Raw genomic sequence first — 57,671 nt, 5'->3', positions numbered from 1 at the left:
GACCAGTGCCTGCACTGCGCCCTGCCGTTGCCTATGGCCGGCCTGACCTGCGCCCCGTGCTGCCGGCGCCCACCGGCCTTCGAGCAGGTGGTTGCGCTGTGGCATTTCGGCTTTCCGGTGGACACGCTGATCAGCCGCTTCAAGCACAACCGCCAATGGCCCTTGGGGCGGTTGATGGCTGAACTGCTGGGGCATGGGCTGTTGCATCGCTTTGCCGAGGGGCTGCCCCGCCCCGACCTGTTGTTGCCTGTACCCTTGGCCAAACGTCGACTGCGCGAGCGAGGGTTCAACCAGGCGGAGCTGCTCGGGCGCTGGCTGTCGTCCCGGCTGGGGGTAGGTTGCGACGAGCGGTTGCTGCTGCGCACTCGGGAGACACCTGCGCAGCAACGCCTGGATGCCAAGGCCAGGCGGCGAAATTTGCGCCAGGCTTTTGCGGTCATGGGCGAGCTGAAGGGTAAGCATGTCGCCATAGTGGATGATGTGCTGACCACCGGCGCTACCGCGCAGGCTATCGCCGAGGTGCTTCGCAAGGCCGGGGCACGGCGGGTGGATGTGTATTGCCTGGCGCGTACGCCAAAGCCGGGGTATGTATGACTCGAAGTGGGTGCGATCCATGTGGGAGCGGGCGCGCCCGCGAAACAGGCGACGCAGTGTATGGCACCGGCTTTGCCGGTGTTCGCGGCGGTTCGACGCCTCGACGCGCCCGCTCCCACAGGGACCTGGTCAAGCTTCTGGATTTTGCGCAAGACAGGTGTTCCTCCACAATCCACACTTGGCTACCACTTACATCGACTGACTGCCCATGCCCCTACCCACCCTCCTCACCCAGCACATCACCCGCCGCCCGCAGCGCATCGCGCTGCTGCAGCACATTGCCGAGCAAGGCTCGATCACCCGCGCCGCCAGGGCTGCGGGCATCAGCTACAAGGCCGCCTGGGATGCCATCGACGAACTGAACAATCTGGCCAGCCAGCCCCTGGTCGAGCGCAGCACTGGTGGGCGTGGCGGCGGTGGTGCGCGGCTTTCGCCGGAAGGCGAGCGTGTACTGCGCCTGTATCAGAGGCTGCAGGCCCTGCAGGCGCAAATCCTCGAAGCAGCCGAGGAGTCCAGCGACTTAGACCTGCTTGGCCGGCTGATGCTGCGTACCAGCGCACGCAACCAGTTGCAGGGCCAGGTCAGCGGCCTGCGCCGAGAGGGCCGGTATGATCGCGTCAGCCTGGCGCTGGGCGGTGGGCTGGAGATCGAGGCGTTGATCACCGCCGACAGCACTGCGCGGTTGGAGCTGACGCTGGGGACAATGGTGGTGGCGTTGCTCAAGGCGGGGTGGGTGACGCTGTTGGCCGATGAGGAAGAGGCGGAAGCGGGTAGCAATTGCCTGCGGGCGACGGTGGAAGAGGTGCTGGCGGAAGCTGATGGGCCTAATGAGGTCAGGCTGGCATTGGGCAATGGGCAGACGTTGTGTGCGTTTGCCGAGGCGGATTGGTTGGCTGGGCAGCGGGTGGAAACTGGCAATGCGGTGCGGGTGCAGTTTCATCCATCTTATGTGTTGATCGGGGTCCCCGCGTAGCCTGGCCGCGCTGCACGCGGTTCGCGGGTAAACCCGCTCCCACAGGGATAACGCACGACTTGAAGCCTGCACTGTACCAGTGGGAGCGGGTTCACCCGCGAAGAGGCCGGTACAGGCATAACGCGCTACCATGGGCCCCATGCAGCTTACCCTCGGAGCCTCCATGTCCCACCCCTTCGACACCCTCACCCCCGATCTGGTCCTGGACGCCGTGGAAAGCATCGGCTTCCTCAGCGATGCCCGGGTGCTGGCGCTGAACAGTTACGAGAACCGCGTCTACCAGGTGGGCATCGAAGATTCGCAACCGCTGATCGCAAAGTTCTACCGCCCAGGCCGCTGGAGCGACGCGGCCATCCTCGAAGAACACAGCTTCACTGCCGAACTGGCCGACTGCGAAGTACCGGTGGTTGCGCCCATGCAACACGACGGCCGAACCTTGTTCGAACATCAGGGCTTCCGCTTCACCCTGTTCCCCCGCCGTGGCGGCCACGCCCCGGAGCCGGGCAACCTCGACCAGCTCTACCGCCTGGGCCAGCTGCTCGGCCGCCTGCATGCCGTGGGCGCCAGCAAACCGTTCGAACACCGCGAAGCATTGGCTGTGGACAACTTCGGCCATGCCTCGCTGGACACCTTGCTGGAAGGCGGTTTTGTTCCTGGCGAGCTACTACCGGCCTTCGAGTCCGTAGCCCGTGACCTGCTCAAGCGGGTGGAGGACATTTACGCCCGCACACCGCACCAACTCATCCGCCTGCACGGCGACCTGCACCCCGGCAACCTGATGCACCGCGACGAGGTGTACCACATGGTCGACCTCGACGACTGCCGCATGGGCCCGGCAGTGCAGGACCTGTGGATGATGCTGGCCGGTAACCGCGAAGAGCGCCTGGGCCAGCTTGCCGAGTTGATCGACGGCTACAACGAGTTCCACGACTTCGACCCGCGCGAACTGGCTCTGATCGAGCCGCTGCGCGCCCTGCGTCAGTTGCACTACAGCGCCTGGCTGGCACGGCGCTGGGATGACCCGGCATTCCCGCCCAGCTTCCCCTGGTTTGGCCAACCACGCTACTGGGGCGATCAGATTCTCGCCCTGCGCGAGCAGATGGCCGCGCTGGACGAACCACCACTGAAGTTGTTCTAGACCTTGCAGCAGAAAAGACTGACCTGACATACAGCGCAACGCGCCAGCCGGCAGGCGACATGCCGGCCCCCTGCCCTGCAACTTCCTTACAGCCTCCACCTAGTATTTTTGCCAGTAGGCAAGGCCGAAGGCTGGGTGTAAAAAACTCTCAAGTCAGCTAGGAAGTATCAGTCATGCATCAAACAAACTGCGACAGCGCAGAACTGACTCTGACTTGTCAGCAACCCTTTTCGTAACCGACAGGCTGACTTCGCGTATCAACATCAACATGCAAATGGCGACTGCGCGAGCGCGACAGATAACACAGCACAAACCAGTACGGCACTTAGGGCGAATGCGTCGTCGCCATCACTAAATCGGCTTAAGGCAATCTACCCATGAGCAACTCAATAAAACAGTCTCTCGAAAAAACTTTGGAAGCACTTGGCAAAGATCAATACAATTTCGGCTATCCGTTGATCGTGGGATTCGATCAAGACACCACCAACCATGTCTTGAAACAAGAGTTTATCGAGCGCTATTCGGGTGGACTGTTCCTTGACCCGATGAACAGTAAAATTGACGTGGAACCAGGTGTGTCCCAGCACGAACTCGTCGACTTTTGCCTGGATGAACCCAGGCTCTCATTCGAAAATGCAGACCTCAGCGATTCCAAAGCCATGTTGCTGATGCGAACCGTGCGCGGCAAACAACTTCAGTTAGGCCGGCCGTTGGGTGCTCAGCGCATGCGTATGACGCGGATGGCAGAGGCGACCCCCATCAATGGTCCAGCCCTCGTATTTGACATTAAGTTGAACGCCCTGGAAACGGGCATCAGCGATGACGGCAGAATCTATTTCAGCTTTTTTGCCAAAGAGGGCAACTATAACTTCTACGGCGGGGTAACCGAGTTTGAGAGGGACAAGCTAGGGCTGCATTTCAAAAAGCATTTCGAGGCTTACACAGCACCGCCTGATAGAAATCGACGCATCGAATATACGCTAGGCCAGATGACCCAGCTACCTGACCCATCCCTGAACCCACACAGGTTTAAAATCCGCACCCACAAAACGGATGAAACATCTGGCGACGGGGCCGTCGTTCTATTTATAGAGCTAGAAGAGTTCGACAGTAGCAAAGCCGTGCCGCCAGATGAGAACAGCAAACTCCCCTATCTTTTGCCGGACGGTTACAGCGCAAGCATGCTTGTCAATACCGACTTTTTAGGGCAAGCCATTATCGCATCGCACCTAAACAAATATGATACCGAACGACTGAGGTTAGCGTTCAAGGTGACGCCAGGCTACACGTTCAGGTATCACGGAGAGGGCCAAGTCCTATTTGACGCAATTTTTCATTCTAGCGCCGCGGGCACAATCATAGGTATCGACCCTCGGTGGACTTCACCCGCTTCATTCGATGAAAAAAATAGCCTATTCCTGGAGATCAAGGGGACCAGCGTCACCCTGAACTTTACTGGAAAAACCACGATTGACTTCGAGATGAATAGCAATGGCGTAACACGACATGCTACAGCTGACTACTCCTGGAGCCTCCGTCAGAAATACAAATTTGAGTTTGACAATAGTAACGGCGCAAGCAAAATTGTCCTTGTCAAGGATGGCAAATATGAATGGTCATACACCCCAACGCTTAGCGAGGAGCTCAAGGGTTTAATATTTGTCTATAATTTCAGTGAAGACGCCTTTCTAGCGGATTTCCACCGCCCCATTGGAATCATGATCACGACAATGGCCGAATTCATGAATTCGATGAATATGGAAATAGATACCTTCATCATGTCTTCGCTGTTGTTCCGCAATTCACACATCACCCTTGAAAGTTTGCACCAGCCCAATGACTTTTTCGCCCCCGGTCAATTGGCAGCAGACCGAAACAAGTTCAAAATTATCAGGACTGACGGCCAGCCCATAGATAAAGGTGAAACGTATACGCTACCCGGGCGCAGCATACCCTTCAAGACCGAGCCCGCCACTGGAGGCGTAACATGGAGCGTCCGCCACATCCCTGACTACGAAGGTGACAACTATCCAGGAAAGATTGATCCGGCTACCGGGGCCTACACAACGCCCGCCGCTGACGAATTCAAAGGTACTCACGTAAAGGTCATCGTTACCGCCACAAAAGGCGCTGAGGTTTCTCACGCCCTGGTGAGCGTGCTGCGAACCAGCGTCAATGTCTATCCATCCGTCGCCAGTGTGAACGTCGGGGCGTACACCGACATCATTGCAGGCGAGATGAACGGGAACTCTATCAGTTGGAAGGTCGAAGGCCTTGGCGACTTGGGGGACGTCCCCGAGGCCGACCCGCTGGCCCAAGCGAGCCAACGTTACCTTGCCCCAACCGAGGTGGAGGAATGGGACGAAAGCATGCCTGTGGTCGACATGGTGATGCGTCACAGCAAGGTGGTGATCAGCAGCGGCGACATCGAAAAAGTCGTTGACATACTCATACCCGTGGAAATGGAAGGCTCATATTGGCTGGAGCCGAAAGAACATGACGGGGGTGTTAAACATGAGTTCTGGGTGAAACCTAAAAACAGCAGTCCAATACAAGTTCCGCAGCATGAAACGTCCTGGCATGTACGCGTAGGCAACGGCACGATCAAGGACGGCGTTTACACGCCAGATCCGGACAAGCCAGAAGAATACGCAGTCATCGTGGCCATTCACGACACAGCGTACCTGCCTGAGTACGCGAGCATGATCGTGCCGCTGCCTTTCCTCGACGTTAAGCAGTACCTGGCGCTTTATGCGCCCGATAACGCCTAGGCAATGGCAGGCCAGTAGTCCAGCAGCCGGCAATGATCGACGCAGCGATCATTGCCGGCCGGGTGCCCAGCGCCATTGATACGCATAACCAGGGCCTCATCCTGGTTATCGCGTTTCATAAGTCTCAGCACAAATCGGCGGCCTGTGCTGAAATAGCTCGACGCTTTATTTAGCTACCTAAGCAAGGATTCTGCATGCACGCCGCCAACCCGCGTCGCGGGTACATCCTGGGCCTGAGCGCCTACATCATCTGGGGCCTGTTCCCCCTCTACTTCAAGGCCATCCAGAGCGTCCCTGCGGTGGAGATCATCGTACACCGGGTGCTCTGGTCGGCACTGTTCGGCTCGCTGCTGCTGTTGGTGTGGAAGCACCCCGGCTGGTGGCGCGAACTGCGCGACAACCCGCGCCGGCTGGGCATCCTGGCCCTGAGCGGGGCGCTGATCGCCGGTAACTGGCTGACCTACGTATGGTCGGTAAACAACGGCCGCATGCTTGAGGCCAGCCTGGGGTACTACATCAACCCGCTGATCAACGTGCTGCTGGGCATGCTGATCCTTGGCGAGCGTCTGCGCCGCTTGCAGTGGCTGGCAGTGGGCATGGCCGCCGTGGGTGTGGCCCAGCAGGTGTGGCAAGTGGGCAGCCTGCCCTGGGTGTCGCTGGTGCTGGCGCTGAGCTTCGGTTTCTATGGGCTGATTCGCAAGCAGGCACCGGTGGCGGCACTGCCGGGCCTGGTGGTGGAAACCTGGATGCTGGTACCGCTGGCCCTTGGCTGGCTGTTGCTGCACCCGGCAGCGACAAGTGCCCAGGGTGCGTTCTACACCAGCAGCGAAGCGCTGTGGCTGATGGCAGCGGGGCCGGTAACATTGGTGCCGCTGGTGTGCTTCAACGCTGCGGCGCGGCACTTGCCGTATACCACGCTGGGCTTCCTGCAATACCTGGCGCCGACCCTGGTGCTGCTGCAGGCAGTGCTGCTGTTCGATGAGCATTTGTCGTCGAGCACCTTAGTGGCGTTCATGTTCATCTGGGCGGGTTTGGCGATTTACAGCGTCGATGCGTGGTTGAGTTTGCGCAAGCGCAGCTGATCAAAAAACGAACAAAACTCTGCAGCCCATGTGATTCGTGGGCTGCAGAGACATCTCCAAAGGTTATCCACACCCTCGTCCCCGTGCTTTGTGCACAAGCTGCTGATTTTTGGGTGTTTTTTGAGCAAAGCTGTGGAGGGCGCGCAGTTGTTGGCCTGGAGAGGTACACCCCCAGGTTATCCACAGGGCCTTCCCCGTGATATCGGGATAACCGCAGGGGGCCGCTTCGTGCCCATCGCCGGCAAGCCAGCTCCCACACCGACCGCGCTACCCTCAAGGCCTCATGCATACCTGTGGGAGCTGGCTTGCCGGCGATGGGCCGCGAAGCGACCCCGGCAATCTCGGATCACTCCTCCGACCGCAGCTTCAACTCCACCATCAGGTCGTCCGCCAGGCTCTCCAGTCGCTGCTGCAGCTCCTCAAGCGGCAAGGTCAACGGCAAAGCCAACAACGCATCGGCATGAAACAACGGCTCGCTGCTCATCGGCGCCGGGCGCACTTCGGTGGAAAGCCGCTCAACGTTGACCTGAAGTTCAGCCAGCATCCGCGTGATATCCCGCACGATCCCCGGCCGGTCATTCCCCACCAGCTCCATGGCAATCGGCTTCCAGGTACACGACGGCTCGATACCGCTCTCGGCGATCAGCACACGAATGTCATATCGGGCCAACCCTTGTAGCGAAGCCACCAGCTCGTCGTAGTTTTCAGCTGGCACCGCCACCCGCAGGATGCCGGCGAACTGCCCGGCCATACGGGACATGCGGCTTTCCAGCCAGTTGCCGTTGTGGTCAGCGATGCACTGGGCAATGCGCTCGACCTGGCCGGCCTTGTCAGGGGCAATCACAGTCAGTACAAGATGATCCACTAGCCCTTCCTCGTGTCGGACCGCGCCGGGCGGCAGAAAATCGGGGGATCGACTCAGTATAGGCAAGGCGCGGCAACCTGCCGCAGGGCAATCTGCATAACGAATCGTGTACTGTTTCAAGATTTATCTGGAACAATCCACCTGTTTTTTGCGAACATACCCACTCCCAGCGTGACCATACGCGACCAACGGGTCGCATAACGGCGCTTTTAGTCTGATTTTGCCCCGCCTACTGCTTCATGTAGTATCCCGTGGCGCGGACTACAAAACGTCGTTTGGATGTCTGCCAAGGCGCCTGTGAAAATACGCACACTGTCTGCCAGCCGGTCTGGCAGGCCGCACCCAGCCGCGCTCGGGGCTCCACTCGGGGGCATGCACTGGTGCCGTGTTTAGAGAAGCGCTACAGGCTTAATACAGAAGAGCGAAATAGCTGAGCAGAGTGAGGCAAGCAATGACTGGATACGTTCAAGTCGGTGGCCTTCAGGTCGCCAAGGTCCTGTACGACTTCGTGAACAACGAAGCCATCCCAGGGACCGGCATCGTCGCCGAGCAGTTCTGGGCCGGTGCAGAGAAGATCATCAATGACCTCGCTCCAAAGAACAAAGCCCTGCTCGCCAAGCGCGACGAGCTGCAAGCCAAGATCGACGCCTGGCACCAGGCACGCAAAGGCCAGGCCCACGACGCCGTAGCCTACAAAGCATTCCTCCAGGAGATCGGCTACCTGCTGCCACAAGCCGACGATTTCCAGGCAACCACCCAGAACGTGGACGAAGAAATTGCCCACATGGCCGGCCCTCAGCTGGTCGTACCGGTGATGAACGCCCGCTTCGCCCTGAACGCTGCCAACGCCCGTTGGGGTTCGCTGTACGACGCGCTGTATGGCACCGATGCCATCAGCGATGAAGGCGGCGCCGAGAAAGGCCAGGGCTACAACAAGGTGCGTGGCGACAAGGTCATCGCCTTCGCCCGCGCCTTCCTCGACGAAGCCGCGCCACTGGCGGCCGGCTCGCACGTCGACTCCACCGGCTACCGCATCGAAGGCGGCAAGCTGATCGTTGCCCTGAAAGGCGGCAGCAACAGCGGCCTGCGTGACGACGCCCAGCTGATCGGCTTCCATGGCGATGCCGCTGCGCCGACTGCCGTGCTGCTCAAGCACAACGGCCTGCACTTCGAAATCCAGGTCGATGCCAGCACCCCGGTCGGCAGCACTGATGCCGCCGGCGTGAAAGACATCCTGATGGAATCGGCGCTGACCACCATCATGGACTGTGAAGACTCGGTTGCCGCCGTCGACGCCGACGACAAGGTGGTCGTCTACCGCAACTGGCTGGGCCTGATGAAAGGTGACCTGGCCGAAAGCGTCAGCAAGGGCGGCAAGACCTTCACCCGCACCATGAACCCGGACCGCGAGTACGCCGCGCCCAACGGCGGCAGCGTGACCCTGCATGGCCGTTCGCTGCTGTTCGTGCGCAACGTTGGCCACCTGATGACCAACCCGGCGATCCTCGACGCCCAGGGCAATGAAATCCCCGAAGGCATCCAGGACGGGCTGTTCACCAACCTGATCGCCCTGCACAACCTCAACGGCAACACCAGCCGCAAGAACACCCGCACCGGCAGCGTGTACATCGTCAAGCCGAAGATGCACGGCCCGGAAGAAGTCGCCTTCGCCGCCGAGATTTTCAGCCAGGTCGAAGACCTGCTGGGCATGAAGCGCAACACCGTCAAGGTCGGCATCATGGACGAGGAACGCCGTACCACGGTCAACCTCAAGTCGTGCATCAAGGCCGCAGCCGAGCGCGTGGTGTTCATCAACACCGGCTTCCTCGACCGCACCGGCGATGAAATCCACACCTCGATGGAAGCCGGCGCCGTGGTGCGCAAGGGCGCCATGAAGAATGAGAAGTGGATCGGCGCCTACGAGAACAACAACGTCGACGTCGGCCTGGCCACCGGCCTGCAAGGCCGTGCGCAAATCGGTAAAGGCATGTGGGCCATGCCCGACCTGATGGCGGCCATGCTCGAGCAGAAGATCGCCCACCCGCTGGCTGGTGCCAACACCGCCTGGGTGCCGTCGCCGACCGCCGCTACCCTGCATGCCCTGCACTACCACAAGGTGGATGTACAGGCACGTCAGCGTGAACTGGCTTCGCGCACCCCGGCGTCGGTAGACGACATCCTGACCATCCCGCTGGCCGCCGACACCAACTGGTCGGCCGAAGAGATCCGCAACGAACTGGACAACAACGCCCAGGGCATCCTCGGCTACGTGGTGCGCTGGATCGACCAGGGCGTGGGTTGCTCGAAAGTGCCGGACATCAACAACGTCGGCCTGATGGAAGACCGCGCCACCCTGCGCATCTCGGCCCAGTTGCTGGCCAACTGGCTGCGCCACGGCGTGGTCAGCCAGGAGCAGGTGCTGGAAAGCCTCAAGCGCATGGCCGTGGTGGTCGACCAGCAGAACGCCGGTGACGCCCTGTATCGCCCGATGGCTCCCAACTTCGACGACAACGTCGCGTTCCAGGCGGCGGTAGAGTTGGTAGTGGAAGGTGGCAAGCAGCCGAACGGCTATACCGAACCGGTACTGCACCGCCGTCGCCGCGAGTTCAAGGCGCGTAACGGGCTGTAAGCGACATCTGCGACAAGGGGCCGCCTTGCGGCCCGATCGCCGGCAAGCTGAACTGGCCTAATGACCCCGGACACCTCTTAAGGGCGATATGATTCGCCCAATCCGGAGGTTTCCATGCAAGAACGAAAGACCTACACCCGCGAGTTCAAGCAACGTGCTGCAAGCATGGTTCTTGATGACAACTGCTCAATTCCCGACGTCTGCGCCTCAATGGACGTCGGCCCTACGGCTCTGCGCCGGTGGGTTGATCAGGTGCGCAAAGAGCGTCAAAAAGGCCAGCCAGTAGCCGGTACCAAGGCGATCAGCGACGAACAGCGAGAACTCCAACAACTGCGGGCCAAGATCAAGCGCCTGGAGGCCGAGGCTGAAATCTTAAAAAAGGCTACAGCTCTCTTGATGTCGGATCCCGATCGTTTTTCCCTGATCGAGGAGCTGAGAGAGTCTGGTGCGTATCCGACCAGCCTGCTTTGCCGTGTGCTGAATGTATCCCGTAGCGCATTTTATGACTGGCTTCACCGCCGTTCAGCGCCTAATACCAAGCGTGACGCGCTCAGGGAAAAGGTCGTGCAATTGCACGCTGAAAGCCGTGGAAGCGCAGGCGCAAGGATGCTCTCTGAGCACTTGAAAGCCCAGCAACTGAAGGTAGGTCGGTATCTGGCCGGAAGACTCATGCAGGAAGCAAATCTGGCCAGCAGACAGCGCCGTCGGCATCAGTATCGCTCCAGAGGAGTCGAGGCATTCGTGGCTAAGAACCTGCTCGAACGTAACTTCGAGCCTACTGCGATCAACCAAGTCTGGTGCGGTGATGTGACCAGTTTGATGGTCGGGAAACGTTGGTATCACTTGGCAGTAGTCATTGATTTGTTCGCCCGTCGGATCGTTGGTTGGGCGTTTTCCCTGATCAACGATGCCAACCTGGTTAGTAAGGCATTGAGGATGGCGGTAGGGGTTCGGGGCAAGCAGCCAGGCTTGATGTTTCATTCGGATCAAGGCTGCCAATACACCAGCCAGCTTTTCCAATCCGAGCTGCTTGAGCATGGGATAACGCAGAGCATGAGCCGCAGGGGGCAATGCTGGGACAACGCGCCAACAGAGCGTTTCTTTGGGACGCTTAAATCAGAGTGGGTTCCGCCCAAGGGCTACCAGGAAATTGAAGAAGCCAGGCAGGATATGACCAGCTTCTTCATGCGATACAACCGAATCCGGCTCCACAGCTACAACAACTATCTGTCGCCAATAGCCATGGAGCAGCAGGCGGCTTGATCACCGTAATCGGTGTCCGGAGAAACTTGACCAGAACAAGCCAGCTCCTACAGGGACTGTACAGGCCTCGACATTTGTGCGGTTCCTGTGGGAGCTGGCTTGCCGGCGATGAGGCCGGAACAGGCTCTTCACTTAATCGATCTTCAATTCTCTCTTCACCAGCTCCAGCAGCCTGTCCAGGTCCACCGGCTTCAACAGAAAATCCACCACCCCCAGGTGCATCACATCCACCGCCTCCTCCACGTCGGTGTCGCCTGACACCACGATGATCGATAACGCCGCCCGCTCCGACTCGCGAATCTGCCGGATCAGGTCCAGGCCATCCTCGGGCTGCATGCGCAAATCGGTGATCATCAAGCCGATTCGTGGCTGGTAGTGCAGGTACAGCCTGGCTTCCTCAGCACCATCCGCCCCGACACAGTCGATCCCCCGGCTTTTCAGGTACAGGATCAATGCGTCACGGTTCACCGCATTGTCGTCCACCACCAGCACCAACGGCTTGGCTGCCACAGGCGCACTCACCACGGCCAATGCCTCGCGCTCGGCGTCGCTCAGGATGTCGTGTTGCTCAGGCATGCTCATCTCGTCAAAAAAATTCCGCTTCAGCATTAGGACCGCAGAACTTGCATAACCCGGCTGGCCTTTCGTCGGGTCTTTGACAGGGGCGCTCATAGACTTACGTCCAATGGGCACCATCCCGCCGCAAGCCGACCATGGAGGCAGAGAACAACATGGTCGGCACCTATATATATAGATATATAGTTCGGCATAGCGATACGGTCAGTTTCATGAGCAAAAAGGACGCCTACAACCAGGCGGGCAGGACAGCAGTGCTGCAGAACATCCAGGGCACCCTGCAGTTCCTGCAGCGCTTTTCCGCCGTTCAACCAGATGGAACACAGCCACCTGGCCTACCTGGTCGAACAGTGCCAGCTGCGCTTCTATGCCAGCGGCGAAAGCATCGTCAAACCTGCCGACGGGCCGGTCGAGCACTTCTACATCGTCAAGCAGGGCCGCGTGGTCGGCGAGCGCCAGCACCTGGTCAAGCCGGGTGTGGAAACCACCTTTGAAATCACCAGCGGCGAATGCTTCCCGCTGGCTGCCCTGCTTGGCGAGCGGGCGACCCGCACCGAGCACCTGGCCGGTGAGGACACCTTCTGCCTGCAACTGAACAAGGCCGCATTCATCCGCGTGTTCTCGATGTCGGAAGTGTTCCGCGATTTTGCCCTGCGCGGGGTCAGCAGCCTGCTCGACCAGGTCAACCAGCAGGTACGCCAGCGCGCGGTGGAAACCCTCGGCACCCAGTATTCGTTGAACACACCCCTGGGCGAACTGGCCATGCGCCACCCGGTGGTATGCAGCCCCGACACGCCCCTGCGCGATGCCGTGCGGCTGATGCATGAGCAGCAGGTCGGCAGCATCGTAGTGGTCGACCCGCAGCGCTACCCCACCGGTATCTTCACCCTGCGCGACCTGCGCCAGGTGGTGGCAGCGGCCGATACCGACCTGAGCGCCCCCATCGCGCGGCACATGACCGCCCAGCCGTTTTACCTTACCCCCCAGGCAAGCGCCTTCGACGCGGCCATGGCCATGACCGAACGGCATATCGCCCATGTATGCCTGGTGGAAAACCGGCGTCTGTGCGGGGTGGTTTCGGAGCGCGACCTGTTCTCGCTGCAACGGGTCGACCTGGTGCACCTGGCGCGCACCATCCGCCATGCGCCACGCCTGGACACCCTGGTCTCGCTGCGTGGCGAAATCAGCCAGCTGGTCGAGCGCATGCTGGCCCATGGCGCGTCATCCACGCAGATCACCCAGATCATCACCCTGCTCAACGACCATACCGTGTGCCGGGTGATCGAACTGGCACTGGCCGAGCGCGGTGATCCGGGTGTGCCGTTCAGTTGGCTGTGCTTTGGCAGCGAAGGGCGACGTGAACAAACCCTGCACACCGACCAGGACAACGGCATCCTCTTCGAAGCCGCCGACAGCGCCGAAGCCGAGGCCATCCGCGCCCGCCTGCTGCCGCTGGCGCAATACATCAACCAGTGCCTGGCCCAGTGCGGCTTCACCCTGTGCAAGGGCAACGTCATGGCCGGCAACCCGGAACTGTGCCTGTCGCGCAGTGAGTGGGCGCGGCGCTTTGCCGGTTTTGTCCGCGAAGCCAGCCCGGAGAACCTGCTGGGCTCAAGCATCTACTTCGACCTGCGTGTGGTGTGGGGCGACGAGCAAGGCTGCGAGCAACTGCGCCAAGGCCTGCTCGACCAGGTGGCCGACAACCGCATCTTCCAGCGCATGATGGCTGACAACGCCCTGCGCCAGCGCCCACCGGTGGGCCGCCTGCGCGAGTTCGTGCTGACCCGCCAAGGCAACGACCAAGGCCGCTACCCTCGACCTCAAGGTCCAGGGCCTGACGCCCTTCGTCGATGGTGCCCGGCTGCTGGCTCTGGCCAACGGCATCGGTGCCTGCAATACCCTGGAACGCCTGCGCCAGCTGGTGGCCAAGGGCGTGATCGAGCCGCTGGACGGTGCAGCCTACGAGGAGGCCTACCACTTCATCCAGCAAACCCGCATGCAACAGCACCAGCGCCAGACCCGCGACAACCTGCCCTATTCCAACCGCCTGGACCCGGACAACCTCAACCACCTGGACCGGCGCATCCTGCGCGAGTCCCTGCGCCAGGCTCAGCGCCTGCAAAGCAGCCTGGCCTTGCGGTACCAGCTATGAGCCTGTTCGCCTGGCTGCGCCCCAGCGCGCCCGAACTGGACCATGCCACGCGCCAGCGCCTGGCCCGCCTGCCCAAGGCCATGCCTCTCGGGGTGTGTACCCTGCGCGAGCAGCGCTGGGTGGTGCTGGACCTGGAGACCAGCGGCCTGAACCCCAGCCGTGACCAGGTGTTGTCGATCGGGGCAGTGGCCATCGAAGATGGCGCCATCGACTTTGCCCAGCAGTTCGAACGCACCCTGCACCGACCAACGCAGAAGACCAACGCCAGCGTGCTGATCCACGGCCTGGGGCCGAGTGCCCTGGCTGCCGGCTGCGACCCGGCCGAGGCCTTGCTCGATCTGCTCGACTTCATTGGCAATAGCCCGGTGCTGGCATTCCATGCGCCGTTCGACCAGCGCATGCTGGCCCGGGCGCTGAAGGAAAGCCTGGGCTATCGCTTGCAGTCGCACTTCCTGGATGTTGCCGAGCTGGCGCCGATGCTCAACCCCGACACCGTGCTGCGCGAGGCCGGGCTGGATGACTGGGTGGCACGGTTTGGCCTGCAGGTGGAGGAGCGCCATCATGCCAGCGCCGATGCGCTGGTCACCGCCGAACTGGCGCTGATCCTGCTCAGCCAGGCCCGGCGCCAGCAGCTGGACAGCCCGTTGCAGCTAGAGCAGCGGTTGCGCGGGTGGCGGCGACGCAAGGTGCAGAGCCACGGCCTGTAGCCTTGCATTGACCTTGCAGGCCTCTTCGCGGGTAAACCCGCGAAGAGGCCTGCACAGGTGACACACCTTCCATGATGGGCCATCCGATAAGCGTCCATTGCACCCACCCCCTCCCCTCTGCAACAATCGCGAATAATTATCGTTAGTTAATGCATACGTTCCAGGGGGACGCTGCTTGTCTTCTGCACAGAGCCCACACGCCGATCTGGTCGGTGCGCTGTACCGCGACCATCGCGGCTGGCTGCTTGCCTGGCTGCAGCGCAGCATGGCCTGCCGCCAGCGTGCCGAAGACCTGAGCCAGGACACCTTCGTGCGCCTGCTCGGCCGCGCGCATCTGGATACGCCCCGCGAACCCCGCGCATTCCTGGCCGCCGTGGCCAAGGGCCTGATGTTCGACCACTTCCGCCGCGCCGCGCTGGAACAGGCCTACCTGGCCGAACTGGCCCTGATGCCTGAGGCCGAGCAACCGTCCCCGGAAGTGCAGCACTTGGTCCTCGAGGACCTCAAGGCCATCGACCGCCTGCTCGGCAAGCTGTCGAGCAAGGCCCGCGCAGCTTTCCTGCACAATCGCCTGGACGGCATGAGCCATGCCGAAATTGCCGAACGCCTGGGGGTTTCGGTGTCGCGGGTGCGCCAGTACATCGCCCAGGGCATGCGCCAGTGTTACGTGGCCCTGTACGGGGAGCCGACGTGAGCAGTGCACCGGTATCGTCCCAGGTGCTGGAAGCCGCCATTGCCTGGAAACTCAGCCTCGACAACGGCAGCGGCACACCGGACGAGCGCAGCGAATTCATGCGCTGGCATGCCGCCAGCGAGGAGCACGCCCGCGCCTGGCACCAACTTGGCGCCATGGACCAGCGGGTGAACACCGCTGCTGGCCCGGCACGCCAGGCCCTGCTGCAATCGCGCGCCGGCCTGCGCCGACGTATCGGCAAGGGCAGCGCCGGGCTGGCCGGCATGTTCCTGCTGGGCTCACTGCTGGCCTGGGTCGGCGCGCCGTCGCTGGCACCGAGCTACTGGCTGGCCGACCAGCGCACCGCCACCGGCGAACTGCGTACCCTGCGCCTGGAAGACGGCACCTTGCTGAGCCTGAACAGCCACACTGCCGTGGACATCGACTACGCCGGCGAGCAACGGGTGATCGTGCTGCACCAGGGCGAGATCTCGGTCGAAACCGGTCACCAGGACCCGCGCCCGCTGCTGGTACGCACCGACGATGGCCGCCTGCGCCCGTTGGGCACGCGCTTCCTGGTGCGCCGCGAGGGCGACGGCACACGCCTGGAAGTGCTGCAAGCCTCGGTCGCCGCCATGCCGCTGAACAGCGGCGACGAACAGGTGCTGCGCGAAGGCCAGCAGGTGCTGATGAATGCCAACGGCCTTGGCCGGGTCGGCACGGTGCCCGCCGGTGCCGACGCCTGGACCCGCGGCATGCTGGTGGTGGACAACGTACGCCTGGCTGACCTGCTGGCCGCGCTTGGCAAGTACCGCAGCGGTTACCTGGGGGTAGACGACAAGGTCGCCGACCTGCGTGTGACCGGCAGCTTCCCGCTGACCGACACCGACCTGGCGCTGTCGTCGCTGGTGCCGGCACTGCCGGTGAAGATCGAGCGGCATACCCAGTGGTGGGTGACCGTCGGTCCCAAATAAACCTGTACCGGCCTCTTCGCGGGCTCGCCCGCTCCCACAAGTACCCCACCGTGCTTGAAACCTGTGTGGTACCTGTGGGAGCGGGCAAGCCCGCGAAAGGGCCGGCACAGGCAGAAATCAACTCCAAATAATTCTCGATATTTTTCAGATTCGCCCTGTCACTTTCCAAATCTCGCTCGGCAAGGAAGCAGTAAGCACTTTTCCGTCGAGGAGCCGCTGCATGTCCCGTGCTGTTGATCGTATCCTGTGCCCCGGCCTGATAGCCCTGGCCATCACCGTGGCCGCGCCATTGGCCAGCCCTGCCCTGTTCGCCGCCGAGCAATCCGCTCAGCGCGCCTACGACCTGCCCAGCGCCCCGCTGGCCACCACCCTCAACCAGATCGCCAGCCAGGCCGGCATCGCCCTGGCCATCGACCCGGCACTGGTCAGCGGTCGCACCTCGGCCCCGGTGAGCGGACAGTACGATGGCCTCGGTGCCCTGCAGGCAGCCCTGCGCGGCACCGGCCTGCAGCTGCAACAGAGCAGCGTGGGCAGCTACAGCCTGGTGGCGGTCCCGGACGGTACCCTGGCACTTCCGGAAACCACCGTCGAAGCTGCCAGCATCAGCGAAAGCGCCTGGGGCCCGGTCGAAGGGTACGTTGCCCAGCGCACTGCCGCTGGCACCAAGACCGATACCGCACTGGTCGAAGTGCCGCGCTCGATCTCCGTTGCCACCCGCGAACAGATGAAAGACCGTGGCGTGCACAGCCTCGACGATGCCGTGCGCTACATGCCCGGCATCGTGTCCGCCAGCTTTGGCAGCGACACGCGCTATGACTGGATGCGCGTGCGTGGCTTCGAGCCGACCCAGTTCCTCGATGGCTTGCCGCTGCCACGTGGCGTATATGCCAACCCGAAAGCCGAAACCTGGAATCTCGACCGCCTCGCCCTGTTGCGCGGCCCGGCTTCCTCGATCTATGGCCAGACCCCACCCGGCGGCCTGCTCGACATGGTGAGCCGCCGCCCGCAGGCCGAAAGTGCCCACGAAATCGAGCTTCAATATGGCAGCGACAACCATCGCCAGATCAACTTCGCCAGCACCGGCAAGGTCGACGCCGAAGGCCGCCTGCTGTATGGCGTCAGCGGTGTCATCCGCGACAGCGGCACACAGATCGACCATATCGACAACAAGCGCTACAACATCGCCCCGAGCCTGACCTGGAACATCGACGAAGACACCTCGCTGACCTTCCTCAGCCAGTTCACCCGTGACGATACCGGGGTCACCAGCCAGTTCCGGCCGATTCAGGGCACCAAGATCGACATGCCGTTCGGCAAGATTTCACACCACAAGAACCTCGGCGACCCGGACTACGAGTTCTATGACCGCACCTACTACGCGCTGGGCTACGCATTCGAGCACCGTCTCAATGATGTCTGGCAGTTCCGTCAGAATCTGCGCTATACCAAATCGGAGCTTTCGTTCCAGACGGTTACGGTGAACAGCTACAACCCGGGTTTCGCAGATTTTGGCTTTGTCGTGGACGACGAAGGCAATACCGGCCGCAGCACGACGAACGTGGATGAAGACATCAGCCAGTTCGCCGTCGACAACAACTTCCAGGCCGACTTCAGCACCGGTGCCATCAGCCACACCGTGCTGGTTGGCCTGGATCACCAGCGCACCAACAACAACTTCCTGACGATCTACGGCACTGCGCCAGACATCAACGTGAACAACCCGGCCCACGGTTTACCGATCACCCGCCCGGACCGCTCGAATGCTTATTACGACTATGACCAGAAAACCAGCCAGACCGGCCTGTACGTTCAGGACCAGATGGCACTCGGTAATTGGCGCCTGACTTTGGGCGGCCGGGAGGACTGGGTGCACACCGGCACCAAGTTCTTCAACAAGGGCGATGCCACCAATACCCAGCGTGACAGTAACTTCAGCGGCAACGCTGCAATCAGTTACGTCTTCGACTCCGGCCTTGTGCCTTACCTGTCCTATGCCGAGTCGTTCCAGCCCGCCAGCAAGGCCGACGCAGATCCGACGAACTCGTTCAAGCCAACCGAGGGCAAGCAGTGGGAACTGGGTATCAAGTACCAGCCACCAGGCTCCAGCACGCTGCTTTCGGCTGCGGTGTATGACCTGACACAGAAGAACGTACTGGTCACCAGCAACGATGGAAACACCAGCGTCACCAGCCAGACCGGCGAAGTGAAAGTCCGTGGTCTTGAGCTTGAAGCAGTTTCCGATGTAACCGAAAACCTGAAGGTAATCGCCGCCTACACCCTGGCCAAGTCAGAAGTGCAGGATGGCCAGTTCAAAGGCAACCGCCTGCAGCTGATGCCGAACCAGCAGGCATCGGTGTGGGGCGACTACACCTGGCACTCTGGCGTGCTCGACGGCTTCGGCATTGGCCTGGGTGCGCGATATACCGGCAATACCTATGGCGACCAGGCCAATACCTACCTGGGCAAGGCCAATGCCTATACGGTCTTCGATGCAGCAGTGCACTACGATCTGGGTCGCCTGAGTAGCAGCCTCGAGGGGGCGTCGGTCGCGGTCAACGCAACCAACTTGCTGAACAAGGATTACCTCTCAACCTGTGACTCGTACTACTGCTATTACGGCGACGAGCGCAGCGTTGTGGCCAGCGCCACCTACAAGTTCTGAGCGAGCAAAGGCTGCTTCGCAGTCCAATCGCCGGCAAGCCGGCTCCCATAGATTCAGCGCATTGCCCGAGACCTGCGCTGGCCTTGTGGGAGCTGGCTTGCCGGCGATTGGGCCGCATTGCGGCCCCAGGTTCCCAACAGGCAAACACCGGTACCGTGATGAAAAGCCCAACCATTCGCCGCTGGTCCACAATCCACACCTGGAGCAGCCTGGTCTGCACCCTGTTCCTGCTGTTGCTGGCAGTCACCGGCCTGCCGCTGATCTTCCACCACGAACTCGAACACCTGCTCGGCGACGCGCCCGAACTGCGCGAAATGCCGGCAGGCACCCCACACCTCGACCTGCAGCAGCTGGTGATCAAGGCTGAACAGCACCGCCCCGGCGAAGTCCTGCAGTACTTCGGCTATGACGAAGACGAACCAGACGGCGTGGTCGCCATCACCGCCGCCACCGCCGGCACCGACCCCAACTTGTCGCACACCTTCATGCTCGACGCACGCACCGGCGAAGCCGTGGCCATGCCGGCCGCCAACGGCGGCTTCATGATGCTGATGCTGCGCCTGCACGTGGACATGTTCGCCGGCCTGCCAGGCAAGCTGCTGCTGGCCTTCATGGGCGTGCTGTTCGTCGTGGCGATCATCTCCGGCACCGTGCTCTATGCGCCGTTCATGCGTCGCCTGGACTTCGCCACGGTACGCCACGGCAAATCCCGCCGCCTGCGCTGGCTCGACCTGCACAATCTGATCGGCGTGGTCACCCTGGCCTGGGCCTTGACGGTGGGCATAACCGGTGTGATCAGCGCGCTGTCCGACCTGGTCATCGCCGCCTGGCGCAACGACAGCCTGGCCGCCATGGTCGCGCCTTACCGCGACGCGCCACCGCTCACCCAGCGTGCAACAGCCACTCGCCTGCTGGAGATTGCCGAACAGGCCGCCCCGGGCATGCGCCCGGACTTCATCGCTTTCCCAGGTACGCGCTTTTCCAGCGAACACCACTATGCAGTGTTCATGAACGGCGCCACGCACTTGAGTTCGCACCTGTTCACACCCGTGCTGATCGACGCCCGTACCCTGCAAGTGACTGCAGTCGGTGAACGCCCCTGGTACATGGACGCCATGGGCCTGTCGCAACCGCTGCACTTCGGCGATTACGGAGGCCGACCGATGCAGATCCTCTGGGCAATTCTCGACGTGCTGACCATCATCGTGCTCGCCATTGGCCTGTATCTGTGGTGGGGCAAACAGCGCAAAGCCAAGGAGGCGCGCGCATGAGCCACAAGTCACGACCCGCTTGGCGCATTTTCGCCTGGCCGGCGCTTATTGCATTGCTGGGAGCCCTGGGGCTGTTCGCCGCCTTGCTCGGAAATGGCTGGTGGGATGGGCTGGCCTGGCTAGGCCTGGGCCTGCCCGCGTGGTTTTCGCTACGGGGCCTGTGGCGCCGCTGAGGTAGCCCGCTAACACAGTAGCCCTGGCGCCTTGGCGCAGCATGGTCCGCCCCTGCTACAGGAGACTGACCATGCCGATCCCCCCCCTTTTCCAGACCCTGGATAACCAGCTTGATGCACTGCTCCCACCTATCGAGGGGGTCGAGCACAACCTGGACCTGACGCTTGCGCGACTATTCCCAGGCCTTTCACCTCAATGCCCGCACGCTGTACTTCGGGTCCCAGCCACTGTTGCAGCTAGTGGGTTTCCATCTGTTCGATGGCGGAACCTTCCGCCTGCCCGCAGGCAGTCCGATCAGGCATGCCGACTACCCGGCGCTCAGCCTGCCAGTCGATTTCAACGGCCATATCGACAGCTTTTGCAAAACCATTCGTCAGACGCTTCATGCCCGCCTGGCCGCGTACTGGCTGGAGCCGGACAACAAAGGCCTGACCCGTACCGTGCGCCTTGCCGTGCTGTACCGTGAGCAACTGGATGCGGAGATCCGCCTGCGCACCACCGATCAGACCCTGTCAGCGGCGCATGTGCAAATTTTGAGAACCTACCTGGAACTGCCGCAGCCCTGGCAACGTCGCCACTTGCCGACCACCGCGCGTCCCCAGGCCTATCGCCTGTTGCTCGACAGTACGGCGCCTAACTGGCGCGGCCACGTGCCAGGTTTCCTGGTGCTCACCGAATACGGCGCCGAAGGGCGAATGCTCGATCACCTTGAGCAGGTTGGCCGGGTACTGCTGTGCAGTGCCGCACACGGCATCGAGGCATTCGACAACCTGGCCGACCTGCACACGGAGGTATGCGAGCGCCTGGAAGACCCGCAGCAGAGCGAACACTTGCTGCAACTGATGATTGACCCCGACAACCAGCAAAACGCCCGTCGTTCAGAGCGCCTGCGCTACGACTGGTATACAGAAGACCTGGCCGAATACCTCGCCTCGACCCTGCGCGATGCCCAGGCCAGGCAACTGAGCTACAGCTGGCAACAGGCCTGGAAGCTCGGCAAACAGCGCGATATCGAGCAGCTGGATCTGGCCCTGGCTGCGGCACTTGACATACGGCGCTCCGTCGGAAGCCGCGGTCCGCTAGCCAACCGCTACGGCCTGCTACTCGAAAAGCATCTACCCAACTGGTTACGCGCCACTTCGCAGCAGGGCGTCGCCCACATCATGCAGACCCTGCAGGAGCTGATCGTGGCCATCGAAGCGGCCAGCGCTCCCGGCATCCTCAGCCTGGAACAGTTCAACCACAGGCATTCCCTGCTGAACTGGGTCAACCTTCGCCTGCGCGAATACCTGCAACGCGAACCGGGCCTGGACTGCGACCCGCGTGACATTACCATCAGTGTGACCCTGGCTCGACAGGTCGGGCCGATCATCAACCCGCTACCCCTAGGAAGTACCACGGGCTACGTTCCGGTAGCCAGCCGGCGCCAGGCAGGCGATACCATCGAGTTGGTCAGGCATACCTACCGGCTGGATGAGCTGGCATTGCTGAACATCGCCTGGTTCGACGTGGACTACTGGCTGACCGCGCATGTCCACCTGCACGGTGAAGCGCTGCCAGCGCTCACACCCCTGCGGGTTAAACAGATCGTGCGACGCCTGAATGCGGGCAGTGGCTATCAGGCTTACCTGCGCACCCAACTGCTCGATTCGCCCGAAGGCCGTTGGCGCCAGACGGCCCATGCACAGATCACCCGCGCACGGATGAATGCCGAAGCAGTGAAAGCACGCTATGTCGGCCACTTTCTCACCGACACACTCGAACAGGGCTATGGCTGGGCCAGCACGGTCATCAGCGCCCCGGACAGCCGCGCCCGCCCCTATTTCAACGAGCAGCGCGTGACAGTCCAGCAGCTACTGGTGCAGGGCGACACGCTGATGGGCGTATTGCTGCTGGTTTCGCCAGACCACTCGAAACGTATCGTCGTCTACTGCCCCGACGTTCCGGACCGGCGCTACTGGCGCGAATACAGTGATACCAAGGCGCTGATCCGAGCCATTCGCAGTGACCCGGCATTGCAAGACTACCTGGTCCAGCGCCTGCCACGGGCCAGCGGGAAAAAACTCAAGGAGCGGTTGCACAAAGGCCGGCTGGGCGCGTTGATCACTCGCGATGCCATTACCGGCAACCTGTATCAGGCGCTTTACCGCGCCGAGGTGCAAAGCCTGATGGCCCACACCGATACCGTCACCCGCAGCAATGAAGAACTGCTGGGCGAATTCTCGGTCAACGTGCTCAGGCTCGTGCTGGACATAGTCACGTTCATACTGCCGCAACGGGCATTGATCACCCTGGCATTCGGCCGCATGGCGATCTCCATATGGGACGGCTTCGAGGCCTACGAGCAGGACGACCACGCAAGCGCCTTGCACCATGCTGTCGCTGCCCTTGGCCATGCCACCGCCGGGCTGAACGAAATGGCAGGCTCCAGCCTGATGCGCCGTGCCTTGCGAGGGCTGCCCAAACCACCACCGGTGCCGCTGCCAGGCCATTACGAAACAGCGCCAGTCGCTGCCAGGCTGCGCTACCGGATCGATTCGGCGCATGGCGAGGCCGTCTATGAACAACCGTCAACTTCCCCGGGGCTGAGCCAATACTTCGTACGGGATAGCCTGGGCCGTTACTTCAATGTCAGTTTTGACGGCGCGCGCTGGCGCGCCACCGACCCCGACCAGCCTTACGCCTACCTGAAGCTGCCGATCAGGCGTAACCAGGATGGCAACCTGGTCGTTGATTCTCCGCTGCTCTGGCACGACGGCTTGCCAGACATCGCGCACCTGCTCGAGCAGTGCCGGCTGAAAACCCTGCTTGAGGGCGCTGCGGATGGCGCGGACAACAACCTGTTCAGCTACAACGGCACGTACTACCTGCAGCTGCACAACCAGCAACTGCCGGTGCGGCGCCATCTTCTGGTCGGGCATTATCACCTGATTCTCCCCGACGCCTTGTCTGGCGCAGTACCCGCCTGGGCGGTGCTGCGTCATCAGGACGGCGAATGGCGCATCCGGGTTCGCCAGACCGGCCGCGGCAGCGACTGGCTGGCATTACCCGCGGATTATTCGGCCAGCCTGGGCAGCAGCCGGTCCAGCCGCTGATGCAAAGCACTGCCACTTGGCCAGTTGCGCAGCAACCGCGCCCGGTCACGGGCGTAGGCCGGGGCGAAGCTGAGCTGGGTGGCGTGCTGGCACATGGCATCGAGGTCGATCAGCGACCACTGGCCGTTGTGCCAGAACAGGTTGTGGCCCTTGAAGTCGCCGTGGCTGATGCGTTCGCGGATCAGTTGCTGCATCAAATGGACCAGCGCGTCCACCTGCTCTTCCGGTGCTTCACCATTTTCCACATAGGGCGCGAAGCACTCGGCCAGGTCCGGGCCATCGACATACTCGGTGACCAGGTAGGCACGGCTGCGCAGGCCCATCACCCGCTGCTCAAGCACCGCCAACGGGCGCGGCGTGGCGATGTCGAGGAATTCCAGGCGGTGGCCCTCGATCCATGAATGCCAGGCCCGGCTCGGCCGCCAGAAGCGCTTGAACCAGTGCGCGGTGTTCTTGATGTTGTAGCGTTTGAGCACCAGCGAGCGGCCACCCACTTCAATACGCGCCACACTGGCCGCGCCACCGGTCTTGTACAGGTGGCCCTGGTCGATCAACGCGTCGGCTTGCTCCAGCACCGGCAGCATGGCTTCGACCTCGTTGCGGCGGACCGCCCGCAAGCCGGAAAGGCTGCGCTCGACACTGAACAGGCTGCATTCACGGCCAGCCTTTTCCAGGTAGTCCCTCTGGCGCCAGCTGCGCACCTTGTCCACTTGCTTCTGCAAGGCCTCCAGCGGCAGCGCATGTTCGGCGTTGGCCAGCAGGTAATGCACCAGCAGCTCTTCGATGAACGGTTCCAGGCGCTTGGGCAGCTGGGCGAAGAACACTCCGAGGTTTTCCAGCACACGCGGGCGCGACAGCTGCTGGCCGGGCGTTTCGGCCTTGATGCCGGCGCCGTCGATCAGGTACAGCTTGCCGCCGTGGCGCAGCAGGTTGTCCAGGTGCAGGTCCTCCTGCCAGATGCCCTGGGCATGCATGTGCGCCACCGCAGTGAGCGCCTCGCCCAGCACCATGTGCTGCTCGTCGGCCAGCACCGGCTGGTTTTCCACTGCCGCCCAGGCATCAGCCAGGCTTTCGGCTCCGTCGAGGAACTCGAACAGCAGCCAGCCACCCTCACCGTCCTTGAGGCCGTCTGCCAGCAGCTTCGGCGTGGTCAGGCCTTGCTCGGCCAGCAGCTTCACGCCTTGCAGTTCGCGCTGAAAATGCCGGGCCGCGTTACCACCGACCAACAGCTTGGCCAGCACCGGTGTACCGCGCCACACGCCGGCCCCCACATAGCGCTGGCCCGGCAGCACGCGCAGCAAGCTGAGCAATTGCAGGTCGGCCGTGCCGGCGGCATCGGCCAGGGTGATGCTCAGGGGCAACGAGGGGTTGCGCCCGGCCTCTTTCAATTCAGACAAACGCATCAGCGGGCCTCTTTTTCACGACGGCGTTGCGTCAGGCGTTGCAACCAGGTGTCGACCAGCGTGCCATCGGCCGGCTGCGCCAGGTAGCTGGCCAGCAAGGTACGCACATCGCGTTCGCCCCAGACCGGGGCGCGGCGCAGCAGCGGCTCCAGGTCCTTGAGGCGGTCACGCATGCCGAACAGCAGGGGGCGGGTCTTCTCCAGATCGATCAGCTGCGCGTCCCAGCCTTCGCGGCGCTGGCGCAGGAAGATGTGCTTGGGGTAGAAGCAGCCATGTACCTGGCCGGCACCGTGCAGGGTACGCGCCAGCTGGCCGCAGGCCTGCAGGACGCCGTTGCGTTCAGCATCGCTCAGTTGTGGCCACCGGGCCAGCAGGCTGTCGAGGTCAGCCCATTCGTCCAGGGCGCGAGTCATCAGGATCGCCCGGTGCGTGCCGCCTTGCTTGCGCTCGCCATAGAACACCGCCTGCAAGGCCGGAATCTGCAGCTTCTGGTAACGGCTGATATTGCGGAATTCGCGGGCGAAGGTCGGTTCGCCGAATGGCCGGTGCAGGGTTCGGGTCAGGTAGTCGCTCTGGCGCTTGAGGTAGTAGCCCTTGCCTTCGAGCTCCAGGCGGAACACGCTGCTCCAGCCACCGCGGCCGGTGTTCGGTTCGTCCACGGCGTCCAGTTGCAGCGCCCACAGCGCCTCGAAGTCATCCAGGCCATGGCGTTTGAGCAGCGCGAGGTCCGCGCTGGCCAGGTAATCGGTCATTCCCTTCCCTCGAAAAAGCTCACCACCTGGCGAATGCGCTTCTTGTCACGCACATTCAGCCGGTCGCGGCCACGGTATTGCAGGTAGAAACGCAGGCGCTGGGTTGCCGACAGGTGGTATTTGGCCACTTTGTCCAGGCAGGCCAGGTCCTTGATCATTCGGTGCCGCCACATGAAGCCGCGCCAGAAATCGCCGGTGGGGCAGTCGATGAAGAATAGTGTGCCCTGATCGTCGACCAGCAGGTTGCGCCACTTCAGGTCGTTATGGGCGAAATGGTGCTGGTGCATGACCCGGGTGTGGCGCGCCAGCTGGCTGCTGACATGCCCGACCCAGGCGCGATCGGCCAGGCGCGCATCGTTGCGCTCGGCCAGCGCCGACAGGTCTTCGGTGCGCGGCAGTTCGCGGGTGATCATCGCGCCCCGGCCAAAGGCCAAGCCATTGCGCTCCAGGCCCCAGGCCACCACCTCGGCCGTGGGGATGCCCCACTTGTGGAACTGCTTGAGGTTCTGCCATTCGGCCTTGATTCGCGGCCGACCTAGGTAGCGGCGCATGTGCTTGCCGGCCCCGGTGTAACGCTTGACGTAGTAATTGACCCCGTCACGCGTGATACGCACCACTTCGCTGAGCGGGTCGCGGGTCAGGCGTTCGCCTTGCAGGGCAAATACCGCATCGAGGCTGCCGAAGTCCGCCGCCAGGTGTTCGTAGCCCGGCGCCAGTGTCCACCCCGCCATCAGAGTGCATCCCCATAACGTTGCTTGCGGTCGTAGAGCTTCTGCGCCTTGCGCTCCAGCCAGGCGAGCAGCGCGGCTTCATCCTTCAGGATCTGCCGCAGCGGGCGCTGGAAGTAACCGCGCAGGAAACGCAGCTTGTCGCGCTGGGTCAGGCCGATATCCAGCGCCGAGAAGTACAGCGCGGCCAGGTCCTTGTCACGCCAGCGACGGCTGATTTTCGCCCGGGTTTGCGCGCGGTGCAGGTCGATCACCGACAGTTTGAAGTCTTCCGCCGTCACCGGGCGGTCGGTGTGCAGCAGGAAGTGGCAGATGTAGCAGTCGCGGTGGTTGACCCCGGCGCGGTGCATGCCGCCGGTCATCTTCGCCACCTCGGCGATCAGCGCTCGCTTCAGGCGCGGCTCGGGCGGTTGCCTGACCCAGTCGATGCTGAAGTCTTCCAGGCTGATGGTTGGCGCCAGTTCTTCGGTGATGATGAACGAGTGCTGCGCGGCCGGGTTGCTGCCGCGTTCGCCATAGGCGACGGCAGTCATGGTCGGCACGCCAACCTGGTGCAGGCGCTGGATGGCCTGCCATTCCTGGCCGGCGCCGAGCACCGGCAGCTTGGCGGTAAGCAGGTTCTTGAAGATCTCGCCCCAGCCGATGCCGCGGTGGATCTTGACGAAGAAGCCCTCGCCAGCGACCTCGGTGCGCAGCGTGCGGCGCCCTTCCAGCTCGCGATAGACCTCGCCTTGCAGCGCCTCCACGGCGTCGAAGGCATCACGCCCGGCCCACAGGCGCTTGAACGGGTCGGCCAGTATCAGCTTCATGCAGACTCCTGCCCCAGGATCACGTCGGCGGCATGCTGCGGCATGCTGTACAGATCGGCGGTTTCAGCAAACGCCAGGCCGTTGCGCGACCAGGTGGCGCGGGCCTGCTGGTCTTCGAGCATGCGCTGCAGGTAGCCGTTGAGCTGTTCCTGCTCGAACGGCTCGTCCAGCACCAGGCCGCTGTCGGCCTCGGCAATGTAGTGGGCGTAGCCGCACACCTTGGAGACCAGCACCGGCAGGCCAGCCACCAGCGCTTCGAGCAGCACCGTGCCGGTGTTCTCGTTGTACGCCGGGTGGATCAGCAGGTCGGCGCCCAGCAGGAAGCGCGGGATGTCGCTGCGGCCCTTGAGGAACTGCACCTGCTCGCCCAGGCCCAAGGTAGCGCTTTGCAACTGGAACACCTTGGGGTCGTCCTGGCCGATCACCATCAGCTTCGTTCGCTTGCGCAAGGCAGACGGCAGTGCGGCCAGGGCCTTGAGGCTACGGTCGACGCCCTTGGTCTTGAAGCCCGAGCCAATCTGCACCAGCAGCAGGTCGTCATCGCCCAGGTTGAATTCCTTGCGGAACTCGGCGCGGATTTCGCCGGCATTGGCCGGCGCGCGGCGGTCCTGGGAAATGCCCGGCGGCAAAAGGTGAAAACGCTCCGCCGGGGTGCCGTAGTGCTTGATGAACAGCGGCTGCTGCACTTCGGAAATCATCAGTACTTCGGTGTGGGCGTCCTTGGCGAACACCGCACGCTCGTACTCGGCAAAGTGCCGGTAGCGGCCCCAGCGGCGGTACAGGCCGCCACGCAGGGTCTGCGCCTTGTCCTCGAAGCAGCCATCGGCGGCGTAGTACACGTCCAGCCCAGGCATCTTGTTGAAGCCGATCAGGCGGTCGACCGGGCGCTTGGCCAGGTCGGCGGCCATCCAGGCGCTGAGCTTCTCGTTGCGGCGGTGGTTGAAAATCGCCTTCACCGGCGCCACCAGCACTTCGAAGCCCGGCGGAATGTCACCCTCCCAGATCAGCGTGTACACGCGAATCTGGTGGCCCCGCTTCTGGCATTCCAGGGCAATGCGCATGAAGTCGCGCTGCAGCCCGCCGAAGGGGAAATATTTATAAAGCACGAAAGCCAGTTGCATCAACGGACATCCTCAGCCAGCAGCAACGCGCTCAAGCGGCTCGCCACATGCTCGGGATTCAGGCGAGTGAAGCACAGCGGCCACTCGCGTTTCAGATCGAACCGGCGCAGGTCGTCGGCGCTCGGTTTGTAGGTGCACTTCTTCTGCAGGCAGGGCGCGCAGGGCCAGTCACTGGCCTGGTGAATCTGGGTCCGTCCGTAGGCGCCGGTCAGGCCCGGGTTGGTCGGGCCGAACAGCGAAATGGTGGGCACATCGAGTGCCGCCGCCAGGTGGCCGAGGCCGGTATCGACCGCCACGCAGGCTTTTGCCGCCGCCAACACGCGGGCAACGCCGGCAAGGTTCAATTTGGGGAGTACCTGGCAGTTGTTCAACCCCTGGGCGATGCGCTCGGCCCGTGCCTTCTCGGCCGGATTGCCCCACGGCAGGCGCACCTCAAGCTTGCGCCGGCCCATGCGCTCGGCCAGTTCGCGCCAGTAGGCTTCGGGCCAGTGCTTGGTCGCCCAGGTGGTGCCATGCAGGAACACCACATAAGGGGCGGCCGGCGGCAGTTGCAGGCGCTCGAGGTCGAGGCCGTAGTTGCCGATGCCTTCCGGCAGGTCATAGGCCAGGGCCATGGCGAACAGCTGGCGCACCCGCTCCACCGCGTGCTGGCCGGTTGCAACCGACAGGCGCCGGTCATAGAAGCGGCTGGCCCAGCCTTCGCGGGCCGAGTAACGGTCCAGGCCAGCCACCGGCGCCTTCACATAGCGGGTCAGCCAGGCCGACTTGACCAGGCCCTGGGCGTCGATCACCAGATCGTACTTGCGCTCGCGTACCCGTTGCTTGAACGCCTTCCACTCGCCGCTCTTGATGGTTTGCCAGAGGTTCTTGCGCCAGCGGCGGATGGCCACCGGGATCACCTGGTCGACTGCCGGATGCCAGCCGGGGATTTCAGCGAAGCCTTCTTCCACCACCCAGTCGAAGCGGATGCCCGGGATGGCGTGGGCCGCATCGGTAAGCGCCGGCAAGGTGTGGATCACATCCCCCAGCGACGAAGTCTTGATGATCAGTACCCGCACTTAGTCGACCTCGGCCACGGTATCGATCAGGTCTGGCCCGCTCAGGCCGTGCAGGGCGGCAATGACCTTGCCCGGTTCCAGCAGGCGCAGGCAGTTGTAGTGGCCGAAGCGGCAGGTGCGGTCAAAGCACGGGCTGCACTCGATGCCGGTGCGCACCACTTCGACGTGCTCGGCCAGCGGCGGAGTGAAGCCCGGCGAAGTCGAGCCGTAAACGGCCACCAGTGGGCGGTTCAGGGCTGCAGCCACGTGCATCAGGCCGGAGTCATTGGACACCACTGCATCGGCACAGGACATCAGATCGATGGCTTCGGCCAGCGAGGTTTCCCCGGCCAGGTTGGACGATTCTTCACGCAGCCCCGGGATCAGCCGGTCGCGGATCTGCTCGCCGACCGGGTGATCGTTCTTCGAGCCGAACAGCCAAACCTGCCAGCCCTGGCGGATCATCGCATCGGCCACGCTGGCGTAATGCTCGGCCGGCCAGCGCTTGGCCTCGCCAAATTCGGCACCGGGGCACAGCGCCAGCACCGGGCGGTCCAGCTCCAGGCCGAACTTGGCCAGGGCGGCGTCGCGGCTTTGCGCTTCGATCTGCAGGCTGGGGCGCGGGTACGGCTGCGGCAGCTCGCGGCCCGGCTCATAGGCCAGGGCCATGAAGCGCTCGATCATCAGCGGGTAGCGGGCCTTGTCCAGCTTGCGCACATCGTTGAGCAGGCCGAAGCGCATTTCGCCGCGCCAGCCGGTGCGCTTGGGGATACCGGCGAAGAACGGCACCAGCGCCGACTTCAGCGAGTTGGGCAGCAGGATGGCCTGGTCGTACTGGCCGGCCAGGGACTTGCCGATGCGTCGCCGCGTGGCCAGTTCCAGCGCGCCGTGGCCGAGCGGGAAGCTCAGGGCCTGACGGACCTCGGGCATGCGTTCGAGGATCGGCCGGCTCCACTCGGGGGCCAGCACATCGATCACGCAGTCGGGGTGCTGCTGTTTCAGGCACTGGAACAAGGTCTGCGCCATCACCATGTCGCCGACCCAGCTGGGGCCAATGATCAGTATTCTCATGCTTAGTCCAGAAACGCTCGGGGAGGCTACAGGCTGCGGTACAGCCTGGCCTCCCCTCTTTATATTCAGGCTATTTGGCGGACAGTGTACCACTCACATGGCCCATTCGCGGGCACGCCCGCTCCTACAGGTATTGCACAGCCATCCAGCCCTGCGCTTTCCCTGTGGGAGCGGGCATGCCCGCGAATGAAGCCAACTCGATATCAAGTCAGGCCCAACTCACCCCAGATCCGCCGCACCTCACGGCGTTCATCGGCAAACTGCGCCGCATCGATCACCCCGGCCTGCTTTTGCAGGGCCTGGCGGTGCGAAGCCGAGCGGAACGCCTTGTACACTTCACGCAACAGCACCGCGTCACTGGCCGGCATCAAACCTGCCTGCTCCAGCTCTTCCAGAATGCGGATGTTATCGGTCCATCGGAGTATGGCCGGGTGGTCGTGGGACCAGGCCAAAGCAGCGTATTGCACCATAAATTCGATATCGACGATACCGCCGGCATCCTGCTTGATATCGAACGGCACACCGGCATCGAAGGCGTTGGCCGCCGTACCGGCAGCGGTGGCCTTGGTGCCAAGGTTGTCGCGCATCTTGGCGCGCATTTCGCTCACTTCGCTACGCAGTTTTTCCAGGTCGCGGGCCTGGCCCAGCACCTTGGCACGCACGCCTTCGAATGCCGCCCCCACCTGCTGGCAGCCCACCAGTACGCGGGCCCGCACCAGGGCCTGGTGCTCCCAGGTCCAGGCTTCGTTCTGCTGGTAGCGCTCGAACGCGCCCAGCGAACTCACCAGCAGGCCCGAGGCCCCCGACGGGCGCAGGCGCATGTCCACGTCATACAGCTGGCCAGAGTTGGTCTGGGTGGCCAGCAGGTGAATGATGCGCTGGCCCAGGCGGGTGAAGAACTGCGCACTGTCGATGGGCTTGGCGCCGTCGGTTTCCGCCTGCGGGTCGCCGTCGTGGATGAATACCAGGTCCAGGTCCGAGCCGTGGCCCAGTTCCAGGCCACCCACCTTGCCGTAGCCGATGATGATGAAGCCCGGGTCGCACAGGCTGCCGTCGCTGCGCTTGGGCTGGCCATGGCGGGCCACGGTCTGGCGCCAGGCCAGGGCCAGTACCTGGTCGAGAATGGCTTCGGCCAGCCAGGTCAAATAGTCGCTGACTTTCATCAGTGGCAGGTTGCCGCTGATTTCCGAAGCGGCCACGCGCAGGCTGTGGGCCAGCTTGAAGTGGCGCAGCGCCTCCATCTGTTGTTCCAGGTCGTCCTCGGGAATGCGCGTCAGCCGTTCGCGCAGCTCGCTGGCCAGCTCTGGCGCCAGTGGCGGGCTGAACAGACGGCCTTCATTGAGCAGTTCGTCGAGCAGCAGCGGGTAGCGGGCAATCTGCTCGGCAATCCACGGGCTGGCGGCGCACAGGGTCAGCAGGCGGCGCAAGGCGCCGGGGTTTTCGGTGAGCAACACCAGGTAGGCAGAACGCCGTGCCACGGCCTCGACCAGCGGCAGCACGCGCTCAAGCACCAGATCGGGATTGTCATGCTCCACAGCCTGGGCCAGCAACCGCGGGATGAAAGCGTCCAGGCGCTCACGGCCAATCCGCTGCATCGAACGCAGCTGCGGGCTCGAGCGCAGCGCGGCCAGGCGCCGCAGAGCTTCGGCGGGCTGCTGGAAACCGGCCTCTTGCAGCTGACGGCCAGCGGCCTCTTCATCCTGCGCCTGCTCCCACAACGGCGACCATTCGCCACCCACCACCAGTTCGCCCTCGCCGTCTTCATCATCCGGATCGGCGATCACCTGGCGGAAGTGCCAGTCAATGCGGCCACGCCAGTGCGTCAGCTGGTCATGGAAGCTTTGCCAGTCAGCATAACCGAGCATGTAAGCCACCCGCGCCTGATCGGTCTCGCTGTCCGGCAGCATCTGCGTCTGACGGTCGGCAATGGCCTGGATGGCGTGCTCGGTATAGCGCAGGAATTCATAACCCTCGCGCAGCTCGGCGACCACCGCCGGCGGCAGATAACCCTGGCCCTCGAGGGTGGCCAGTACTTTCAGCAGCGGCCGCTGTTGCAGGCTGAGGTCGCGCCCGCCGTGGATCAACTGGAAGGCCTGGGCGATGAATTCCACCTCGCGAATGCCCCCGGCACCCAGCTTGATGTTGTCGGCCATGCCCTTGCGCCGCACTTCCTGCTGGATCAGCTGCTTCATGGTGCGCAGCGCTTCGATTGCGGAAAAGTCCAGGTAGCGGCGGTACACGAACGGCCGCAGCATCTCCTGCAACTGCGCGCCGGCTGCCTGGTCGCCGGCCACCACCCGCGCCTTGATCATCGCGTAGCGTTCCCAGTCGCGGCCCTGGTCCTGGTAGTACTGCTCCAGCGCATTGAAGCTGAGCACCAGCGCGCCGGCCGAACCGTAGGGGCGCAGGCGCATGTCGACGCGGAACACGAAGCCGTCGACGGTAACCGGGTCCAACGCCTTGATCAGGCGCTGGCCCAGGCGGGTGAAGAACTCCTGGTTGTCCAGCGAGCGCTTCACCCCTTCGGTTTCGCCGCCTTCAGGGAAGGCGAAGATCAGGTCGATGTCCGACGACAGGTTCAGTTCCACCGCGCCCAGCTTGCCCATGCCCAACACCACCATGTGCTGCGGCTGGCCACTGCGGTTGCCGACAGGCGTGCCGAACTGCTGGCAATGGCGCGGGTACAGCCATTGGTAGGCTTCGTCGATGGCGGCATCGGCCAGGTCGGACAGGTCGCGGCAGGTTTCGCCCAGCGCGGCCTGGCGAGTGACGTCGCGCCAGATGATGCGCAGCTGTTGGCGGTTGCGCTCGCGGCGCAGGTTGCGTGCCAGCTCGTCCTCGCTCTGCGCCGCCTTGGCGGCGGCTGCGACGTGGCCGCGCAGTTCACCCGCGGCATAACGCCGGTCCAGCTCGCCACTGGCCAGCAGGCCGAACAACATGGCCGGCTCGCGCCGGGCCAGGCCGAGCACGAAGTCGCTGGCGGCGGCCACCTGGTCGAACTGCTGCCGGTGCAGCGGGCTCCAGGCCTGCAGGTCGAGCTCCGGGTGGGCAGCCACGGCATCGCTGATGAATTGCTGGTTGCGCGCGACCAGTGGTTGCAGGGTAGCGGGCAGATCGGACGGCAAAGGTAGGCGCATGGTCTATCCTTGATCGGCGTGAAATAGAGGGGAAGAAGCGGCCAAGGGGAAGCCGGACCACGGTTGGACTGTCGTACAAAAGTTGGAAATAGCTGAAATGAACGAAAAAATGGCAACAACCATCAAGAATTACCCGCTCGCGACACAACGCCAACCAACATGAACGTTTTTCCTCACAAGCCAGCATGCGACGAAACGTCGCACAAATGTAGTTTTACTACTACCCGTGTCGTGTAAAAGCATGAAATGCGAAAGCAAATGTAGTAAAACTACACGGCGCCGGAGGACACCCCGGTAATCCAAGAATTCACGACGTCTGCCCATAAGGCCAGTCGCAACTTCAGGCAATCGATTCTGGTTGCCTTTCCGCCCTGGAGCAAGCCATGCAAGACCTCGATCCAATCGAAACCCAGGAATGGCTGGATGCCCTGGAGTCGGTCCTCGACAAAGAAGGCGAAGACCGCGCTCATTACCTGATGACCCGTATGGGCGAGCTGGCCACCCGTAGTGGCTCCCAGCTGCCGTATGCGATCACCACGCCATACCGCAACACCATCCCTGTCACCCACGAAGCACGCATGCCTGGCGACCTGTTCATGGAACGCCGCATTCGCTCGATGGTGCGTTGGAACGCCCTGGCCATGGTCATGCGTACCAACCTGAAAGACTCGGACCTGGGCGGACACATCTCCAGCTTCGCCTCCAGCGCCACCCTGTACGACATCGGCTTCAACTACTTCTTCCAGGCCCCGACCGAAGAACACGGCGGCGACCTGATCTTCTTCCAGGGCCACGCCTCGCCAGGCGTCTACGCCCGTGCCTTCATGGAAGGCCGCATCAGCGAAGACCAGATGAACAACTTCCGTCAGGAAGTGGATGGTAACGGCCTGTCTTCGTACCCGCACCCGTGGCTGATGCCTGACTTCTGGCAGTTCCCGACCGTATCGATGGGTCTGGGCCCGATCCAGGCCATCTACCAGGCACGCTTCATGAAGTACCTGGAAGCGCGCGGCTTCATCCCGGCCGGCAAGCAGAAGGTCTGGTGCTTCATGGGCGACGGCGAGTGCGACGAGCCGGAATCCCTGGGCGCGATCGCCCTGGCCGGCCGCGAGAAGCTGGACAACCTGATCTTCGTCATCAACTGCAACCTGCAGCGCCTCGACGGCCCGGTTCGCGGTAACGGCAAGATCATCCAGGAACTCGAAGGCGTGTTCCGTGGCGGTGGCTGGAACGTCAACAAGGTCGTCTGGGGCCGTTTCTGGGACCCACTGTTCGCCAAGGACACCAACGGTGCCCTGCAGCGCCGCATGGACGAAGTCATCGACGGCGAGTACCAGAACTACAAAGCCAAAGACGGCGCCTACGTTCGCGAGAACTTCTTCAACACCCCAGAGCTCAAGGCCATGGTCGAAGACCTGTCCGACGAAGAGATCTGGAAGCTCAACCGTGGCGGCCACGACCCGTACAAGGTCTACGCGGCGTACCACCAGGCGGTCAACCACAAGGACCAGCCTACCGTCATCCTGGCCAAGACCATCAAGGGTTACGGTACCGGTGCCGGCGAAGCCAAGAACACCGCGCACAACACCAAGAAGGTCGACGTCGACAGCCTGCGTCACTTCCGTGACCGCTTCGACATCCCGGTCAAGGATGCCGACCTGGAGAACCTGCCGTTCTTCAAGCCGGAAGAAGGTTCTGCCGAAGCCAAGTACCTGGCCGAGCGCCGTGCTGCCCTGGGCGGTTTCGTGCCACAGCGCCGCGCCAAGAGCTTCAGCGTACCGACCCCGCCACTGGAAACGCTGAAAGCGATCCTGGACGGCTCGGGCGACCGCGAAATCTCCACCACCATGGCCTTCGTGCGTATTCTGGCGCAGCTGGTCAAGGACAAGGAAATCGGCCAGCGCATCGTCCCGATCATCCCGGACGAAGCCCGTACCTTCGGTATGGAAGGCATGTTCCGCCAGCTGGGCATCTACTCGTCGGTCGGCCAGCTCTACGAGCCAGTCGATAAAGACCAGGTGATGTTCTACCGCGAAGACAAGAAGGGCCAGATCCTCGAGGAAGGCATCAACGAAGCCGGCGCCATGTCGTCGTTCATCGCTGCCGGTACCTCGTACAGCTGCCACAACCAGCCGATGCTGCCGTTCTACATCTTCTACTCGATGTTCGGCTTCCAGCGCATTGGCGACCTGGCCTGGGCCGCTGGCGACAGCCGCACCCGTGGTTTCCTGATCGGCGGTACCGCCGGCCGTACCACCCTCAACGGTGAAGGCCTGCAGCACGAAGACGGTCACAGCCACATGATGGCGGGTACCATCCCGAACTGCCGCACCTACGATCCGACCTACGGCTACGAGCTGGCGGTGATCATCCAGGACGGCATGAAGAAGATGACCGAAGAGCAACAGGACATCTTCTACTACATCACCGTGATGAACGAATCCTACCAGCAGCCAGCCATGCCGGCCGGTGTCGAGGAAGGCATCATCAAGGGCATGTACCTGCTGGAAGAAGACACCCGCGAAGCCGCGCAACCACGTACAGCTGATGGGCTCCGGCACCATCCTGCGCGAAGTCCGCGAAGCGGCGAAGATCCTGCGTGAAGAGTTCAACGTCGGTGCCGACGTGTGGAGCGTCACCAGCTTCAACGAACTGCGTCGCGACGGCCTGGCCGTGGAACGCGCCAACCGCCTTAAGCCTGGCCAGAAGCCACAGCAGACCTATGTCGAGCAGTGCCTGAACGGTCGCAAGGGCCCGGTCATCGCCTCCACCGACTACATGAAGCTGTTCGCCGAGCAGATTCGCCAGTGGGTACCGAGCAAAGAGTTCAAGGTCCTGGGTACCGACGGTTACGGTCGCAGCGACAGCCGCAAGAAGCTGCGTCACTTCTTCGAAGTTGACCGCCACTTCGTGGTGCTGGCTGCCCTGGAAGCCCTGGCTGACCGCGGCGAGATCGAACCAAAGGTTGTTGCAGACGCTATCGTCAAGTTCGGTATCGACCCGGACAAGCGCAACCCACTGGACTGCTGAGGAGTATTTTTAAGTGAGCGAACTCATTCGCGTACCTGACATCGGCAGCGGTGAAGGTGAAATCATCGAGCTGTTCGTCAAGGTCGGTGATCGTATCGAGGCTGACCAGAGCCTGCTGACCCTGGAGTCCGACAAGGCCTCCATGGAGATCCCGGCACCGAAGGCCGGCGTGATCAAGGAACTGAAGGTCAAGCTGGGCGATCGCCTGAAAGAAGGCGACGAGCTGCTGGTCCTGGAAGCCGAGGGCGCCGCTGCTGCGGCCCCTGAGGCTCCTGCTGCCGCTCCGGCCCAGGCTGCTGCGCCGGCTCCTGCCGCTGAAGCCGCCCCTGCCCCAGCTCCGGCCGCAGCCCCGGCTGCCGCCAGCGTGCAGGACATCCACGTGCCGGACATCGGCTCGTCGGGCAAGGCCAAGATCATCGAAGTGCTGGTCAAGGTCGGCGACACCGTCGAAGCTGACCAGTCGCTGATCACCCTGGAGTCCGACAAGGCCTCCATGGAAATCCCGTCGCCGGCTGCCGGCGTGGTCGAAGAAGTGCTGTGCAAACTGGAAGACGAAGTCGGCACTGGCGACCTGATCTTCAAGCTCAAGGTTGCTGGCGCCGCGCCTGCTGCCGCTCCGGCTCCGGCCGCCGCTGCTGCCCCGGCCAAGGCTGAGGCGGCTCCGGCCGCCGCACCTGCCGCAGCCGCTCCGGCTGCTGCTCCTGCACCGGTCGCTACCGCACCGGCTGCCGGCAGCAACGCCAAGGTTCACGCCGGCCCGGCAGTACGCCAGCTGGCCCGTGAATTCGGCGTCGACCTGGGCGCGGTTGCCGCGACCGGTCCGCACGGCCGCATCCTGAAAGAAGACGTGCAGGTCTACGTCAAGGCAATGATGCAGAAGGCCAAGGAAGCTCCGGCAGCCGCCGGTGCGACCGGCGGCGCCGGCATCCCGCCGATCCCTGCCGTGGACTTCAGCAAGTTCGGTGAAGTGGAAGAAGTGGCCCTGACCCGCCTGATGCAGGTCGGTGCTGCAAACCTGCACCGCAGCTGGCTCAACGTGCCGCACGTTACCCAGTTCGACTCCGCCGACATCACCGAGCTGGAAGCCTTCCGCGTTGCGCAGAAGGCCGTGGCCGAGAAGGCTGGCGTGAAGCTGACCGTGCTGCCACTGCTGCTCAAGGCCTGTGCGTTCCTGCTCAAGGAACTGCCGGACTTCAACAGCTCGCTGGCGCCAAGCGGCAAGGCCATCATCCGCAAGAAGTACGTGCACATCGGCTTTGCCGTGGACACCCCGGACGGCCTGCTGGTGCCTGTGATCAAGAACGTCGACCAGAAGAGCCTGCTGCAACTGGCTGCCGAAGCGGCTGCGCTGGCCGAAAAAGCCCGCACCAAGAAGCTGTCGGCCGACGAGATGCAAGGCGCTTGCTTCACCATCTCCAGCCTCGGCCACATTGGCGGCACCGGCTTCACGCCGATCGTCAACGCGCCGGAAGTGGCTATCCTGGGCGTCTCCAAGGCGACCATGCAGCCGGTCTGGGATGGCAAGGCCTTCCAGCCGAAGCTGATGCTGCCGCTGTCGCTGTCCTACGATCACCGTGTGATCAACGGCGCTGCCGCCGCGCGCTTCACCAAGCGCCTGGGCGACGTGCTGGGCGATATCCGCACCATGCTGCTGTAAGGCAGCACACTGCCCCTCCTTGCGAGGGGCAGTACCCTTTCGAGCTGCCACGCTCGTACCTCAACCCCGTCGCTTGGCGGGGCTTTTTTTTGCCTGGCAAAAGGCACATTGGGGCTGCTTTGCAGCCCTTCGCGGGCTTGCCCGCTCCCACAGGGATTACACAGCCCTTGAACCCTGTGCTGTACCTGTGGGAGCTGGCTTGCCGGCGATGGGCCGCAAAGCGGCCCCAGGATCTCCAGTCAACCTACAGATTCCGACCAAACAGCCGATAACCCGTCCACAGCATCACGCATGGCTGCTTGCCAGCCCCCGGGACATGATGCAACCTTGCCGAATCCGCCGCTGCCCCAAAGCCGCGTTACCTCTTCAAGCGAGTCTTCGATGAAAAGCCAACCCGATGCCGCCAGCCGTGTGGTGGCCGAGGTCGTCACGCAGTTACCCGTGCCCTCGCGGCTCGGCATGCTGCGTTTCGAAAGGCTCAACGAAGCCACGTGGGCCATGCTCTACCTCGACCCGGCCTGCGAGCGCCAGTTCGGCCTGCATGCCGGCGACCTGTGCGCCCTGGTAGACGCGCCCTATGCCAGCCTGATGGAGCCCGAGGCCCGCTACCGACTGCACGACGAGATCCAGTTGCAACTGGCCCAGCGCGGCTACTACCGCGTGCGCTACACCTTGCACACGCCAACTGCATCGCTACGCCTGCTGGAGGCCGGGGAAGCCTACAAGCAGCACAACCGCCACCTGTTGCGCGGCTACCTGAGCGTGCTCGACGACCACGCCGAGGATACCGGCGAAGCCCCTGCCAGCGACCTGGAATCGCGCAACAACCGGCTGCAACTGGCGCTGCAACTGAACCAGCGCGCGCAGCAGGAACAACTCGAGCACCTGGAGCGGGTACGCGGCCAGCAGGACCTGATCCTGCGCCTGGCCCGCCAGCGCTACAGCGTCGGGAATTCATTGCGGGAAGCCGCCCAGCTGATTACCCGGAGCGCCTGCGAGATCTACAAGGTCGACATTGCCAGCATCTGGCACCTGGAAGACCAGCGCCTGGAGCCGATCACCGCCTGGTACCGGGAAGCGCAAGAGCACCGCCAGCCCGAAGCCATAGATGCCAGCCGCTTCCCCGATTACCTCGACGCGCTGCACACCAGCCGTGCCATCGATGCCCATAATGCCGGCCACGACCCGCGCACCCGCGCCCTGGCACAAAGCCTGTGCCCGGAAAACAAGGCGATGCTTGATGCCAGCATTCGCGTCGATGGTCAGGTAGTCGGTGTGCTGTGCCTTGAGCAGACCGGCCAGACCCGGGCCTGGCAGTCGGACGAAATCGCCTTTGCCGGCGAGCTGGCCGACCAGTTCGCCCAGGTCATCACCAACCATAACCGGCGCACCGCCGCCAGCGCCCTGCACCTGTTCCAGCGGGCGGTCGAGCAGAGCGCCAGCGCCTTCCTGCTGGTCAACCGCGACGGCGTGGTGGAGTACGTCAACCCCAGCTTTACCGCCATCACCCAGTACAGCACCGAGGAAGTGCAAGGCCGCCACCTGGGCGAGCTGCCGGCGCTGGAGAACCTCAGCGAACTGCTGTTCGACTCGCCGTCGAGCCTGGCCATGGGCAACAGCTGGCAGGGTGAATTCAAGAGCCGGCGCAAGAACCTCGAGCCCTACTGGGGCCAGCTGTCGATATCCAAGGTCTACGGCGACAACCGCGAGCTGACCCACTACATCGGCATCTACGAGGACGTCACCCAGACCAAGCTGGCCCAGCAGCGCATCGAACGCCTGGCCTACACCGACAACCTGACCAACCTGGGCAACCGCCCGGCGTTCATCCGCAGCCTGGACGAGCGCTTTGCCCGTGATGGCGAGAACTCGATGTGCCTGCTGCTGGTGGACATCGACAACTTCAAGCGCATCAACGACAGCCTCGGCCACCAGACCGGCGACAAGCTGCTGATCAGCCTGGCCCGGCGCCTGCGCAACAGCCTGCATGCCGGCGGCATCCTGGCACGCTTTGCCAGTAACGAGTTCGCCGTGCTGCTCGACGACACCCGCCTGGAAGATGGCCAAGGTGTCGCCCAGCAATTGCTGAACACGCTCGACAAGCCGATGTTCGTCGACAACCAGCTGATCAACGTCACCGCCTCGGTGGGCCTGGCCTGCGCGCCACTGCACGGCGCCGACCCGGCCAGCCTGATGAAAAATGCCGGCCTGGCGCTGCACAAGGCCAAGGCCAACGGCAAGCACCAGGTGCAGGTGTTTACCGAAGTACTCAATGCCGAAGCCAGCTACAAGCTGTTCGTCGAAAACAACCTGCGTCGCGCCCTGACCCAGAACGAGCTGGAGGTGTTCTACCAGCCCAAGCTGTGCCTGCGCAGTGGCCGCCTGCTGGGGCTGGAAGCGCTGCTGCGCTGGAACCACCCCGAGCGCGGCATGATCCGCCCCGACCAGTTCATCAGCGTGGCGGAAGAGACCGGCCTGATCATCCCCATCGGCAAATGGGTGGTGCGCCAGTCGTGCCGCATGAGCAAGCAGCTGCGCGAGGCCGGCATGGGCAACCTGCATGTAGCCATCAACCTGTCGCCCAAGCAGTTCTCCGACCCGGACCTGGTGGCGTCGATCAGCACCATCCTCAAGGAAGAAGCCCTGCCCCCGCACCTGCTGGAGCTGGAGCTGACCGAAGGCCTGCTGCTGGAGGCCAGCGAAGACACCCACCGCCAACTGGATGAGCTGAAGGCCCTGGGCCTGACCCTGGCCATGGACGACTTCGGCACCGGTTATTCGTCGCTGAGCTACCTGAAGAAGTTTCCGATCGACATCCTCAAGATCGACCGCAGTTTCATCAATGAAATCCCGGACAACCAGGACGACATGGAAATCACCTCGGCGGTGGTGGCCATGGCGCACAACCTCAAGCTGAAAGTGGTGGCCGAGGGTATCGAGACGCCGGAGCAGCTGGCGTTCCTGCGCCGGCACCGCTGCGACGTGGGCCAGGGCTACCTGTTCGACCGGCCGATTCCGGGGCGCGAGCTGGCTGAACGGCTGAAGCGCTACCCGCGTGGCCCACTGGCCTGACAGCCGCGTAAACCTCGGGCACTATAGAAACCATTCGGGCCCTTTCGCGGGCACGCCCGCTCCCACAGGTATCCCACAACATTCAAATCCTGTGGTGACCCTGTGGGAGCGGGCATGCCCGCGAAGGCCCCAACACCTATTCAACTGCCATACAGAGGAACGGCCATGGTCCTGCGTTCGGAAATCCTGGTGAACAAAAACGTCATGCCTACCGCGGAGCAGGCCCTGCCTGGCCGCGAAACGCCAATGAAGCTGCCCGAGTTCCATTACGTGTTCAAGGACACGCCTCTGCTCGGCCCCTTCTTCGAAGGCGCCATCGACTTCGCCATCTTCGGCCTGGGCTGCTTCTGGGGCGCCGAGCGCCGCTTCTGGCAGCGTGAGGGCGTGGTCAGCACGGTGGTTGGCTACGCCGGCGGCTTCACCCCCCACCCCACCTACGAGGAAGTGTGCTCGGGCCTGACCGGCCATACCGAAGTGGTGCTGGTAGTGTTCGACAAGGACAAGGTCAGCTACCGCGAGCTGCTGGCGATGTTCTGGGAACTGCACAACCCGACCCAGGGCATGCGCCAGGGCAACGACATCGGCACCCAGTACCGCTCGGCCATCTACTGCACCAGCCCTGAACAGCTGGAACAGGCCAAGGCCAGCCGCGACGCGTTCCAGGCCGAACTGACCAAGGCTGGCTTCGGCGAGATCACCACCGAAATCGACCAGGCGCCGACCGTGTACTTCGCCGAGGCCTACCACCAGCAGTACCTGGCCAAGAACCCGGACGGCTACTGCGGCATCGGCGGCACCGGTGTGTGCCTGCCACCGAGCCTGCAGGGTAACTGACGCATGAGCACGATGACCCTGTTCCACTCGCCATTGTCGCCATTCGTGCGCAAGGTCATGGTGGTGTTGCACGAGACTGGCCAGCTTGAGCGTGTGAAGCTGCAGCCGGTGAACATCAGCCCGGTCAGCGGCGACCTGCAACTGAACCAGGACAACCCGATCGGCAAGATCCCGGCCCTGCGCCTGGTAGACGGGACCGTACTGCACGACAGCCGGGTGATCTGCGAATACCTGGACCTGCAGCACGTTGGCCTGCCGCTGCTGCCGCGCGAAGGCTCGGCGCGTTGGCGCCGCATGACGCTGGTGTCGCAGGCCGATGCGATCATGGATGCGGCGGTGTCGTCGCGCTATGAAAGCTTCCTGCGGCCTGAAGACAAGCGCTGGGACGGCTGGCTGCAGGCACAGGGCGACAAGATTCGCCGTAGCCTGGCCAACCTGGAGCAGGAGCATTTGCCTGAGCTGATGTCCGGGTTCGACCTGGCAGCGATTGGCGTGGCCTGTGCGCTGGGGTATCTGGATTTGCGCCAGCCCGGGTTCGGCTGGCGTGAGCAGCAGCCTGGGTTGGCGGCGTGGTATGCCGAGGTGGTCAAGCGGCCTTCCATGGTTGCCACCGCGCCGGTAGCCTGAAGGGCCTCTTCGCGGGCACGCCCGCTCCCACAGGGTATGCGCCGTACCTGTGGGAGCGGGCGAGCCCGCGAAAGGGCCGCTACAGGCGCCTCGCCATCAGCAGCCCGGCTTGCCGGCGGTAAACTTCTTCGCCGGGTTTACCGCCGCCTTGAACTCGCGCAATGCCTTGGACCCCACCAGCAGCGGGTAGTTGAAGCTGCTGCGGTCCACCAGGTTAACCTCGACGGTGCGTTTCACGTCACCCAGGCACAGCTCCAGGTCGACCACCGGGCGCTTGGAGATTTCCGGCGCATCGCCTTCGTCTTCTTCATCGGCACGGCCCTTGATCTTGCTGATGCGCGAGACCTTGTGCTCGTACACCTTGCCATCCGAATCCTTGGTCGCCAGGCGGAAGCGCACCCACTCGTCACCATCGCGGGTGAACAGCTCGATATCCTTGGCCGACAGCGACGCGGTAAAGGCGCCAGTATCCATCTTGGCTTTCAGGGTTTCGCCCAGTTCGGGCAGGGCTATGTTCTCGTAACGGCCATAGAGGGTGGGCTCGGCGGCCATGACCGGCAGCGCCAACAACGACAACAGGGCAAGCAGAGATTTCACAGGCAGGCTTCCTTGAGAAGTGTCAGTGCTTAGACTGCACTGGCAGGATAGGTTCGCTGTCACAAGGTTAACCAACAAATTGTGAAACATTTGTCTGCGCCGCCGGGCATGGGAAATTTGGCGTAGGCCAGCGCCCTGCTTATCATTGCCAACCGTTTATCTCCCACAACAAGAGTCTCTTTATGCGTCGCCTGCTGACCGGCATTCTCACTACCACCCTGCTGCTGCTCAACACCCTGGTGTTGATCTGCCCGCTGCTGGTCTTCGCCCTGCTCAAACTGGTGCTGCCGGGCCGCGGCCGTGACTATGCCTCGTGGGCAGTGATGTGGGTGGCCGAGACCTGGTCGGAGATCGACAAGGCCATCTTTGCCCTGTGCATCCCTACAAAGTGGGACATCCGCGGTGTCGAGAACCTGCGCAAGGACACCTCATACCTGGCCGTGAGCAACCACCAGACCTGGGTCGATATCCCCGCACTGATCGAAAGCCTCAACCGCCGTACACCGTTCTTCAAGTTCTTCCTGAAGAAGGAACTGATCTGGGTACCGTTGCTGGGCCTGGCCTGGTGGGGGCTGGATTACCCGTTCATGAAGCGCTACAGCAAGGCCTTCCTGGAGAAGCACCCGGAGCTGAAGGGCAAGGACCTGGAAATCACCAAGGCCGCCTGCGAGCTGTTCAAGCGCCAGCCGGTGACCGTGGTGAACTACCTGGAAGGCACCCGCTTTACCGAGGCCAAGCGCCAGGAACAGCAGTCGCCTTATCGCTACCTGCTCAAACCCAAGGCGGGCGGGGTAGCGTTTGTGCTGGCGGCATTGGGTGAGCAGCTGGATGCCTTGCTCGACGTGACCATCGTCTACCCCGGCAACAAGGCGCCGGGGTTCTGGGACCTGCTCAATGGCAGCATCAGCCGGGTGATTATCGACATTCAGGTGCGCGAGCTGGACCCGGCGCTGTGGGCGGGGCATTACGAGAATGATCCTGAGTTTCGTCAGACCGTGCAGGCTTGGGTGAATCAGCTATGGGTGGAGAAGGACCAGCGGATCGAGCAGCTGCGGGCGGAAATGGGCTGAAAGCTCTATTGGCTGTGCCGGCCTCTTCGCGGGCTCGCCCGCTCCCACAGGGGCGGCGCCACCTTCAGGGGCTGTGGTAATCCTGTGGGAGCGGGCGAGCCCGCGAAGAGGCGGGTACAGGTATCACAGACTTCCGATTAAAACCCAGGCTAATAATCAGCATTAGGATTACTTCTTTGTCACACCCCACCTAAGTGGATAAAAATCGACCAAAGCACAACTACAAAAACGCTCTGGATCGAACGATGGCCAACCCACCCAGCTCCACCCCCGTCCAGCTCCGCCGTGTTCTCGGCCTGCCCGCCCTGGTGTTCTTCGGCCTGGTGTACATGGTCCCGCTGACCATCTTCACCACCTACGGTATCGTCACCGAACTTACTGGTGGCCGCACCGCCGGCGCCTACATGGTTACCCTGGTGGCCATGCTGTTCACCGCCGCGTCCTACAGCTTCATGGTCAAGCGCTTCCCGGTCGCAGGTTCGGCGTACTCCTACACCAACATGGCCTTCGGCCCAAACGTCGGCTTCCTCGCCGGCTGGTCGCTGCTGCTGGATTACCTGTTCCTGCCAATGATCAACTACCTGCTGATCGGCCTGTTCCTCAACATCGCCTTCCCGGCCATCCCGGCGTGGTCGATCGCGCTGGCCTCGATTGCCCTGGTGACCGTGCTCAATGTGGTCGGCATTCACTCGGTGGCCAAGACCAGCAACCTGATCGTTGGCGCGCAGATCGTGTTCATCGTGGTGTTCGTCGCGCTGTCCTGCCAGTCGCTGGCCGGCCAGCCGCTGGACCTGCTGACGCCGCTGATGGGCGATGGCTCCAAGCCCGGTTTCGGCCCGATCATGGCCGGCGCGGCGGTGCTGTGCCTGTCGTTCCTTGGCTTCGATGCCGTATCGACCTTGGCCGAAGAATGCCGCGATGCCCGCCGCGACGTGCCACGGGCGATCATCCTCACAACCCTGTTCGCCGGCTTGCTGTTCACCGTGCTGGCCTATGTCAGCCAGCTGGTGTTGCCGGGCAGCACATTCGCCAATGCCGATGCGGCGGCAAACGAGGTGATGTTCAAAGCGGGCGGGCAATTCCTGGCCAACTTCTTCACGGCGGCGTATGTGGCCGGCAGCCTGGGCTCGGCGCTGGCCTCGCAGGCAGCGGTGTCGCGCATCCTGTTCACCATGGGGCGCGACAACGTACTGCCTCGGCGCAGCTTTGGTTACCTGTCGCCGCGCTTTGGTACCCCGGTGTTTGCCATTGCGCTGGTGTCGGCGTTTTCGCTGCTGGCGTTGGTGATCGACCTGGCTACCCTCGCCTCGCTGATCAGCTTTGGTGCGCTGGTGGCGTTTTCGGCGGTGAACCTGGCGGTGGTGAAGACTCACCTGATGGACGATGGTGCACAGCGTAACCTCAAGGGGCTGCTGTGCTATGGCTTGGTGCCGTTGGTGGGGCTGGCACTGACCTTGTGGCTGTGGACCAGCCTGTCGGCACTGACTTTGGTAATTGGCCTGTGCTGGTTTGCCCTGGGCCTGGCGTACCTGGCGGTACTGACCGCCGGCTTCCGTCGCCCGGTGCGGCTGGTGGACTTCACCGAAGCTGCCTGACTATCGGCCCGACGCAGATCTGCTTATGTTTTGTGGGAGCGGGCGCGCCCGCGAAGAATCCAGCGCGGTGTAGGCCACCGGCTTCGCCGGTGTTCGCGGGCATGCCCGCGCCCACAAAAACTGCGCAGGCGCTTGAATCTTGATCAAGACAGTTGCCCCACAACTACAGCGCCGGCCCTGAGTTCTGTGATAACCCTGTGGGAGCTGGCTAGCCGGCGATAGGGCCAGCACTTCCCCTGCAAAACCTTCAGACGGAAGGCTGAGCCAATGGCGCTGGCGCCGGGGTAGTCCACAAGCTGCCCAGATTTTGCAGCAACGACCCGGCAATCCCCTGCTGCCCCAGGTACTGCAGCAGCAACGGAGCAAACTGCCCGATCATCCCGGTATCCATGCCCAGCGCCTTGAACGCATTGTCCAGGTCGCTGCGGTTCTCCACATTGCCACCCAGCGCATTGCTCAACGCCGACGGGTTCTCGCTGTTCTTGCCCAGCAAATCCCCCAACCCACTCAAACCACCCAGCGCGCTGGCCCCGGCCAGCAGGTCCAGCCCCGGCACTGCCTTGGTCAACTGGCCATAGTCCTCGCTGCTGAGGTTATTACGCGCCAACCCCAACATCGCTCCCGCCCCGCCCACGGCCTGTTCGGGGGTGATGTTCAATTGGCTGCCCAAGGTATTGAGCAGATTGGCTTGCGCCGCAGGAGCCTGCACCTGGCCTTGCTGCTGGTTCTGCATGGCGGACACGGCGTTGGCGGCATCGCTGAGGTTGAAGGCGAACACCGGGCTTGCGGCCAGGGTCATCAGGGTTGCCAGGGTGAATGCTTTCATCGGGAGGGACCTCGGTTGGCCGGGATGGCCTGGGAAACGAGGGGTTTGACTTGTTGTTTGGGCGTTTGTTCCAAGCCAACTGTCAGAATCCCAAAATGAGGGCCAACTCATAAATAGATCAACCTCGAAACTAGCAATTTTACCAGTTGCACAATATAAGATTATGCTTAAAACTCGAAACCATTCTAACATGAACCAACATATCTAGTTAAAATGGAGGCTGCACATGTCTTTCAATAGCAAGCAATCAATATTCTATCAAGGCCTCAGCACCAATACTGTTATTTTTACTAACAAAAGCATATCAATCATACGAAGCGACACCAGTCCGATAGCTGAAAAAACTTTAAATTCCACACCCAACGAGCCAGCGCTTTTATCAGTGGACATTTCAAACACACCTGTTAGCATCGCTCGCAAGGAAAATATTTCAGGAAAAATATTTTCAGTCTACGGGTACGACAGCGCAGAACTTCAAGAGCGCTCTTTGATTGGCTTCGCAGGAGAACTCCCCCTAGCTGCCGGAAAATACTTGCTTGGCAGCTACCGTATATTTGACACTGTACTAATGCGTTTTCACTCCCCAGATAACCTCAGTCCCTTCTTGGCTGGCAGCATAAATTGCTATGGTTACTGCAGCGGCGACCCGGTAAACAACACAGACCCAACTGGGCATGCCAAGAATCCGCTTACATCGCTCATGAAAGTATTCTCAAACAAGAACATAAAAATCCATAAACACGAAGCTAAGTAAGTCTACACCAGCGATAAATCAGCCATCCGAGTACTCTCAACCTAGCAGCTTCAATCCGGTATTCGAAAATACAGGAAAAGACTTCCGACCCTCCAGGTACGACTTAAAAGCTGCCAAAAGCCTATCCAATATCAATGAAGCGGCCACAGCTCCAACGCTGGAGCACATGGCTCAATATGAACCTTCCGCCCCATTGCCAGTAAATACAATAACTGGAGACAGCTTAAAATATCTGAGAAAACTTGAACGCTTAGCAAGCTCAAACTATCAAGAAATGAGAAAACCGCGCCCCCATTAACACCCATCGGCGAACATGAGATCTACCAACAGATGGCCGCACGATACGGCGACTTTTACAGTAATGAAATCACAAGATTATTATTCGAACCTGGATATACACCATCAACTAGCGATATTCAAAAAGTGATCCGATATTGACACCGAATAAAATTATCGTATACAGGACTCATGATCGCCCACAGAGGCCGACCCACTGCAGAAGCCCCTCAATTCGAGGGGATTTTTTCTTTAGGCCAATCAGACCGCGCTGAATTTTTTGCGTGGGCTACCCGCAAGTTTCTTCTATATGCCTGTATTAGCGCCTCAATCCCACTTTGATTTCCGTTTTTTCCTCTTACTTGTAGGACGTTTCTGAAACATACTCCCTATCCCCTCCAAGCCATTGCTCTGGGTTGCGCTCTAGTCTCGAGCGGTCGCTGCACATCAGCGATCGGCTTTGACAGGCCGATACCGACGATACGTGATGGCTTACCTCAATGGTGGCTGTGCGTGGGGCCCCCTGTGTGCGCCGGGTTTAATCTGTCGACCGGTCTGTCAACCCGCGTACAGCTGCCACCCATTTGTTTGACAGCAGAGGGTGTCGGCGCAATCGACAGAGGGTTACACCATGCAGAAAACTGATTTTGAACCACCTCGCAATTCCTTTCCCTTGAAATCACCACCCTCCTGGCGACGGGGTATGCCCAGCGTGCCCAGACTGTGACGCGGATGCCACGCTGAGGCTTGTTTGATGTGTTGTCTGAGCTGGCGTCTTCGCGGGTGAACCCGCTCCCACAGGGGCGGCGCAAAACTTGTGGGAGCGGGTTTACCCTCGAAGAGGCCCGGACAGGCACCGCCAATTTCAAGGGGATAGAACAATGACAACAGGCGCAAGAGAACCCAACACTACCGTCGGCAAGACCATCTTTTATCAGGGGGGAAAACAAGACCCACCCGCTATTCTGCATTGCCTCTGGGATCCCTTGCTAGGATGCCGTGACCAGGCCTCGGAGCTGATGGGCTATGTGCGGGACATGACCATTGACGGGCTGATGGACAACAAGCCGCAGTTGCTTTGGGCATCGCATTACCTGAGCGCGTTGGCCAAGGCGCTGATGGATGATGCTGAGTGGGGGATGATGCGCTGAGTTTTGGGTTGCCTGGGCTGGCCTCTTCGCGGGCACGCCCGCTCCCACAGTGTTCGCCGTCAATCTCCCTGGCTGGCTCGGCTCCAGGTAGGAGCAGCCTTGTGCTGCGAAGACGCCATTGATGCCAGAGATGAGCTTTCGACTTGCCGGCCCTTTCGCAGCTCAAGGCTGCTCCTACAGGGGACAGTGCTGGCTTTGAAGTCAATGACACAGCCATGAAAAAGCCCCTCGATGCGAGGGGCTCTTGTCAAACGACGGCCGTTACGCCGCACCCCACATCTTGTGCGGGTCGATCACAAACTTCTTCGGCACACCCGCATCAAACTCGCCATACCCTTCCGGCGCCTGATCCAGGTTGATCACCTGCACACCCACCACTTCGGCAATGTTGATGCGGTCCCACATGATCGCCTGCATCAGCTGACGGTTGTATTTCATGGTCGGGGTCTGGCCGGTGTGGAAGCTGTGCGACTTGGCCCAACCCAGGCCGAAGCGGATGCTCAGCGCGCCGATCTTGGCAGCAGCATCGACCGCGCCCGGGTCTTCGGTCACGTACAGGCCCGGGATACCGATATTGCCGGCAACGCGGGTAACCTGCATCAGCGAGTTCAGCACGGTTGCCGGCGCTTCATGCTTGGCACCTTCGTGGCCATGGCCACGGGCCTCGAAGCCTACGGCGTCGACGGCGCAGTCCACTTCCGGCTCGCCGAGGATATCGACGATCTGCTCGTGCAGTGGGGTGTCCTTGGACAGGTCGACCACTTCGAAGCCCTGGGCCTTAGCGTGAGCCAGACGAGCCTGGTTCAGGTCGCCAACAATCACGCAGGCGGCGCCCAGCAGGCGCGCCGAGGCAGCGGCGGCCAGGCCGACCGGGCCGGCACCGGCAACGTAGACGGTGCTGCCCGGGCCGACGCCAGCAGTCACGGCACCGTGGTAGCCGGTCGGCAGGATGTCGGACAGGCAGGTCAGGTCACGGATCTTCTCCATGGCCTTGTCGCGCTCTGGCAGTTTCAGCAGGTTGAAGTCAGCGTAAGGCACCAGCACGTATTCGGCCTGGCCGCCGGTCCAGTCACCCATGTCGACGTAGCCGTAGGCACCGCCTGCGCGGGCCGGGTTGACGGTGAGGCAGACACCGGTGTGCATCTCTTTGCAGGAGCGGCAACGGCCGCAGGCGACGTTGAACGGTACCGAGACCAGGTCGCCGATCTGCATGCGCTCGACGTCGCGGCCCTTCTCGACGATTTCACCGGTGATTTCGTGGCCCAGGACCAGGCCGACCTGGGCGGTGGTGCGGCCACGGACCATGTGCTGGTCGGAGCCGCAGATGTTGGTGGAGACCACCTTCAGGATCACGCCGTGCTCGATTTTCTTGCCGCGTGGGTCCTGCATTTTCGGGTAGTCGATCTTCTGCACCTCGACCTTGCCGGCGCCGAGATATACCACTCCACGATTGCCAGACATGCTCTTACCTCGCTTGATTTTTATTTATGCAGCGGTGGTTGAACGCGCCGCCATCCGGGGCGGCATGTGTTTCTGGAATGCAGGGAATTGTGGGCCTGATACGGCGGGATGCACTGACTGGAAGCGACAGGGAGATGCCTTTTAACGGCAGGGGAAATTGTGTTGGGCCATTCGCGGGCACGCCCGCTCCCACAGGTACCGCGCTAGCCTTGAGAGCAGCGCAACACCAGTGGGAGCGGGCATGCCCGCGAAGAGGCCGATACAGGTTATTACAGAACTACCGTCCGGTTGGCGTTGAGGAACACACGCCGCTCGATGTGATAACCCACTGCCCGCGCCAAGGTCAGGCACTCGATGTCGCGCCCTTTGGCAATCAGATCTTCAGGGTAATGGCTGTGGTCCACCACCTCCACGCCCTGGGCGATGATCGGCCCTTCGTCCAGGTCGTTGTTGATGTAGTGCGCCGTGGCGCCAACCATCTTCACGCCCTTGTTGTAAGCCTGGTGATAAGGCTTGGCGCCCTTGAACCCGGGCAGCAACGAGTGGTGAATGTTGATCGCCCAACCATCCAGGCGCCGGCACAGCTCCGGCGACAGCACCTGCATGTAACGGGCAAGCACCACCAGCTCCGCGCCGGTTTCTTCGATCACCTGGATCACCTTGCGCTCTTGCGCCGGCTTGTCCTTCGGGTCGAGGGCGAAGTGGTAGTAGGGAATCTTGTGCCAATGCGCCAACGGCTCGAGGTCCGGGTGGTTGGACACCACCGCGACAACGTCCATGGCCAGCTGGCCAATGCGCTGGCGATACAGCAGGTCGTTCAGGCAATGGTCAGCTTTGGACACCATGATCACCACCTTGGGGCGGTGATTGGGTGCAGTCAGCTCAAACGTCATGCCGAACGCTTCGCTGCGCTCGGCGAGGCCGGCACGGAAGCCTGCCTCGTCGAAATCGTCCGGCTGGCGGAACTCCACGCGAATGAAGAAACGCCCCGACAGCCGGTCATCGAAGGAGTGGTGCTCCGTCACGTAGCAGCGCTGCTCGAAGAGGTAACGCGTCACCACGTCGACGGTGCCGAGCATGCTCGGGCAGTCGGCGGTGAGAATCCAGGTATCCGGTGCCCGACTCATGTTCGCTCTCCTTAAGCCTCGATGCTCAGACCGTACTCGGCCGAAGCGTCTTGCAGCCACAGCCACCAGTAGTCGGCGAAGCTGCGGCGAATCACCAGCTCCCAGGTGTCTTCGGCGGTGCGGCGGATCACCAGTTGCGACTTGGCGAATACGGTGCCGACGGCCTTGCCTACCGGGAAGTTGTTCGGATGAACATCATAGCTGGTGGATTTCATCAGCACTTCGCGCACGTTCGGGCCGCGCAGTTCCAGCAGGCTTTGCCCGCCGCTGACATTGACTACCTGGATGTGCTGGCCTTCGAGGGCCGCGCGCAGCTTCTGCTCGACGGCAAACTCCTGGCCGCCCGGGACGATCAGCAGCCACTCGTCCGGCCCCATCCATTGCAGCGACATTTCGTTGTTGGCGACCACGGTCAGGGCCACTGGCAGCTCCAGGCCCAGGGCCTTGTGCACGCCGGCGGCGAATTCCGGGTCGTGGCCGTCGCCACGGATGGTCAGGTGGCCGAGGAACTTGCGTTCACGCAGGGTCACGCCTGCGTTCTTGCGGCCTTTGCCAACCAGGCTGGCCAGGTCGGCGTGGTGCAGTGGCGACTGGGCCTTGGCCTCGGCGCCGGGGTTTTGCTGGAAGACGTTGATAGCGCTCATTTCTTACCTGCCTTGAATTCTTGTTCGTCGATGCGACGCAGCTTTTGTGTTGGGGCTACCGGCCTCATCGCCGGCAAGCCAGCTCCCACAGGGAACTCACCAACCTTCAAAGCTGCATCGATCCTGTGGGAGCTGGCTTGCCGGCGATTGGGCCGGGCCTGCCCCCACAGGGCCCGGAGTCAAACGTTCTGCCGCTCACCCTTCGGATCGAAGAACACCGAAGACACGATCTCCGCCTCGATCACGCTGCCATCGGCCTGCGGCGAGTAGACACGCTCGCCCATGCGCTTGAGGCCGCCTTTGACCACACCCATTCGCGAACGAGTAGCCCAGCGAGTTGGACGCGTAGCTGGAGGTGACGTGGCCAACCATGTCCATCGGGATCGGCTGCTTCGGATCGAACACCAGCTGGGCACCTTCCGGCAGCCACTTGGTCGGATCGATCGGCTTCAGGCCTACCAGCTGCTTGCGGTTCTCGCGCACGCAGTCTTCGCGGTTCATGCCACGCAGGCCGATCCACGAGTACGGCTTGTTGCGGCCCACGCACCAGCTCATGTTCAGGTCGTCCGGGGTCATCGAGCCATCAGTGTCCTGGCCAACGATGATGAAGCCCTTCTCGGCACGCAGTACGTGCATGGTTTCGGTGCCGTACGGGGTCAGGTTGTACTTCTTGCCTGCCTCGATGATTTGTTCCAGCACGCCCATGGCGTAGTTGGCCTGCACGTTGACTTCGTACGACAGCTCGCCGGTGAACGAGATGCGGAACACCCGGGCCGGTACGCCGCCGACGTTGCCTTCCTTCCAGGTCATGAACGGGAAAGCTTCCTTGTCCATGTCGATGTCGGTCAGTTCGCTGAGCAGCTTGCGGCTGTTCGGGCCGGACAGGGTCATGGTCGCCCAGTGGTCGGTGACCGAGGTGAAGTACACCTTCAGCTCCGGCCATTCGGTCTGGTGGTACAGCTCCATCCACTGCAGTACACGCGCGGCGCCGCCAGTGGTGGTGGTCATGATGAAGTGGTTGTCGCCGACGCAGGCGGTCACGCCGTCGTCGAAGACCATGCCGTCTTCCTTGCACATCAGGCCGTAGCGGGCCTTGCCCACGTCGAGCTTGGTCCAGGCGTTGGTGTAGATGCGGTTGAGGAACTCGCGCGCGTCCGGGCCCTGGATGTCGATCTTGCCTAGGGTCGAGGCGTCCAGCAGGCCCACGCTGTCACGCACGGCCTTGCATTCGCGGGCCACGGCAGCATGGATGTCTTCACCGGCTTTCGGGAAGTACCAAGGGCGCTTCCACTGGCCGACGTCTTCGAACTCGGCGCCGTTCTTCACATGCCAGGCATGCAGGGCGGTGAAGCGTACGGGTTCGAACAGGTGACCACAGTGGCGGCCCGCTACTGCACCGAAGGTAACCGGCGTGTAGTTGGGGCGGAACATGGTGGTACCCATTTCCGGAATGGTGATGCCGATCGAACGGGCGGCGATGGCCAGGCCGTTGATGTTGCCCAGTTTGCCCTGGTCAGTACCGAAGCCCAGCGCGGTGTAGCGTTTTACGTGCTCGACCGACTCGAAGCCTTCGCGGGTGGCCAGTTCGATGGCGGCTGCGGTGACGTCGTTCTGCTGGTCGACGAACTGCTTGGGTGCGCGGGCAGTGCCTTTGTCGTGCGGCACTTGGAACAGCGCCACGGTGGCCTCTTCCTTGCGCGCAACGGTTTTCGGCAGGCTGCCAACGGTGGCCTTGAAGCCTGCTTCGGTGGCTGCGCGAACGCCGCCTTCGAAGCCATCGGCGATCACGTCGCCCAGGGCATAGACGCCGTTGATGCCACCCACGCATTCGCGTTTCTGCGGCGCATCGCCCGGTACGAAGCCGAGGATGTCTTCACGCCATACCGGGCGACCACCCAGGTGCGAAGCCAGGTGCACGATCGGGCTGTAACCACCGGAGGTAGCGATCAGGTCGCACTCAAGGGTTTCGCCCGGGCTGGTGACCTTGTGTGCCTGTACGTCGATGGCGGCCACGCGGGCGCCGGTTACGTGCTTGGTGCCCTTGGCCTCGATCACGGCGCTGGAGGTGAGGATGCGGATGCCTTTGGCACGCGCTTCTTCAACCAGCGAGCCACGCGGATTGTGGCGGGCGTCGGCGATGGCGACCACTTGCAGGCCGGCATCGTGCCAGTCCAGCGCGGCGCGATAGGCGTGGTCGTTGTTGGTCGACAGCACCAGCTTGCGGCCCGGGGCCACGCCGTAGCGGCGCACATAGGTGGACACGGCACCGGCCAGCATGTTGCCCGGCACGTCGTTGTTGCCGTACACCAGCGGGCGCTCGTGGGCACCGGCAGCCAGCACTACGCGCTTGGCACGCACGCGGTGCACGCGGTGGCGAACCTGGCCGATCGGGGCGCGGTCGCCGAGGTGGTCGGTGAGTCGCTCGTGGATGGTCAGGAAGTTATGGTCGTGGTAGCCGTTGACCGTGGCGCGTGGCAGCAGGGTCACTTCCGGCAGGCTTTCCAGCTCTTTGACCACGGCGTTGACCCACTCGGTGGCAGGCTTGCCGTCGAGGGTTTCGCGGGTGTCGAGCAGGCTGCCGCCGAACTCTTCCTGCTCGTCAGCCAGGATCACACGGGCACCGCTGCGGGCAGCGGCCAGGGCCGCGGCCAGGCCAGCAGGGCCTGCACCGACGATCAGCACGTCGCAGTGCTGGTTCATGTAGTCGTAGCTGTCCGGGTCGTTCTGCAGCGGCGCGCGGCCAAGGCCGGCGGCTTTGCGGATGTACTTCTCGTAAGTCATCCAGAACGATTTCGGGTACATGAAGGTTTTGTAGTAGAAGCCCGGCGGCATCATGCTGCCGCCCACCTTGCCAAGGATGCCCATGACGTCGTTGTTGACGTTCGGCCAGCCGTTGGTGCTGGTGGCTACAAGCCCTGCGTACAGCGCCTGCTGGGTGGCTCGCACGTTGGGGATCTGGGTGGCTTCGCTGGAGCCGATCTGCAGGATGGCATTCGGCTCTTCGGTACCGGCGGCAATGATGCCGCGTGGACGCGAATACTTGAAGCTGCGGCCAACGATATCAACGCCGTTGGCCAGCAACGCGGCGGCCAGGCTGTCACCGGCATAACCCTGGTAGGTCTTGCCGTTGAAGGTGAAGTTCAGGACCTTGCTGCGGTCGATACGGCCGCCGCTGGCGAGGCGATAGGTCTGGCTCATACTTTTTCCCCTTGGCCTTTGACGGTCGACGCGGCGCTGCTTTGCTTGCCGCTGGCGGTCACTTGCGGCTTCTCGCCAATCTTGTAGGTTTCCAGAATTTCGTAGGTCACGGTATCGCGAGTGACGTTGAAGTACTGGCGGCAGCCGGCAACGTGGTCCCACAGTTCGTGGTGAATACCGCGCGGGTTGTCACGGTAGAACATGTAGGTACCCCACTCCTCGTCGGAGCAGGCGTTGGGGTCCAGCGGGCGGGCGATGTGCGCCTGGCCAGAGGCGTGGAACTCTTCTTCGGAGCGCAGCTCGCCGCAGTGGGGACAGAAAATATGCAACATGACGGTGTCTCCGGTTAGTGGGCGACGGCGGCGGCGCCGTGTTCGTCGATCAGTGCGCCGTTGTAGAAGCGGTCCATGGAGAACGGCGCGGCCAGTGGGTGCATTTCGCCCTTGGCCAGGCTCGCGGCGAAGACGTTGCCCGAACCGGGGGTCGCCTTGAAGCCGCCAGTACCCCAACCGCAGTTGAAGAACATGTTCTTGACCGGGGTCTTGGTGATGATCGGGCAGGCGTCCGGCGAGGTATCGACGATGCCGCCCCACTGTCGGTTCATGCGCACGCGCGAGAGGTTGGGGAACATCTCGACGATAGCCTGCAGGGTGTGCTCGATCACAGGGTACGAACCGCGCTGGCCGTAGCCGACCCAGCCGTCGATACCGGCACCGATCACCAGGTCGCCCTTGTCGGACTGGCTGATGTAGCCGTGCACGGCGTTCGACATGATCACGCTGTCGATGATCGGCTTGATCGGCTCGGATACCAGGGCTTGCAGCGGGTGCGACTCCAGCGGCAGGCGGAAGCCGGCCAGCCTGGCCATGTGCCCGGAGTTACCGGCGGTGACCACGCCGACGCGCTTGGCGCCGATGAAGCCTTTGTTGGTTTCCACACCGATGACCGCGCCGTTTTCCTTGCGGAAGCCGATTACTTCGGTCTGCTGAATCAGGTCCACGCCCAGGGCGTCGGCAGCACGGGCGAAGCCCCAGGCCACGGCGTCGTGACGGGCCACGCCACCACGGCGCTGCACGGTGGCACCGAGGATCGGGTAGCGGGTGTTCTTCGAGCAGTCCAGGTACGGGATCTCGGCCGCGACCTGGGCAGTGTTCAGCAGCTCGCCATCGACGCCGTTGAGGCGGTTGGCGGAGACGCGGCGCTCGGAGTCACGCATGTCCTGCAGGGTGTGGCACAGGTTGTAGACGCCGCGCTGGGAGAACATCACGTTGTAGTTAAGGTCCTGGGACAGGCCCTCCCACAGCTTCATGGCGTGCTCGTACAGGTGCGCCGACTCGTCCCACAGGTAGTTGGAACGCACGATGGTGGTGTTACGGGCGGTGTTGCCGCCGCCCAGGTAACCCTTCTCGATCACCGCGACGTTGGTGATGCCGTGTTCCTTGGCCAGGTAGTAGGCGGTTGCCAGGCCATGGCCGCCACCGCCGACGATAACCACGTCATAGACCTTTTTAGGGGTTGGCGTGCGCCACATGCGCTGCCAGTTCTCGTGGTGGCTGAGGGAGTGCTTGAAAAGGCCGAAGCCCGAGTAACGTTGCATGGTGTGGGACTCCACTCAGCGGTAAACAGGGAAATCTGCGCACAGGGCCGCGACGTTCTTCGCCACATCGGCTTCGACGTCAGCGTCACCGAGGTTGTCGAGGATGTCGCAGATCCAGCCGGCAAGGGCCACGCACTGAGCGACCTTGAAGCCGCGGGTGGTGACGGCCGGGGTGCCGATGCGCAGGCCCGAGGTGACGAATGGCGACTGCGGGTCATTCGGCACGGCGTTCTTGTTGACGGTGATGTGCGCGCGGCCAAGGGCGGCGTCGGCATCTTTGCCGGTGAGGCCCTGGCGAATCAGGCTGACCAGGAACAGGTGGTTGTCGGTGCCACCGGAAACCACGTCGTAGCCGCGGTCGATGAACACCTGGGCCATGGCCTGGGCGTTTTCGATCACTTGTTGCTGGTAGGCCTTGAAGCCAGGCTCCAGCGCTTCCTTGAAGCACACGGCCTTGGCGGCGATCACGTGCATCAGCGGGCCGCCCTGGGCGCCCGG

At 62.6% G+C, this 57,671-nt stretch carries 40 protein-coding genes and 4 pseudogenes (2 of these 44 only partly in view); 24 read left to right on the top strand and 20 right to left on the bottom strand.

The window, feature by feature from the left end; all coding sequences use genetic code 11:
• From QIY50_12530 to QIY50_12515, 4 genes are all read left to right on the top strand, one after another.
• On the top strand, positions 1–594 hold the 3' portion of the coding sequence (locus tag QIY50_12530; GenBank protein WGV22900.1) for a ComF family protein. Its footprint begins 138 nt before the window's first position; only the last 594 of its 732 coding nucleotides appear in the window; its start codon lies off the left edge, out of view; its stop codon occupies positions 592–594.
• 208 nt (positions 595–802) lie between these two features.
• The gene (locus QIY50_12525) at positions 803–1,567 is read left to right on the top strand and encodes a TOBE domain-containing protein (protein ID WGV22899.1); all 765 of its coding nucleotides are present in this window, start codon (positions 803–805) and stop codon (positions 1,565–1,567) included.
• 163 nt (positions 1,568–1,730) lie between these two features.
• Positions 1,731–2,705 carry a serine/threonine protein kinase gene (locus QIY50_12520; GenBank protein WGV22898.1) on the top strand — a complete coding sequence of 325 codons (975 nt, stop codon included), beginning with the start codon at positions 1,731–1,733 and terminating at the stop codon, positions 2,703–2,705.
• 377 nt (positions 2,706–3,082) lie between these two features.
• Positions 3,083–5,476 (top strand): hypothetical protein, encoded by a 2,394-nt coding sequence (locus QIY50_12515; GenBank protein ID WGV22897.1) that lies wholly within the window; start codon positions 3,083–3,085, stop codon positions 5,474–5,476.
• Here the strand turns inward: QIY50_12515 and QIY50_12510 are convergent.
• Positions 5,473–5,595 carry a hypothetical protein gene (locus tag QIY50_12510; protein WGV22896.1) on the bottom strand — a complete coding sequence of 41 codons (123 nt, stop codon included), beginning with the start codon at positions 5,593–5,595 and terminating at the stop codon, positions 5,473–5,475. The two genes, QIY50_12515 and QIY50_12510, sit on opposite strands and share 4 nt — an antisense overlap.
• A gap of 75 nt (positions 5,596–5,670) precedes the next feature.
• Between QIY50_12510 and rarD the strand changes: the two genes are divergently transcribed.
• Positions 5,671–6,558 (top strand): EamA family transporter RarD, encoded by an 888-nt coding sequence (rarD, locus tag QIY50_12505; protein WGV22895.1) that lies wholly within the window; start codon positions 5,671–5,673, stop codon positions 6,556–6,558.
• A gap of 346 nt (positions 6,559–6,904) precedes the next feature.
• Here rarD and QIY50_12500 read toward each other — a convergent pair whose 3' ends face one another.
• Complete coding sequence (locus QIY50_12500; GenBank protein WGV22894.1) at positions 6,905–7,423, bottom strand: ACT domain-containing protein; 519 nt, start codon at positions 7,421–7,423, stop codon at positions 6,905–6,907.
• Between the two features lie 451 nt (positions 7,424–7,874).
• On the opposite strand from QIY50_12500, the gene QIY50_12495 reads away from it, so the two are divergent.
• On the top strand, positions 7,875–10,052 hold the full coding sequence (locus QIY50_12495) for a malate synthase G (GenBank protein WGV22893.1): 2,178 nt from the start codon (positions 7,875–7,877) through the stop codon (positions 10,050–10,052).
• A 114-nt stretch (positions 10,053–10,166) separates the two neighbouring features.
• Positions 10,167–11,315: an IS3 family transposase gene (locus QIY50_12490; GenBank protein ID WGV22892.1), complete on the top strand. Its 1,149-nt coding sequence runs from the start codon at positions 10,167–10,169 to the stop codon at positions 11,313–11,315.
• A gap of 132 nt (positions 11,316–11,447) precedes the next feature.
• On the opposite strand, the gene QIY50_12485 is transcribed toward QIY50_12490, so the two are convergent.
• The gene (locus tag QIY50_12485) at positions 11,448–11,987 is read right to left on the bottom strand and encodes a response regulator (protein ID WGV22891.1); all 540 of its coding nucleotides are present in this window, start codon (positions 11,985–11,987) and stop codon (positions 11,448–11,450) included.
• A gap of 116 nt (positions 11,988–12,103) precedes the next feature.
• On the opposite strand from QIY50_12485, the pseudogene QIY50_12480 reads away from it, so the two are divergent.
• From QIY50_12480 to QIY50_12445, 8 genes and pseudogenes are all read left to right on the top strand, one after another.
• Positions 12,104–14,043 (top strand): annotated as a pseudogene (locus QIY50_12480) (putative nucleotidyltransferase substrate binding domain-containing protein).
• A complete protein-coding gene (locus QIY50_12475) occupies positions 14,040–14,750 on the top strand; it encodes a 3'-5' exonuclease (protein ID WGV22890.1) in 711 nt (236 codons plus the stop codon). The pseudogene QIY50_12480 and the gene QIY50_12475 overlap by 4 nt, the downstream one beginning before the upstream one ends.
• 175 nt (positions 14,751–14,925) lie before the next feature.
• Positions 14,926–15,444, top strand: coding sequence for an RNA polymerase sigma factor (locus QIY50_12470; protein ID WGV22889.1), 519 nt, complete (start codon positions 14,926–14,928; stop codon positions 15,442–15,444).
• Entirely contained in the window at positions 15,441–16,397 is a 957-nt protein-coding gene (locus QIY50_12465; protein WGV22888.1) for a FecR family protein, read from the top strand. Before QIY50_12470 ends, QIY50_12465 begins: the two co-directional genes overlap by 4 nt.
• Positions 16,398–16,617: 220 nt before the next feature.
• The gene (locus QIY50_12460) at positions 16,618–19,059 is read left to right on the top strand and encodes a TonB-dependent siderophore receptor (GenBank protein WGV22887.1); all 2,442 of its coding nucleotides are present in this window, start codon (positions 16,618–16,620) and stop codon (positions 19,057–19,059) included.
• 158 nt (positions 19,060–19,217) lie between these two features.
• A complete protein-coding gene (locus QIY50_12455; GenBank protein WGV22886.1) occupies positions 19,218–20,330 on the top strand; it encodes a PepSY-associated TM helix domain-containing protein in 1,113 nt (370 codons plus the stop codon).
• Positions 20,327–20,503, top strand: coding sequence for a hypothetical protein (locus QIY50_12450; protein ID WGV22885.1), 177 nt, complete (start codon positions 20,327–20,329; stop codon positions 20,501–20,503). Before QIY50_12455 ends, QIY50_12450 begins: the two co-directional genes overlap by 4 nt.
• 165 nt (positions 20,504–20,668) lie before the next feature.
• Positions 20,669–23,599, top strand: a complete 2,931-nt coding sequence (locus QIY50_12445; GenBank protein WGV22884.1) for a hypothetical protein — start codon at positions 20,669–20,671, stop codon at positions 23,597–23,599.
• On the opposite strand, the gene QIY50_12440 is transcribed toward QIY50_12445, so the two are convergent.
• From QIY50_12440 to glnE, 8 genes are all read right to left on the bottom strand, one after another.
• Complete coding sequence (locus tag QIY50_12440) at positions 23,560–25,002, bottom strand: lipopolysaccharide kinase InaA family protein (protein WGV22883.1); 1,443 nt, start codon at positions 25,000–25,002, stop codon at positions 23,560–23,562. The genes QIY50_12445 and QIY50_12440 overlap by 40 nt on opposite strands.
• On the bottom strand, positions 25,002–25,754 hold the full coding sequence (locus QIY50_12435) for a lipopolysaccharide kinase InaA family protein (GenBank protein ID WGV22882.1): 753 nt from the start codon (positions 25,752–25,754) through the stop codon (positions 25,002–25,004). The genes QIY50_12440 and QIY50_12435 overlap by 1 nt, the downstream gene beginning before the upstream one ends.
• Positions 25,751–26,485: a lipopolysaccharide kinase InaA family protein gene (locus QIY50_12430; protein WGV22881.1), complete on the bottom strand. Its 735-nt coding sequence runs from the start codon at positions 26,483–26,485 to the stop codon at positions 25,751–25,753. Before QIY50_12430 ends, QIY50_12435 begins: the two co-directional genes overlap by 4 nt.
• Positions 26,485–27,291 carry a lipopolysaccharide core heptose(I) kinase RfaP gene (gene rfaP / locus QIY50_12425; GenBank protein WGV22880.1) on the bottom strand — a complete coding sequence of 269 codons (807 nt, stop codon included), beginning with the start codon at positions 27,289–27,291 and terminating at the stop codon, positions 26,485–26,487. Before rfaP ends, QIY50_12430 begins: the two co-directional genes overlap by 1 nt.
• Positions 27,288–28,412 carry a glycosyltransferase family 4 protein gene (locus QIY50_12420; GenBank protein WGV22879.1) on the bottom strand — a complete coding sequence of 375 codons (1,125 nt, stop codon included), beginning with the start codon at positions 28,410–28,412 and terminating at the stop codon, positions 27,288–27,290. The genes rfaP and QIY50_12420 overlap by 4 nt, the downstream gene beginning before the upstream one ends.
• A complete protein-coding gene (gene waaC / locus QIY50_12415; GenBank protein ID WGV22878.1) occupies positions 28,412–29,470 on the bottom strand; it encodes a lipopolysaccharide heptosyltransferase I in 1,059 nt (352 codons plus the stop codon). Before waaC ends, QIY50_12420 begins: the two co-directional genes overlap by 1 nt.
• The gene (gene waaF / locus QIY50_12410; GenBank protein WGV22877.1) at positions 29,471–30,520 is read right to left on the bottom strand and encodes a lipopolysaccharide heptosyltransferase II; all 1,050 of its coding nucleotides are present in this window, start codon (positions 30,518–30,520) and stop codon (positions 29,471–29,473) included. It lies immediately after the preceding gene.
• A 203-nt stretch (positions 30,521–30,723) separates the two neighbouring features.
• Positions 30,724–33,657, bottom strand: coding sequence for a bifunctional [glutamate--ammonia ligase]-adenylyl-L-tyrosine phosphorylase/[glutamate--ammonia-ligase] adenylyltransferase (gene glnE, locus QIY50_12405; protein WGV22876.1), 2,934 nt, complete (start codon positions 33,655–33,657; stop codon positions 30,724–30,726).
• Between the two features lie 383 nt (positions 33,658–34,040).
• On the opposite strand from glnE, the pseudogene aceE reads away from it, so the two are divergent.
• The 5 genes and pseudogenes from aceE (at position 34,041) to QIY50_12380 (ending at position 42,877) form a co-directional block, all read left to right on the top strand.
• Positions 34,041–36,687: pseudogene (aceE, locus tag QIY50_12400) on the top strand (pyruvate dehydrogenase (acetyl-transferring), homodimeric type).
• A 13-nt stretch (positions 36,688–36,700) separates the two neighbouring features.
• Positions 36,701–38,344, top strand: a complete 1,644-nt coding sequence (gene aceF / locus QIY50_12395; protein WGV22875.1) for a dihydrolipoyllysine-residue acetyltransferase — start codon at positions 36,701–36,703, stop codon at positions 38,342–38,344.
• A gap of 381 nt (positions 38,345–38,725) precedes the next feature.
• Entirely contained in the window at positions 38,726–41,416 is a 2,691-nt protein-coding gene (locus tag QIY50_12390) for an EAL domain-containing protein (protein ID WGV22874.1), read from the top strand.
• A 165-nt stretch (positions 41,417–41,581) separates the two neighbouring features.
• Entirely contained in the window at positions 41,582–42,250 is a 669-nt protein-coding gene (gene msrA, locus QIY50_12385; GenBank protein ID WGV22873.1) for a peptide-methionine (S)-S-oxide reductase MsrA, read from the top strand.
• 3 nt (positions 42,251–42,253) lie between these two features.
• Positions 42,254–42,877, top strand: a complete 624-nt coding sequence (locus QIY50_12380) for a glutathione S-transferase (GenBank protein ID WGV22872.1) — start codon at positions 42,254–42,256, stop codon at positions 42,875–42,877.
• A gap of 96 nt (positions 42,878–42,973) precedes the next feature.
• Here QIY50_12380 and QIY50_12375 read toward each other — a convergent pair whose 3' ends face one another.
• Complete coding sequence (locus QIY50_12375; GenBank protein WGV22871.1) at positions 42,974–43,474, bottom strand: ATP-dependent zinc protease; 501 nt, start codon at positions 43,472–43,474, stop codon at positions 42,974–42,976.
• Positions 43,475–43,656: 182 nt separating this feature from the next.
• Between QIY50_12375 and QIY50_12370 the strand changes: the two genes are divergently transcribed.
• Together QIY50_12370 and QIY50_12365 are read left to right on the top strand one after the other, a co-directional pair.
• Complete coding sequence (locus QIY50_12370; protein ID WGV22870.1) at positions 43,657–44,544, top strand: acyltransferase; 888 nt, start codon at positions 43,657–43,659, stop codon at positions 44,542–44,544.
• A gap of 245 nt (positions 44,545–44,789) precedes the next feature.
• Entirely contained in the window at positions 44,790–46,139 is a 1,350-nt protein-coding gene (locus QIY50_12365) for an APC family permease (GenBank protein ID WGV22869.1), read from the top strand.
• A gap of 247 nt (positions 46,140–46,386) precedes the next feature.
• On the opposite strand, the gene QIY50_12360 is transcribed toward QIY50_12365, so the two are convergent.
• Complete coding sequence (locus QIY50_12360; protein ID WGV22868.1) at positions 46,387–46,965, bottom strand: DUF2780 domain-containing protein; 579 nt, start codon at positions 46,963–46,965, stop codon at positions 46,387–46,389.
• 226 nt (positions 46,966–47,191) lie between these two features.
• Between QIY50_12360 and QIY50_12355 the strand changes: the two genes are divergently transcribed.
• Together QIY50_12355 and QIY50_12350 are read left to right on the top strand one after the other, a co-directional pair.
• Positions 47,192–47,719, top strand: a complete 528-nt coding sequence (locus tag QIY50_12355; GenBank protein ID WGV22867.1) for an RHS repeat-associated core domain-containing protein — start codon at positions 47,192–47,194, stop codon at positions 47,717–47,719.
• Positions 47,720–48,876: 1,157 nt separating this feature from the next.
• A pseudogene (locus tag QIY50_12350) lies at positions 48,877–49,146 on the top strand (DUF3077 domain-containing protein).
• Between the two features lie 261 nt (positions 49,147–49,407).
• Here the strand turns inward: QIY50_12350 and fdhA are convergent.
• The 7 genes and pseudogenes from fdhA to QIY50_12315 form a co-directional block, all read right to left on the bottom strand.
• Positions 49,408–50,607 (bottom strand): formaldehyde dehydrogenase, glutathione-independent, encoded by a 1,200-nt coding sequence (fdhA, locus tag QIY50_12345; protein ID WGV22866.1) that lies wholly within the window; start codon positions 50,605–50,607, stop codon positions 49,408–49,410.
• 269 nt (positions 50,608–50,876) lie between these two features.
• Positions 50,877–51,734, bottom strand: coding sequence for a formyltetrahydrofolate deformylase (gene purU / locus QIY50_12340; GenBank protein WGV22865.1), 858 nt, complete (start codon positions 51,732–51,734; stop codon positions 50,877–50,879).
• A gap of 11 nt (positions 51,735–51,745) precedes the next feature.
• Positions 51,746–52,378: a sarcosine oxidase subunit gamma family protein gene (gene soxG, locus QIY50_12335; GenBank protein WGV22864.1), complete on the bottom strand. Its 633-nt coding sequence runs from the start codon at positions 52,376–52,378 to the stop codon at positions 51,746–51,748.
• Between the two features lie 179 nt (positions 52,379–52,557).
• Positions 52,558–55,576 (bottom strand): annotated as a pseudogene (locus QIY50_12330) (sarcosine oxidase subunit alpha).
• Positions 55,573–55,908 (bottom strand): sarcosine oxidase subunit delta, encoded by a 336-nt coding sequence (locus QIY50_12325; GenBank protein WGV22863.1) that lies wholly within the window; start codon positions 55,906–55,908, stop codon positions 55,573–55,575. The pseudogene QIY50_12330 and the gene QIY50_12325 overlap by 4 nt, the downstream one beginning before the upstream one ends.
• A 14-nt stretch (positions 55,909–55,922) precedes the next feature.
• Positions 55,923–57,173 carry a sarcosine oxidase subunit beta family protein gene (locus QIY50_12320; GenBank protein ID WGV22862.1) on the bottom strand — a complete coding sequence of 417 codons (1,251 nt, stop codon included), beginning with the start codon at positions 57,171–57,173 and terminating at the stop codon, positions 55,923–55,925.
• A gap of 15 nt (positions 57,174–57,188) precedes the next feature.
• Positions 57,189–57,671 carry the final stretch of a serine hydroxymethyltransferase gene (locus QIY50_12315; protein WGV22861.1) on the bottom strand. 771 nt of this gene lie beyond the right edge of the window, so only the last 483 of its 1,254 coding nucleotides appear in the window; the start codon falls outside the window, past its right edge; the stop codon is at positions 57,189–57,191.

Source organism: Pseudomonas putida, from assembly GCA_029953615.1.
Classification (GTDB): Bacteria; Pseudomonadota; Gammaproteobacteria; order Pseudomonadales; family Pseudomonadaceae; genus Aquipseudomonas.
This window is presented reverse-complemented; position numbering and strand designations above follow the sequence as displayed.

Excerpts from the sequence above, each read along its gene's own strand:
- QIY50_12525 (WGV22899.1), top strand. The coding sequence starts at position 803 with ATGCCCCTACCCACCCTCCTCACCCAGCACATCACCCGCCGCCCGCAG.
- QIY50_12520 (WGV22898.1), top strand. The coding sequence starts at position 1,731 with ATGTCCCACCCCTTCGACACCCTCACCCCCGATCTGGTCCTGGACGCC.
- QIY50_12515 (WGV22897.1), top strand. The coding sequence starts at position 3,083 with ATGAGCAACTCAATAAAACAGTCTCTCGAAAAAACTTTGGAAGCACTT.
- QIY50_12510 (WGV22896.1), bottom strand. The coding sequence starts at position 5,595 with ATGAAACGCGATAACCAGGATGAGGCCCTGGTTATGCGTATCAATGGC.
- rarD (WGV22895.1), top strand. The coding sequence starts at position 5,671 with ATGCACGCCGCCAACCCGCGTCGCGGGTACATCCTGGGCCTGAGCGCC.
- QIY50_12495 (WGV22893.1), top strand. The coding sequence starts at position 7,875 with ATGACTGGATACGTTCAAGTCGGTGGCCTTCAGGTCGCCAAGGTCCTG.
- QIY50_12490 (WGV22892.1), top strand. The coding sequence starts at position 10,167 with ATGCAAGAACGAAAGACCTACACCCGCGAGTTCAAGCAACGTGCTGCA.
- QIY50_12485 (WGV22891.1), bottom strand. The coding sequence starts at position 11,987 with ATGAGCGCCCCTGTCAAAGACCCGACGAAAGGCCAGCCGGGTTATGCA.
- QIY50_12475 (WGV22890.1), top strand. The coding sequence starts at position 14,040 with ATGAGCCTGTTCGCCTGGCTGCGCCCCAGCGCGCCCGAACTGGACCAT.
- QIY50_12460 (WGV22887.1), top strand. The coding sequence starts at position 16,618 with ATGTCCCGTGCTGTTGATCGTATCCTGTGCCCCGGCCTGATAGCCCTG.
- QIY50_12455 (WGV22886.1), top strand. The coding sequence starts at position 19,218 with ATGAAAAGCCCAACCATTCGCCGCTGGTCCACAATCCACACCTGGAGC.
- QIY50_12450 (WGV22885.1), top strand. The coding sequence starts at position 20,327 with ATGAGCCACAAGTCACGACCCGCTTGGCGCATTTTCGCCTGGCCGGCG.
- QIY50_12440 (WGV22883.1), bottom strand. The coding sequence starts at position 25,002 with ATGCGTTTGTCTGAATTGAAAGAGGCCGGGCGCAACCCCTCGTTGCCC.
- QIY50_12435 (WGV22882.1), bottom strand. The coding sequence starts at position 25,754 with ATGACCGATTACCTGGCCAGCGCGGACCTCGCGCTGCTCAAACGCCAT.
- QIY50_12430 (WGV22881.1), bottom strand. The coding sequence starts at position 26,485 with ATGGCGGGGTGGACACTGGCGCCGGGCTACGAACACCTGGCGGCGGAC.
- rfaP (WGV22880.1), bottom strand. The coding sequence starts at position 27,291 with ATGAAGCTGATACTGGCCGACCCGTTCAAGCGCCTGTGGGCCGGGCGT.
- QIY50_12420 (WGV22879.1), bottom strand. The coding sequence starts at position 28,412 with ATGCAACTGGCTTTCGTGCTTTATAAATATTTCCCCTTCGGCGGGCTG.
- waaF (WGV22877.1), bottom strand. The coding sequence starts at position 30,520 with ATGAGAATACTGATCATTGGCCCCAGCTGGGTCGGCGACATGGTGATG.
- glnE (WGV22876.1), bottom strand. The coding sequence starts at position 33,657 with ATGCGCCTACCTTTGCCGTCCGATCTGCCCGCTACCCTGCAACCACTG.
- QIY50_12390 (WGV22874.1), top strand. The coding sequence starts at position 38,726 with ATGAAAAGCCAACCCGATGCCGCCAGCCGTGTGGTGGCCGAGGTCGTC.
- msrA (WGV22873.1), top strand. The coding sequence starts at position 41,582 with ATGGTCCTGCGTTCGGAAATCCTGGTGAACAAAAACGTCATGCCTACC.
- QIY50_12380 (WGV22872.1), top strand. The coding sequence starts at position 42,254 with ATGAGCACGATGACCCTGTTCCACTCGCCATTGTCGCCATTCGTGCGC.
- QIY50_12370 (WGV22870.1), top strand. The coding sequence starts at position 43,657 with ATGCGTCGCCTGCTGACCGGCATTCTCACTACCACCCTGCTGCTGCTC.
- QIY50_12365 (WGV22869.1), top strand. The coding sequence starts at position 44,790 with ATGGCCAACCCACCCAGCTCCACCCCCGTCCAGCTCCGCCGTGTTCTC.
- QIY50_12360 (WGV22868.1), bottom strand. The coding sequence starts at position 46,965 with ATGAAAGCATTCACCCTGGCAACCCTGATGACCCTGGCCGCAAGCCCG.
- QIY50_12355 (WGV22867.1), top strand. The coding sequence starts at position 47,192 with ATGTCTTTCAATAGCAAGCAATCAATATTCTATCAAGGCCTCAGCACC.
- fdhA (WGV22866.1), bottom strand. The coding sequence starts at position 50,607 with ATGTCTGGCAATCGTGGAGTGGTATATCTCGGCGCCGGCAAGGTCGAG.
- purU (WGV22865.1), bottom strand. The coding sequence starts at position 51,734 with ATGAGTCGGGCACCGGATACCTGGATTCTCACCGCCGACTGCCCGAGC.
- soxG (WGV22864.1), bottom strand. The coding sequence starts at position 52,378 with ATGAGCGCTATCAACGTCTTCCAGCAAAACCCCGGCGCCGAGGCCAAG.
- QIY50_12325 (WGV22863.1), bottom strand. The coding sequence starts at position 55,908 with ATGTTGCATATTTTCTGTCCCCACTGCGGCGAGCTGCGCTCCGAAGAA.
- QIY50_12320 (WGV22862.1), bottom strand. The coding sequence starts at position 57,173 with ATGCAACGTTACTCGGGCTTCGGCCTTTTCAAGCACTCCCTCAGCCAC.